At 68.3% G+C, this 57,671-nt stretch carries 47 protein-coding genes (2 of these 47 only partly in view); 33 read left to right on the top strand and 14 right to left on the bottom strand.

The features are described from left to right. The 8 genes from nbtC to ACH49X_RS23775 all read left to right on the top strand — a co-directional run. On the top strand, window positions 1–836 hold the end of the coding sequence (gene nbtC, locus ACH49X_RS23810) for a nocobactin polyketide synthase NbtC (protein WP_357207701.1). 2,251 nt of this gene lie to the left of the window's left edge; the window shows 836 of its 3,087 coding nt (coding positions 2,252–3,087); the start codon falls outside the window, past its left edge; its stop codon occupies window positions 834–836. Window positions 837–960: 124 nt separating this feature from the next. Beyond that, window positions 961–1,932: an ATP-binding cassette domain-containing protein gene (locus tag ACH49X_RS23805; RefSeq protein WP_195080364.1), complete on the top strand. Its 972-nt coding sequence runs from the start codon at window positions 961–963 to the stop codon at window positions 1,930–1,932. After that, a complete protein-coding gene (locus ACH49X_RS23800; protein WP_357106691.1) occupies window positions 1,929–2,708 on the top strand; it encodes an ABC transporter permease in 780 nt (259 codons plus the stop codon). The genes ACH49X_RS23805 and ACH49X_RS23800 overlap by 4 nt, the downstream gene beginning before the upstream one ends. Next, entirely contained in the window at window positions 2,705–3,472 is a 768-nt protein-coding gene (locus ACH49X_RS23795) for an ABC transporter permease (RefSeq protein ID WP_357207698.1), read from the top strand. The genes ACH49X_RS23800 and ACH49X_RS23795 overlap by 4 nt, the downstream gene beginning before the upstream one ends. Before the next feature lie 42 nt (window positions 3,473–3,514). Further along, window positions 3,515–4,624: an MAB_1171c family putative transporter gene (locus ACH49X_RS23790; protein WP_357106687.1), complete on the top strand. Its 1,110-nt coding sequence runs from the start codon at window positions 3,515–3,517 to the stop codon at window positions 4,622–4,624. A gap of 16 nt (window positions 4,625–4,640) precedes the next feature. After that, window positions 4,641–5,690, top strand: a complete 1,050-nt coding sequence (locus ACH49X_RS23785) for a DUF6545 domain-containing protein (protein WP_357207695.1) — start codon at window positions 4,641–4,643, stop codon at window positions 5,688–5,690. Window positions 5,691–5,788: 98 nt separating this feature from the next. Beyond that, window positions 5,789–7,519: an MFS transporter gene (locus tag ACH49X_RS23780; protein ID WP_357207749.1), complete on the top strand. Its 1,731-nt coding sequence runs from the start codon at window positions 5,789–5,791 to the stop codon at window positions 7,517–7,519. Window positions 7,520–7,579: 60 nt separating this feature from the next. Then, the gene (locus tag ACH49X_RS23775) at window positions 7,580–8,695 is read left to right on the top strand and encodes an MAB_1171c family putative transporter (protein ID WP_357207692.1); all 1,116 of its coding nucleotides are present in this window, start codon (window positions 7,580–7,582) and stop codon (window positions 8,693–8,695) included. A gap of 72 nt (window positions 8,696–8,767) precedes the next feature. On the opposite strand, the gene ACH49X_RS23770 is transcribed toward ACH49X_RS23775, so the two are convergent. Further along, complete coding sequence (locus ACH49X_RS23770) at window positions 8,768–9,157, bottom strand: cupin (protein WP_357106681.1); 390 nt, start codon at window positions 9,155–9,157, stop codon at window positions 8,768–8,770. A 101-nt stretch (window positions 9,158–9,258) separates the two neighbouring features. Next, window positions 9,259–10,707, bottom strand: a complete 1,449-nt coding sequence (locus ACH49X_RS23765; RefSeq protein ID WP_357207689.1) for an MFS transporter — start codon at window positions 10,705–10,707, stop codon at window positions 9,259–9,261. A gap of 51 nt (window positions 10,708–10,758) precedes the next feature. Here ACH49X_RS23765 and ACH49X_RS23760 point away from each other — a divergent pair, with 51 nt between their 5' ends. After that, window positions 10,759–11,436 carry a TetR/AcrR family transcriptional regulator gene (locus ACH49X_RS23760; protein WP_323124521.1) on the top strand — a complete coding sequence of 226 codons (678 nt, stop codon included), beginning with the start codon at window positions 10,759–10,761 and terminating at the stop codon, window positions 11,434–11,436. A 48-nt stretch (window positions 11,437–11,484) separates the two neighbouring features. On the opposite strand, the gene ACH49X_RS23755 is transcribed toward ACH49X_RS23760, so the two are convergent. Further along, complete coding sequence (locus ACH49X_RS23755; protein ID WP_323124520.1) at window positions 11,485–13,533, bottom strand: M13 family metallopeptidase; 2,049 nt, start codon at window positions 13,531–13,533, stop codon at window positions 11,485–11,487. Window positions 13,534–13,870: 337 nt separating this feature from the next. On the opposite strand from ACH49X_RS23755, the gene rplN reads away from it, so the two are divergent. The 5 genes from rplN to ACH49X_RS23730 all read left to right on the top strand — a co-directional run bounded on the left by rplN (window position 13,871) and on the right by ACH49X_RS23730 (window position 17,266). Then, the gene (gene rplN, locus ACH49X_RS23750; RefSeq protein ID WP_067807954.1) at window positions 13,871–14,239 is read left to right on the top strand and encodes a 50S ribosomal protein L14; all 369 of its coding nucleotides are present in this window, start codon (window positions 13,871–13,873) and stop codon (window positions 14,237–14,239) included. A gap of 1 nt (window position 14,240) precedes the next feature. Further along, the gene (gene rplX, locus ACH49X_RS23745; protein WP_039795507.1) at window positions 14,241–14,558 is read left to right on the top strand and encodes a 50S ribosomal protein L24; all 318 of its coding nucleotides are present in this window, start codon (window positions 14,241–14,243) and stop codon (window positions 14,556–14,558) included. 1 nt (window position 14,559) lies between these two features. Continuing rightward, on the top strand, window positions 14,560–15,123 hold the full coding sequence (gene rplE / locus ACH49X_RS23740; RefSeq protein WP_067807951.1) for a 50S ribosomal protein L5: 564 nt from the start codon (window positions 14,560–14,562) through the stop codon (window positions 15,121–15,123). A 4-nt stretch (window positions 15,124–15,127) separates the two neighbouring features. After that, on the top strand, window positions 15,128–15,313 hold the full coding sequence (locus ACH49X_RS23735; RefSeq protein ID WP_067807946.1) for a type Z 30S ribosomal protein S14: 186 nt from the start codon (window positions 15,128–15,130) through the stop codon (window positions 15,311–15,313). Window positions 15,314–15,712: 399 nt separating this feature from the next. Continuing rightward, window positions 15,713–17,266: an acyl-CoA carboxylase subunit beta gene (locus ACH49X_RS23730; protein ID WP_195080372.1), complete on the top strand. Its 1,554-nt coding sequence runs from the start codon at window positions 15,713–15,715 to the stop codon at window positions 17,264–17,266. Between the two features lie 267 nt (window positions 17,267–17,533). Here ACH49X_RS23730 and ACH49X_RS23725 read toward each other — a convergent pair whose 3' ends face one another. Both ACH49X_RS23725 and ACH49X_RS23720 read right to left on the bottom strand, forming a co-directional pair. Further along, window positions 17,534–18,193, bottom strand: a complete 660-nt coding sequence (locus tag ACH49X_RS23725) for a hypothetical protein (RefSeq protein WP_195080373.1) — start codon at window positions 18,191–18,193, stop codon at window positions 17,534–17,536. Between the two features lie 592 nt (window positions 18,194–18,785). Then, a complete protein-coding gene (locus ACH49X_RS23720; RefSeq protein ID WP_357207686.1) occupies window positions 18,786–19,385 on the bottom strand; it encodes a hypothetical protein in 600 nt (199 codons plus the stop codon). A 13-nt stretch (window positions 19,386–19,398) separates the two neighbouring features. On the opposite strand from ACH49X_RS23720, the gene ACH49X_RS23715 reads away from it, so the two are divergent. Genes ACH49X_RS23715 through ACH49X_RS23700 form a run of 4 tightly spaced genes read left to right on the top strand, consistent with a single transcriptional unit; the run spans window position 19,399 to window position 21,686 of the window. Then, window positions 19,399–19,653: a WXG100 family type VII secretion target gene (locus tag ACH49X_RS23715; protein ID WP_281875575.1), complete on the top strand. Its 255-nt coding sequence runs from the start codon at window positions 19,399–19,401 to the stop codon at window positions 19,651–19,653. 10 nt (window positions 19,654–19,663) lie between these two features. Beyond that, window positions 19,664–19,963 carry a WXG100 family type VII secretion target gene (locus tag ACH49X_RS23710; protein WP_195080376.1) on the top strand — a complete coding sequence of 100 codons (300 nt, stop codon included), beginning with the start codon at window positions 19,664–19,666 and terminating at the stop codon, window positions 19,961–19,963. Beyond that, a complete protein-coding gene (locus ACH49X_RS23705) occupies window positions 19,960–21,273 on the top strand; it encodes a polymorphic toxin type 24 domain-containing protein (RefSeq protein ID WP_195080377.1) in 1,314 nt (437 codons plus the stop codon). The genes ACH49X_RS23710 and ACH49X_RS23705 overlap by 4 nt, the downstream gene beginning before the upstream one ends. Beyond that, entirely contained in the window at window positions 21,273–21,686 is a 414-nt protein-coding gene (locus ACH49X_RS23700; RefSeq protein WP_195080378.1) for a hypothetical protein, read from the top strand. The genes ACH49X_RS23705 and ACH49X_RS23700 overlap by 1 nt, the downstream gene beginning before the upstream one ends. A 649-nt stretch (window positions 21,687–22,335) precedes the next feature. On the opposite strand, the gene ACH49X_RS23695 is transcribed toward ACH49X_RS23700, so the two are convergent. Next, a complete protein-coding gene (locus ACH49X_RS23695) occupies window positions 22,336–22,542 on the bottom strand; it encodes a DUF397 domain-containing protein (RefSeq protein ID WP_195080379.1) in 207 nt (68 codons plus the stop codon). After that, window positions 22,532–23,431 carry a helix-turn-helix transcriptional regulator gene (locus ACH49X_RS23690; RefSeq protein WP_195080380.1) on the bottom strand — a complete coding sequence of 300 codons (900 nt, stop codon included), beginning with the start codon at window positions 23,429–23,431 and terminating at the stop codon, window positions 22,532–22,534. The genes ACH49X_RS23695 and ACH49X_RS23690 overlap by 11 nt, the downstream gene beginning before the upstream one ends. A 680-nt stretch (window positions 23,432–24,111) precedes the next feature. On the opposite strand from ACH49X_RS23690, the gene ACH49X_RS23685 reads away from it, so the two are divergent. Beyond that, complete coding sequence (locus ACH49X_RS23685) at window positions 24,112–24,717, top strand: hypothetical protein (RefSeq protein WP_357207680.1); 606 nt, start codon at window positions 24,112–24,114, stop codon at window positions 24,715–24,717. Next, window positions 24,714–24,923 (top strand): hypothetical protein, encoded by a 210-nt coding sequence (locus ACH49X_RS23680; RefSeq protein WP_195080382.1) that lies wholly within the window; start codon window positions 24,714–24,716, stop codon window positions 24,921–24,923. The genes ACH49X_RS23685 and ACH49X_RS23680 overlap by 4 nt, the downstream gene beginning before the upstream one ends. 187 nt (window positions 24,924–25,110) lie before the next feature. On the opposite strand, the gene ACH49X_RS23675 is transcribed toward ACH49X_RS23680, so the two are convergent. The 3 genes from ACH49X_RS23675 to ACH49X_RS23665 are packed head-to-tail and all read right to left on the bottom strand — an operon-like array spanning window position 25,111 to window position 26,523. Continuing rightward, complete coding sequence (locus ACH49X_RS23675) at window positions 25,111–25,569, bottom strand: PIN domain-containing protein (protein ID WP_357207677.1); 459 nt, start codon at window positions 25,567–25,569, stop codon at window positions 25,111–25,113. After that, on the bottom strand, window positions 25,566–25,814 hold the full coding sequence (locus tag ACH49X_RS23670; RefSeq protein ID WP_195080383.1) for a CopG family transcriptional regulator: 249 nt from the start codon (window positions 25,812–25,814) through the stop codon (window positions 25,566–25,568). Before ACH49X_RS23670 ends, ACH49X_RS23675 begins: the two co-directional genes overlap by 4 nt. A 55-nt stretch (window positions 25,815–25,869) precedes the next feature. Continuing rightward, window positions 25,870–26,523: a Uma2 family endonuclease gene (locus ACH49X_RS23665; protein ID WP_357207674.1), complete on the bottom strand. Its 654-nt coding sequence runs from the start codon at window positions 26,521–26,523 to the stop codon at window positions 25,870–25,872. Between the two features lie 283 nt (window positions 26,524–26,806). On the opposite strand from ACH49X_RS23665, the gene rpsH reads away from it, so the two are divergent. The 9 genes from rpsH to map all read left to right on the top strand — a co-directional run bounded on the left by rpsH (window position 26,807) and on the right by map (window position 32,386). Then, window positions 26,807–27,205 carry a 30S ribosomal protein S8 gene (rpsH, locus tag ACH49X_RS23660; RefSeq protein ID WP_039795549.1) on the top strand — a complete coding sequence of 133 codons (399 nt, stop codon included), beginning with the start codon at window positions 26,807–26,809 and terminating at the stop codon, window positions 27,203–27,205. A gap of 12 nt (window positions 27,206–27,217) precedes the next feature. After that, window positions 27,218–27,757 carry a 50S ribosomal protein L6 gene (gene rplF / locus ACH49X_RS23655; RefSeq protein ID WP_067807914.1) on the top strand — a complete coding sequence of 180 codons (540 nt, stop codon included), beginning with the start codon at window positions 27,218–27,220 and terminating at the stop codon, window positions 27,755–27,757. A gap of 2 nt (window positions 27,758–27,759) precedes the next feature. Next, window positions 27,760–28,167 (top strand): 50S ribosomal protein L18, encoded by a 408-nt coding sequence (gene rplR, locus ACH49X_RS23650; RefSeq protein ID WP_323124516.1) that lies wholly within the window; start codon window positions 27,760–27,762, stop codon window positions 28,165–28,167. A 70-nt stretch (window positions 28,168–28,237) separates the two neighbouring features. Beyond that, the gene (gene rpsE / locus ACH49X_RS23645; protein ID WP_039795557.1) at window positions 28,238–28,897 is read left to right on the top strand and encodes a 30S ribosomal protein S5; all 660 of its coding nucleotides are present in this window, start codon (window positions 28,238–28,240) and stop codon (window positions 28,895–28,897) included. Beyond that, the gene (gene rpmD, locus ACH49X_RS23640; protein ID WP_039795559.1) at window positions 28,897–29,076 is read left to right on the top strand and encodes a 50S ribosomal protein L30; all 180 of its coding nucleotides are present in this window, start codon (window positions 28,897–28,899) and stop codon (window positions 29,074–29,076) included. The genes rpsE and rpmD overlap by 1 nt, the downstream gene beginning before the upstream one ends. 1 nt (window position 29,077) lies before the next feature. Then, window positions 29,078–29,521, top strand: a complete 444-nt coding sequence (rplO, locus tag ACH49X_RS23635; RefSeq protein WP_039795561.1) for a 50S ribosomal protein L15 — start codon at window positions 29,078–29,080, stop codon at window positions 29,519–29,521. A 173-nt stretch (window positions 29,522–29,694) separates the two neighbouring features. Next, a complete protein-coding gene (gene secY, locus ACH49X_RS23630; RefSeq protein ID WP_195045194.1) occupies window positions 29,695–31,017 on the top strand; it encodes a preprotein translocase subunit SecY in 1,323 nt (440 codons plus the stop codon). Next, window positions 31,014–31,559 carry an adenylate kinase gene (locus ACH49X_RS23625; protein ID WP_067807905.1) on the top strand — a complete coding sequence of 182 codons (546 nt, stop codon included), beginning with the start codon at window positions 31,014–31,016 and terminating at the stop codon, window positions 31,557–31,559. Before secY ends, ACH49X_RS23625 begins: the two co-directional genes overlap by 4 nt. 29 nt (window positions 31,560–31,588) lie before the next feature. Further along, window positions 31,589–32,386 carry a type I methionyl aminopeptidase gene (gene map, locus ACH49X_RS23620; RefSeq protein WP_357207671.1) on the top strand — a complete coding sequence of 266 codons (798 nt, stop codon included), beginning with the start codon at window positions 31,589–31,591 and terminating at the stop codon, window positions 32,384–32,386. A gap of 435 nt (window positions 32,387–32,821) precedes the next feature. Here the strand turns inward: map and ACH49X_RS23615 are convergent, their stop codons facing one another. The 4 genes from ACH49X_RS23615 to ACH49X_RS23600 all read right to left on the bottom strand — a co-directional run bounded on the left by ACH49X_RS23615 (window position 32,822) and on the right by ACH49X_RS23600 (window position 36,413). Next, complete coding sequence (locus ACH49X_RS23615; RefSeq protein ID WP_357207668.1) at window positions 32,822–33,619, bottom strand: class I SAM-dependent methyltransferase; 798 nt, start codon at window positions 33,617–33,619, stop codon at window positions 32,822–32,824. Between the two features lie 38 nt (window positions 33,620–33,657). Continuing rightward, the gene (locus tag ACH49X_RS23610; protein WP_195080387.1) at window positions 33,658–34,089 is read right to left on the bottom strand and encodes a DUF4254 domain-containing protein; all 432 of its coding nucleotides are present in this window, start codon (window positions 34,087–34,089) and stop codon (window positions 33,658–33,660) included. After that, window positions 34,086–34,544 (bottom strand): DNA-directed RNA polymerase subunit beta, encoded by a 459-nt coding sequence (locus tag ACH49X_RS23605; RefSeq protein ID WP_357106639.1) that lies wholly within the window; start codon window positions 34,542–34,544, stop codon window positions 34,086–34,088. The genes ACH49X_RS23610 and ACH49X_RS23605 overlap by 4 nt, the downstream gene beginning before the upstream one ends. Before the next feature lie 345 nt (window positions 34,545–34,889). After that, complete coding sequence (locus tag ACH49X_RS23600) at window positions 34,890–36,413, bottom strand: hypothetical protein (RefSeq protein WP_323124515.1); 1,524 nt, start codon at window positions 36,411–36,413, stop codon at window positions 34,890–34,892. A 166-nt stretch (window positions 36,414–36,579) separates the two neighbouring features. Here ACH49X_RS23600 and dtd point away from each other — a divergent pair, with 166 nt between their 5' ends. The 4 genes from dtd to ACH49X_RS23580 form a co-directional block, all read left to right on the top strand. Continuing rightward, on the top strand, window positions 36,580–37,023 hold the full coding sequence (gene dtd / locus ACH49X_RS23595) for a D-aminoacyl-tRNA deacylase (RefSeq protein WP_195080389.1): 444 nt from the start codon (window positions 36,580–36,582) through the stop codon (window positions 37,021–37,023). Window positions 37,024–37,207: 184 nt separating this feature from the next. Further along, window positions 37,208–37,531: a hypothetical protein gene (locus ACH49X_RS23590; RefSeq protein WP_195080390.1), complete on the top strand. Its 324-nt coding sequence runs from the start codon at window positions 37,208–37,210 to the stop codon at window positions 37,529–37,531. A gap of 20 nt (window positions 37,532–37,551) precedes the next feature. Then, window positions 37,552–38,046, top strand: a complete 495-nt coding sequence (locus tag ACH49X_RS23585; RefSeq protein WP_195080391.1) for a YbaB/EbfC family nucleoid-associated protein — start codon at window positions 37,552–37,554, stop codon at window positions 38,044–38,046. Window positions 38,047–38,083: 37 nt separating this feature from the next. Next, window positions 38,084–57,671: the 5' portion of a hypothetical protein gene (locus ACH49X_RS23580; RefSeq protein WP_357207665.1), read on the top strand. The gene runs 15,443 nt beyond the window's last position; the window shows 19,588 of its 35,031 coding nt (coding positions 1–19,588); its start codon is at window positions 38,084–38,086; its stop codon lies beyond the right edge, outside the window.

The raw sequence follows: 57,671 nt of genomic DNA, 5'->3' as shown, positions 1-57,671 counted from the left end.
CCGCGGACTATCGCGACACGCCCATCGACCTGATCGTGCACGCCGCGGTCGATTACGTCGCCGCGGCCGAGCCCGGCCCGGAGGCCGTGCGCGCGGCCGCCGCGCCGAAGATCGTGGCCCTCGACCATCTGGTGCGGCATCTGCCGCGCGGCGAGGCGGGCCGGATCGTGCTGTGCTCGTCGCTGTCGGCGACCATCGGCGGGCGAGGTCACCTGCTGTATTCGGCGGTCAACCGCATGCTCGATGCCGCCGCGGCGCGGTATCGCGGTCGCGGCGTCGCGTGCTCGTCGGTGCAGTGGGGCTTGTGGCGCGAGGTCGGAGCGGATCAGGCCGAGGCGCTGGCGAAGATCAGCGGCACCGGCCTGGCGCCGATGAACCCGGCGGCCGCGACCGCCGCGGGCATCACCACGGCGGCGGAGAACGTCATCGTCGCGGCGGCGGATTGGGAGCGGATCGCGGACATCTTCACGATCTTCGGCTTCGGTCCGCTGTTCGCGGGCCTCGAGGTCGAGCCGCTGCCGGAGCTGGCGCGGGTTCCCGAGACGGGGACCGTCGCACCGCAGGTCGAGACGGCGCCAGAGCCAGAGCCGGAGGACGTGCCCGAACCCGACGGCGCCGACACCGCGGAACGGGTCCGGTTCGCCCTGCGCGCGGTGATGGGCATGGACACCTCGGAGTCGATCGACGGATCGATGCCGCTGGTGGCGCTCGGCCTCGACTCGCTGCAGGCGCTGGATCTGCGCAAGCGCATCGAAGCGGAACTGCGGCGCGAACTCCCGGTCACCGCGATCCTCGGCGGGGCGTCGCTGGACGAAGTGATCACCCTGCTCGGCTAGTGGCGACCCTGCGGGGCCGGTGTGGGGCGACCGCACCGGCCATGGACCAAGGGCTCGCGCCGCCAGTCGATTTAGGTTAGCTTTACCAAAGTAACTGCGGGGCAATCGGAAAACGGAGGCTGGTGTGGAGGCGAGCAGGGGCGCGACAACGCGCACCGATCCGGCGATCGTCGTGGAAGCCGTGGAGAAATCGTTCGGCGAGGTGAAGGCGCTGCGCGGGATCAGCTTCAGCGCGCCCGCGGGCAGCGTGCTCGGGGTGCTCGGCCCCAACGGCGCGGGCAAGACCACCACCGTGTCGGTACTGTCGACGCTGGTGAAGCCGGACGCGGGCCGGGCGACGGTCGCCGGCTTCGACGTGGTTCGCGAGGCCGAGCAGGTGCGCGCCTCGATCATGCTCACCGGCCAGTACGCCGCGCTCGACGAAATGCTCACCGGCCGCGAGAATCTGGTGCTGTTCGGCAGGCTGATGGGGTTGCGCCGCAAACAGGCGCGGACGCGGGCCGAGGAACTGCTCGCCCAGTTCGAGTTGGAGCACGCCGCCGACCGCCGCGTCGGACAGTACTCGGGCGGTATGCGCCGGCGCATCGACATCGCCTGCGGCCTGGTGCGCCCACCGCAGGTGGTGTTCCTCGACGAGCCGACCACCGGTCTGGACCCGGTGAGCAGACAGAGTCTGTGGGCGCTGGTGCGCTCGCTCAAGGACCAGGGCGTCACGATCCTGCTGACCACGCAATACCTCGAAGAAGCCGACGTGCTCAGCGACAACATCATCGTCGTCGACAAGGGCACGGTGATCGCCGAGGGCACCGCCGACGAACTCAAGGCGCGCACCGGAACCAGCTTCTGCGAGGTGGTTCCCGCCGACGCGGGCCGGGTGCCCGCCGTGGTGGCGGCGCTCACCGGACTCGGTGAACTCACCGTCGCCGAATCGGCCGATCGGGTCTCGCTGCCCGCGCCGGACGGCGCCGTCACGCTCGGCGAGGCGCTGCGCAGGCTCAACGAAGCCGAGATCGAGCTGATCGACATCGCACTGCGCAGGCCGTCGCTGGACGAGGTCTTCATCGAACTGACCAAGCCCACCGAGGTCGTGGCGTGACGACGTCGAACCCCGCGGCGGTACTGCGTGTTCCGCCACTGTCGCAGTGGAGCGCGCTGAGCGAGCGCGGTATTCGCGCCGCGGTGCGGGAGGGCGACCTGATCCTGGCCTTCACCGCGCCGGTGACGTTCTTCGTCTGCGTGTACGTTCCGCTGCGCCGCTCCATGGAAGCGTCCGGACTGGACTACGCGCAATTCCTGCTGCCGCTCATCGCGTTGCAGGCGATGTTCTTCACCGCCATGTTCGCCGGTGACCGCGCCGCCAGGGAAGTGGCCGGCGGCATGGGCGCCAGGTTGCGCTCGCTGCCCGTGCGAGCCTGGGTGCCGCCGGCGGCCCGGATCTCGGCGAACGTCGTGCGCGCGAGCGCGGCCCTGGCGGGCGCGCTGGTCATCGGCGCGCTGTTCGGTTTCCGTTTCCACGGGGTGCCCGGCGCCATCGCCTTCCTGGGCTTGACCCTGGCCTTCGGCGCGGCTCTGGTGCTCGGCGCGGACGCGCTCGGCACCAAGACCGCCAATCCGGAACTCGGCGCGACCGTGCTGTTCGCACCGCAACTGCTGCTGCTGATGATGTCCACGGGTTTCGTTCCCGCCGAGAGTTTTCCCGGCTGGATCCAGCCGTTCGTGCGCAACCAGCCGGTGTCCCAGGTGGCGGGCGCGCTGCGGGAGATGTCGGAAGGACGCTTCGGGGCTGCCTCGGCCATCGCCGCGGTCTGGGTCGCCGGTCTGCTCGTCGCGGCGATCGTGGTGTCGATCCGGGTGGAGAGGAAGCGGCGATGATCGCACTGCTCGACCAGAGCCTGGTGGAGACCGGGCGGCTGCTGCGGCGCTGGAGCAGGCAGCAGGAGGTGGTGACCACCACGCTCGTGCTGCCGATCCTGCTGCTGCTCATGTACAAGCTGGTGCTCGGCAAGGCGCTCACCCCGGCCGGTGGCGGCGCCGAGCCGATCTACGGTTTCGTGCCGATGATCGCGGTGGCCGGGGCGATGTACGGCGCGATGGGCACGGGCCTTTCGCTCTACGGGGAGCGGGAAAGCGGTCTGCTGCGCCGGTTCTGGGTGCTGCCGGTGCACCGCTCGGTCGGACTGATCGGCCGGCTGCTCGCCGAATGCCTGCGCGCGCTCGCTGCCACCGCGATCGTGCTGATCGTCGGCGTGCTGCTCGGGCTGCGGTTCCACAACGGTCTCGCCGGGGTGCTCGGCGCGCTGCTGGTGCCCGCGCTCGTCATCGCGGGTTTCACCCCGATGGTGATCGTGGTCGGCGTGAGCCGCATCGGCGACAAGGTGGTCCAGATCTTCGCCGCCGTCGTGCTCTTGGCGATGTTCTTCAACTCCGGCTTCGTCCCGGTGGAGAACTATCCCGAGTGGTTGCGGCCGATCGTGCGCGGCCAGCCGATGAGCTGCGCGATCGAGGCGATGCGCGGGTTCATCCTCGGCGGGCCGCTGCTCACCCCGCTGGTGCAGGTCATCGCGTGGTCGGTGGGGTTGACGGCGGTCTTCGGACTGCTCGCCGTCCGCGGCTACCGCGATGCCGCCCGGCACTGATCGGCTTGGCCGCGGCGCCGCGGCGAATTACTGTCTGTCGCGATGAATTCCGTACCCGCGCCGCTGCTGCTGTCGATCGGTGTGTTCGCCGCGGTGGTCACGGTCGGTCGCTGGGTGTTGGTGCGCCACACCATGATCGACCGGTTGATCAACCGCATCTGGACGTGGGAACTGTCCGGGTTCCTGGCCGGCGGCATCGGCGCCGGGTTGGGCGCGCCTGTGCTGGGGGAGCGGTTGTTCATGGGTTGCGGTCTGCTGGCGGGCGCGAGCGCCATCGGCTTCGCGATGGTGCTTGCCGGCCGCGAGCCCGAGCGGGCCCGAGGCGACCAGCGGCGATACGACACGGTCGCGGCGATCGCCGCGGTATCGCTGCTGGCGGAACTGCCGGTGCACGATCATCTCGACTGGCTGCACTGGCCCAGCGTCGTATGGACCGCCGGTTCGGGCGCGACGGCGATGGGCGGAATCTTGATCGCCCGCACCTGCGTTGTCGAGATGTTGCGCGCGGATCTGTCGGTGTGGGAACGGATGCTGTACGGCACGCTGTTCGCACTCGCCGTGTACTGGTTCGCGGGCTCGGTCGTCGGCATGGTCCGGACCGCCACGGGCACGCCACCGACCGAACCCGGTGCGCGGTGGGTACTGGTGGTGCTCGCCAGCTTCGTGGTCACCACCGGACTGGTGACCGTGCGGCTGGTCGACGTGATCATGGCGCGCTGCGCGTGGGACCGGGCGAGCAGGCGGTGCCGCCGGTTGCGTCCGTTGTGGCGGGATTTGACCGCAGCGGTGCCGGAAGTCGTGCTGCAACACGGCCCTTCGGACCGTGACTCGGCTTCACGGCTGTATCGCATGTCGGTCGAACTCTGGGACGCGGTGCTGCATCTGAAGGCGTACGTGCCGCCGGACGTCGCGGGCGAGCGCGACCTCGCCGTGCTGATGGCGCACGCCCACCAGGTCAAGATGGCGGGTGGCGGGCCGTCGGGCGCGGCAGACGTGCGCCTGCCGGGACCGGTCGATCGCGGCTCGGAATTGAGCGTGCTGCTCGACCTGGCTCGCAAATGGCCCTCGGTCCGTGCCGCGAGCGGTGCGCCGGCCCTGGACGGCGTGGACCGGCTCCCCGTGCGCCGTGCCCGGCTGCGCGAATCCTGGTAGTGGACGGGGTTCGGCGATGAATTCCACGCCGCCGACCGTGTCGGTCGTGGTCTCCGTCTTCGCGGTACTGGTCACCGCGGGACGGTGGTGGCTGGTGAACGACGCTCCGGCCGATCGGTTGATCAATCGCGCGCTGAGCTGGAATCTGGCCTCGCTGGCCGGATACTCGATCGCCGCGGCCGCGGGTAACGAGCAACTGGGGCAGCAGGTGCTGCTGGGCATCGGAGCCGCTTCCTTGTCCCACGCCTACGGTCTGGCGAAACTGCTGGACGGCGCGAGTCCGGCCGGCGCGGGCGCGCGGCAACGGCGGTACAACGCTGCCGCGGGGGTGTACGCGCTGATCACCGCCGGCTGCACCGTGGCCGACGCGCTCGGCGCCGGCCTCGGCTCGGTGCTGGACTGGGAGGGGCTGTTGTGGTCGGCGGCCGGTGTGTTCATCGGCTTCGTCGGCCTGCTGCTCGCGCGCGCCTGCATCCGGGAACTGCGACTGGTCGCGTCGTCCCTCCGGGAGCGCCTGACCTACTCGGCGTTGCTGCTGCTCGGCCTCTACTGCGCGGTGTCGACGGTCGGCGGTATCACCCAGGTCGCGGCAGGCGCTGTGCCGGGCGACCCTGGACCGGCATGGGCTGCGGCGTCGATCGTGGCGTTCGGTGTGCTCGCCGCCCTGGTATCGATCCCGCTGCTGGAGGCGTTGGCGCTGCGGGCGGGCCTGGATCGCGACGCCCGCGCTTGCAGGCGGCTGCGACCACTGTGGCGAGATCTCACCACGGCGGTTCCGGAAGTGGTGCTGCCCCCGCACGATTCCGGGTCCGCGTCGCGGTTGTACCGGATGAGCGTCGAGATCGAGGATGCGCTGGTGGTGCTGCGGAATTACACACCGGCCCCGGGCCGCTCCCCAGCCGACGACCGCCACGCGGTCCGTGCCGCCTATGCGGCGTGGCTCGAGCGCTGCGGCCCGATCGGCCCGTCCACTCGCGGCGACGACCACGCCGGTCGGTTGCGTTTCCTGCTCGACCTCGCGCGTCGATGGCCACGCCGCCCGGCGTTTGATGGTTACATCGGCTAACTATATAGTTTGCGGTGGTAACTATGTGGTGAGGGGCTGCCGTGACGAATCCATCCGCCGAAGTCGACCCGGGCGACGTCCGAACCATCCGGCGCAGAATGCGCTACGACCGGGACCATCCGGGGTACAAGTGGATCGTTCTGACCAACACCACGCTCGGCGTGCTGCTCACGGCGGTCAATTCCTCGATCGTGCTCATCTCGCTGCCCGCGATCTTCCGCGGCGTCGGGCTCAATCCGCTCGAAGCGGGCAACGTCGGATACCTGCTGTGGATGTTGATGGGCTACCTGCTGGCCACCGCCGTGCTCGTGGTGATGTTCGGCAGGCTCGGTGACATCTTCGGCCGGGTGCGGGTCTACAACCTCGGGTTCACGGTGTTCGCGCTGTCGGCGGTCGCCCTGTCCTTCGATCCGTGGCACGGGGGCGCGGGCGCGATGTGGATCATCGTCTGGCGAGTGATCCAAGGGATCGGCGGCGCGATGCTGACGGCCAACTCCTCGGCGATTCTCACCGACGCGTTCCCGGCGCGCCAGCGCGGCACCGCGCTCGGCATCAACATGGTCGCCGCGGTGGCCGGTTCGTTCTTCGGCCTGCTCATCGGAGGCGTGCTGTCGGAATGGGACTGGCGAGCGGTGTTCTGGGTGAGCGTTCCGATCGGCATCCTCGGCGCGGTCTGGTCCTATCGCTCGCTGCACGAGGTCGGCGTCCGCTCCGCGGGCAAGGTGGACTGGGCGGGCACCGTCACCTTCGGTCTCGGGCTCACCGCGCTGCTCACTGGCATCACCTACGGCATCCAGCCCTACGGCGGGCACGCCACCGGCTGGACCAGCCCGTGGGTGCTGTCCGCCGTGCTCGGCGGGATCGCGCTGCTCGCGGTGTTCTGCCTGGTGGAGACGCGGGTTCCCGATCCCATGTTCCATCTCGGGCTGTTCCGCGATCGCGCCTTCGGACTCGGCAACTTCGCCAATCTGATGGTCTCCATCGGACGCGGCGGCATGCAGTTCATGCTGATCATCTGGTTGCAGGGCATCTGGCTTCCCCTGCACGGCTACGACTTCGAATCCACCCCGCTGTGGGCCGGTATCTACCTGCTGCCCTTGACCATCGGCTTCCTCGCCGCCGGACCGGTTTCCGGCTGGCTGTCCGACCGCTACGGCCCGCGGCCCTTCACCACCAGCGGCGCGTTGCTGGCCGGCGCGACCTTCCTGCTGCTGCTGGTCATCCCCGTCGACTTCGACTACTGGCTGTTCGCGCTGATCACCCTGCTCAACGGCATCGGCAGCGGCTTGTTCTTCTCCCCGAACACCGCCGCCATCATGTCCAGCGTCCCTGCCGCCCAGCGCGGCGCCGCCTCCGGCATGCGCGGCACCCTCTTCAACGGCGGCAACGCCCTGTCGATGGGCATCTTCTTCTCCCTCATGGTCGTCGGCTTGGCGGCGAGCCTGCCATCGGCGCTGGACTCCGGTCTGCGCGCGCAGGGCGTTTCCGCCGCAGCCGCGGCGGAACTGGCCGGAATGCCGCCGGTGGCCAGCATGTTCGCGGCGTTCCTCGGGTACAACCCGATCCAGGAGCTGCTCGGGCCGTCGGGTGAACTGAGCAAGCCGGGAGTCGACGCGCAGACCCTCACCGGACAAGAGTTCTTCCCGCACCTGCTCACCGGGCCGTTCCATGCCGGATTGGTCGTGGTGTTCGTGTCGGCGGCCGTGATGATGTTCCTGGCCGCGGCCGCGTCGTGGTTCCTCGGCGACAAGTACGTCTACGACGAGGCGGCCGAGCTGGCCGAGGCGGACAAGCGGGCGCAGCGGCCGGTCACGGTGCCGGTCCGCTGATCCGCCGATGCCCTGGCTCGCGGTGGCCGGGCGGGCTCCGGAGGATTTACAGTCACCACGATGTACGTCGTACCGGCCTGGTTGGTGATCACGGTCATCGTCTTCGTCGCGCTCATGACCATCGGGCGGTGGTTGTTCGTGAACGAGACCAGCTCCGACCGGCTGATCAACCGGACCTGGAGCTGGACCGTGGCCGCTGTGTCGGTGTACGCGGTCGTGCCCGCGCTTGGGCATCCGTACTTCGCCCGGTGCCTGTATCTGGGGCTGGATCTGATCGCGCTCGCGAGCTTCTACGGGTTGGCCCGGCTGCTCGACGACGCCGATTCCGCCGCCGCACCGGCGCGTCAGCGCCGATACGATGCGACCGCGGTCACGGCCGCCGTTTGCCTGGTCTGCGGCGCACCTGTCGCGTACCGGCTGCTGCGGATCGATTACACCGAGATCGTCTGGACCTTGTCGGCGGTCCCCGCATCGTTCGCGGGGTTGCTGTTCGGCCGGGCCTGTGTTCGGGAACTGCGCGTCGCGGGCTCCGCCGCGCGAGAGAAGATCACCTACGCGCTGTTGCTGATGTTCTCGATCCATTGGTCGGTCTCGTGGTCTTTCATGCTCTGCCGTTCGCTCGCGGGCACGCCGCCGAGCGAACCGGGGACCGTCGCGGCCGTCTCGTCCTTCCTCATGTTGTCGGTGGTGACGCTGCTGACCGCGATCCCGCTGTGCACCGTGCTGCTGGCGCGCGCGGCGTGGGACCGGACCGGCCGTCGCTGTCGCCGGTTGCGCCCGCTGTGGCGCGAATTGACCGCCGCGGTGCCGGAAGTGGTCCTGCTCTGCGATCCCTCCGCACCGCGCGAGCCCGCCTCACAGCTCTACCGGATGACGGTCGAGATCTGGGACGCGCTCCTGCATTTGAAGCAGTACGCCCCCGACGGGCTCGGCTCGCCCGGCGCGACGGAAGACCAGGTGCGCGCTTACGCGCTGCGCGTGGCGTCGGCTGTTCGAGCGAAACGCGACGGCAGCGCGCCGATGCCCGGGTTCCCCGCACGTGCTGTCGGGCAGGAGGAGAAACGCGATCGCGCGAAGGATTTAGCGTTCTTGATCCGATTGGCTCGCGAATGGCCCAAGGCTGTGGCGATCGCCGACCGCTGTGCGGATACGCAACCAATGCGGTATCCCCGGTAGCACGATCGAACACTGTCGGTGACCATCCCGGCGCCCGCGCGCGACGCGCACGCGGGCACCGTGGCGGCGCGATCACCGCGCGGTGACGGGCTCCTGACGGGTCTCGTGGCGCAGGCCGATGGACATGATGGCGGATGGTTCGTCCAGTTCGATGCGGTGCCAGCGGTTGCGGGGGACGACGAAAGCGGTGCCCGCGGTGAGGCGCACCATCGATTCCTCGTCGCCGGGCCGCTCGGGTCGCAGGTAGAGGCGCAGCGCGCCGGTCAAGCAGCACACCGCCTCATCGCCGCTCGGGTGGACTTCCCAATGATCGGCATGCACGTCGGCGTCGGATTCGACATGGAACGTCGCGAGTTGCCAGTCGCCGTCGCCGCTGCTCATCCGCCGTTCACCGGCCGCTACGCGGCCGTCGTGGCCGAAATGGATGGCGCGGCCGAACAAGTCGATCGGGGCCTCGTTCATGATGGGTTTCCTCTCGTTGCGATGGGTGAAACTTTCGGGTTGATCGAGTGCGGCTCGGTGGCGATCCGAGCCGTTCCGGCTCGCAGGCGGTATTTCGCTCTTCATGGGCGCGCTGCGGACATTTCGGCTTCCGGCCGCATCAGGTCCGCTCCGGCCGTGGGACTCACCCGGCTCGTCCTCGGCAGCACAGTCGCGGCAACGACGCTCGCCACGGCGAAAAGTCCCGCCGCACAGCACAACGCGAGCGCGTAACCGCTGTTCAGCGCCGCGGGCGCGGTGCTGTCGCCGGTGCGCGCCGCCGCGACCGTGGCGAGCGCGGCTACCCCGACACACCCGCCGAGCTGCCGCGCGCTGTTGAACACGCCGGAAGCCATTCCCGCTTCCTGCGGCGCGACGCCCATGGTCGCCGCGGCGGCCACCGGAGCCAGGCACAGCCCGAGACCGAAGCCGCCGAGCAGCGAAGGGCCGAGGACATCGGCGACGAAGCTGCCGTCGACGCTGATGAAGGCGAACCAGCCGATCCCGGCCGTGGTCAGCGCCCCGCCGAGAACGAGCGCCGCTTTCGGGGAGCGCCGCCCGCCCACGCGGGTGGCCACCACAGTGCCGACGATGACGCTGAGGGAGAAGGGCACGAAAGCCGCACCCGCCGCGCCCGCGCTCATGGCCAGCACCTGCTGCTGGTACAGCGACAGGAAATAGAACGCGCTGAACTGCCCGGCCGCGGCGAAGAATACGAAGAGATTCGCGCCCGCCACCCAGCGGTTGCCGAACAGCCCGAGCCGCACCAAAGGCGTCGATGTCCGTGCCTCCACCGCGAGAAAAGCCGCGAGCAGCACCACCCCGGACCCGAGGGTCACGGCCGTGGCGGCGGAGAGCCAGCCGTAGTGTTCGGTCCGCACCACGCCCACGACCAGCAAACCGATTCCGCCGGTGGCGAGGACAGCGCCGGGCACGTCGATCCGCGCTCGGCCGCTCACTCGATCGGCCGCCACACCGGCCACCGCCGCGACCGACGCGATCACCACGATCGGAACGTTGATCAGCATCACCCAGCGCCAGTTGGCGTACTCGGTCAGCAATCCGCCCACCAGCACGCCGATCGCGCCGCCCGCCGCGTTCACCGCGCTCCATACGCCGAGCGCTCGCACCCGGGCGGGACCTTCCGGAAACGTCGTGGTCAATGTGGCCAGCGCGGCGGGAGCCACGGCCGCCGCGGCCAGACCCTGGACTGCCCGCGCGGCGACGAGTTGCCAGGGCTCCTGCGCGAACCCGCCCGCCAGGGAGGCGATGCCGAACACGACAAGCCCGGTGGTGAACAACCTGCGCCGCCCGAACAGATCGCACGCCTTTCCGCCCAACAGCAGGAACCCGCCGAAGGTCAGCGCGTAGACGTGCACCACCCAGGCCAGATCGACCGGAGCGAAGCCCAGATCCGCGCGGATGGCAGGCAGCGCGACATTCACCACCGCCAGGTCCAGCGCGACCATGAACTGCGCGACGGCCACCGCCGTCAAGGCGAAGGCCGGCCGCCCATGAGAGTTTTTATACATGTATAGAAAGTAACCGTGCGAGCCGCCCCGTGTCCACATCCGATGCGGCGGATGAGTGAAGATGGACCCATGCCGAGTTCGTCGCAACCACAGCGCACCGGTCGCCCCGCGCGTATCTCCCGCACGGAGATCCTCGCGGCGGCCAACTCGGTGATCGAGGCCGAGGGCGTGGCGAAACTGACCATGCGCCGCCTCGCCGCCGAACTCGGCTGCACGCCGATGGCGCTCTACCACCACGTCCGGGACAAAGAAGACCTACTGCGGCTACTGCTCAACGAGTACGCCGACCAGGTGGTCTGGCCGGACCTGCCGGAGGAACCCCGCGACCGCGTGCGCGTCGCGGCGCGCGCCATGCGCGACGCTCTCGCCGCGCGGCCGTGGATCGTGGACATCCTCGCCGCGGACGATCTTCTGGGCGTCTCGGCGCTGTGGGTCAGCGAATCCATCGTCGACGGATTCGTCGCGGGCGGCCTGCCGCTGGACCGCGCCGCCCAGGCGTACCGCGTCATCTGGCACTACACGGCGGGCGACCTCATCGTGCGCGCCCGATCCGCCCGCCGGGCCGCGGAGGACCGTCCCACCTTCCGCGCACAGGTTTTCGCCGACCTCGACGCCGAGACCTACCCTCGCCTCGCCGCACTCGGCTCCGACTACCTCTCCCTCGCCGCCCGCGACACCTACGACCTCGGCCTCGCCGCGCTCATCGACGGCCTGCTCCGGTCCGCATAGCGATCGAGCCCGCCACGAAGGACGGGCTCGAATGCGCGATCGGAAGGCTCAGAAGGTCACTCGCTGATCGGGCGGCATGTACAACTTGTCGCCTTCCTTCACATCGAAGGTCTTGTAGAACTCGTCGAGGTTGCGCACGACCTGATTGCAGCGGAATTCGTTGGGGGAGTGGGTATCGATGCCGAGGTAGCGGACGGTGAGTTCCTTGGTCTGCTTCTCGCGCCAGCTGCGGGCCCAGGACAGGAACATGGTGCGGTAGTCGGGATTGTCGATGCCCCTGCGCTTCTCGGCGATGCGGAAGGCGGCCAGGGTGATCTGGAGTCCGCGCAGATCGGCGAGGTTCTCGCCGACGGTGAGTTCGCCGTTGACGTGCTGGTTCGGCTCCAGGCCCTCCGGGACGAGCGCGTTGTACTGGTCGACCAGCTGCTTCGCCTTGGCGTCGAACGCGGCGCGGTCCTCCGGCGTCCACCAGTCGCGGCGATTGCCGTCACCGTCGTACTTGGAGCCCTGGTCGTCGAAGCCGTGGCCGATCTCGTGCCCGATGGTGGACCCGACCGCGCCGTAGTTGACGGCGGGCAGGGCGTCCTTGTCGAAGAACGGCGGCTGGAGGTAGGCGGCGGGGAAGACGATCTGATTGGAGGTCGCCAAGTAGTAAGCGTTCACCGTCTGCGGCGACATGCCCCATTCGGTCTTGTCGACCGGCTTGCCGAGTTTGGCGAATGCGCGCTTGGTCTCGAATTCGTTGATGGCGAGCAGTGATTCGATGAGCTTGCCCTTGGTGATCTTCAGCTTCGAGTAGTCGACCCACTTGTCCGGATAGCCGATCTTCGGATCGATCTTGTCCAGCTTCGCCAGCGACGCGGCCCTGGTGGCGGGGGACATCCAGGTCGAATTGGTGAAGTTCTCGCGGTAGGCCGCGATCACGTCGTCGAGCATTTCCTTGGCCCGTTCCTTGGCCTCCGGCGGAAAGTGCTTGGCGACATACAATTTCCCGAGCTGCTCGCCCAGCTTGTCGTCGACGATGCTCACGCCGTACTTCCAGCGTTCCGGGCGCTCGTCCTGCCCGTTGAGGATCTTGCCCTTGAACTCGAAATTCGCGTCGTTGACGGCCCGGGGCAAGTAGGGCGCGAACTCCCGCAGCACACTGAGCTTCAGGTAGTCACGCCACGTGGCGATATCGACTTCCGACCACAACTGTCCCGCCGTCGTGAGGTAGGACGGTTGGCCCACCACCATGGTCGCGAACAGCTCACGGGGACGATCGGTGTTACCGGCCAGCCACGGATCCCAGTCGAACCCGGGGGCGAGGGCGGTCATGTCCGCCCAGCTGTAGACGTTGTAGGTCGCGTCGACGTCGCGGGTGCGGACGTTGTCCCAGTGCCCGGGGGCGATCCGTCTCTCCAGGTCGAATACCCGCTGAGCCATACCCGCCGGATCGGGGAAGCCCGCGGCGGCCGCGATGCGTTCGAGGAACACCCGGTACTGCGTGAGCACCTCCGCGTACTCCGGCTTCCGGTAGTACTGCTCGCCGAGTCCGAGGCCGGATTGGCCGACCCACGGGAGGTAGGCGTTGGAATTCTTCCGGTCGACGGCGATGCTGATGCCGATCAGCCCGCTGATCGGCAGCTCGGCCATCACCTTGGCCAACTCCGGCTTGGTGGCCGCGCCGTCGATCTTGGCCAGCAGCGGCGCCAGCGGCGTCATGCCGAGCCGTTCGATCTCGTCCCAGTCCACCCTGGCGTCGTAGAGATCCCTGATCTGCTGTTCTTCCGAGCCGGGCTTCGGGTCTTTGATGCCGTCGATGATCTCCCGCAACTGCTGCTCGGTGCGTTCGCCCGCCTCGCTGCCCGAGCCGTAGCTGACCTTGTCCGGCGGCAGTTGGTACTCCCGCAGCCACTTCCCGTTGACGTGCCGGTACAGGTCGTCCTGGGGCCGGATCGCCTCGTCCGCTCCGCTGAGATCCACGCCGGTGAGCGTGCGGCTCGCGGGTTCGGCGTCGTCCGAGCACGCGACCAGCGCTGCGGCGGCCGGGACGGCTCCGAGGGCGATCAGGAAGGCACGACGATCCAGCTTCGCTGGCCGACCGGTAGATGTCACGAGAATCCTCTCCCCGACGCGGCGGTGCCGCTGATGTACGAAGGCAGCCTTGCAGGACACGAGGCTACCGGCGCCGCGCCGGACCGGCCGGGATTGGGGAAACGGGTAGCGCCGCGTGGCCCCGATTTGGGAACGACCTGCGGATTCCCCTACACTAGACCGGTTGCCTGCGGGAGCTGTGCCCGCAATCCGGCAGTGAACCCCCAGAGGTTGGTTCCGCGTTTCTGGCTCGAACCGAGAAAACCGCTGGCAGGCGCGCGTCCGGAGGGCAACCGACCATGCCCGTCGGGTCGGCAATCCGGCGTGCACATACGTCCAGGTCAAGGAGGACGCTGAAGTGATTCAGCAGGAGTCGCGACTGCGCGTCGCCGACAACACGGGCGCGAAGGAGATCCTTTGCATCCGCGTTCTCGGCGGTTCGTCGCGTCGCTATGCCGGTATCGGCGACATCATCGTCGCTACCGTCAAGGACGCCATCCCCGGCGGCAACGTGAAGCGGGGTGACGTCGTCAAGGCCGTCGTCGTGCGCACCACCAAGGAGCGCCGCCGTCCGGACGGTTCCTACATCCGTTTCGACGAGAACGCGGCCGTGCTCATCAAGGCGGACAACGACCCGCGCGGCACCCGCATCTTCGGCCCGGTCGGGCGCGAGCTGCGCGACAAGAAGTTCATGAAGATCGTCTCGCTGGCCCCGGAGGTGCTCTGACATGAAGGTGCACAAGGGCGACACCGTGCTCGTCATCTCGGGCAAGGACAAGGGTGCCAAGGGCAAGGTCATCCAGGCCTACCCGAAGGAGAACCGGGTTCTCGTCGAGGGCGTGAACCGGATCAAGAAGCACGTCGCGAACTCCGCCAACCAGCGCGGCGCCTCCTCGGGCGGCATCGTGACCCAGGAAGCCCCCATCCACGTCTCCAACGTGATGGTCGTCGACTCCGACGGCAAGCCGGCCCGCGTCGGCTACCGGACCGACGAGGAGAGCGGCAAGCGGGTCCGGATCTCCCGTAAGAACGGGAAGGACATCTGACATGACCACGACCGAAAAAGTGCAGCCCCGGCTGAAGCAGCGCTACCGCGAAGAGATCAAGGACGCGCTGAACAAGGAATTCGGCTACGCCAATGTGATGCAGATCCCCGGCGTGGTGAAGGTCGTCGTCAACATGGGTGTCGGCGACGCCGCCCGCGACGCGAAGCTGATCAACGGCGCCGTCGAGGACCTGGCCCTGATCACCGGTCAGAAGCCGCAGATCCGCAAGGCGACCAAGTCCATCGCGCAGTTCAAGCTGCGTGAGGGCATGCCGATCGGCGCCAAGGTCACCCTGCGCGGCGACCGGATGTGGGAGTTCCTGGACCGCCTGGTCTCCATCGCGCTGCCCCGTATCCGCGACTTCCGCGGCCTGTCGCCGAAGCAGTTCGACGGCAACGGCAACTACACGTTCGGCCTGAGCGAGCAGTCGATGTTCCACGAGATCGACGTCGACAAGATCGACCGCCCGCGTGGTATGGACATCACCGTGGTGACCACCGCGACCAACAACGAAGAAGGCCGTGCCCTGCTCAAGCACCTCGGCTTCCCGTTCAAGGAGAACTGAGCACATGGCTAAGAAAGCACTGGTCAACAAGGCCAACGCCAAGCCGAAGTTCGCTGTCCGCGCCTACACCCGCTGCCAGCGCTGCGCCCGCCCCCACGCGGTCTACCGCAAGTTCGGCCTCTGCCGCGTGTGCCTGCGCGAAATGGCGCACCGCGGCGAGCTGCCCGGCGTGCACAAGAGCTCCTGGTGAGCTCGCGCTCCTCGTGAGCGCACTTGAATAGCAAGACGCCGAGGGCACGGACTCATACTGAGTCCGTGCCCTCGCCTTTCATGGAGGCGCTTACACCGCGGCAACACTGATCGGACGCGGTTTCCCGCCGCTGACGCCGCCGTCGAGTGTTCGACCGAAGGTGGAATCCTGCGCCGGCTCACCGTCGGCCGCCGCGACCGTGCCTTCGAATCGCCCGAAACGATCATCGCCATGCAACGGCGTCTTGCCAGTCCTTCGTTCCCCTGACTGTCGAGGATCTGATGTGTGGCCGACCTCGGCTGTGATTTGTCCGGGATATCCAGTTCGATGACACGTTTTGTGTCGATAACGCTTAACGTCGCGGGGGCACAACAGTTGGTTCGGAAGGTGGCGGCGAGCGTGACAGGTACCGAGGCGAAGCTCGAGGAACTGGTCAAGATCCTGACGATTGCTGCGGAACCGGCGGGTGAGGCCGGTGTCGCCAAGCGGGAGAAGAAGGGCGTTCCGAGCGTTCGCCAGCGTGTGAACATGCTGCTCGACCCCGGGACATTCATCGAGACCGGTGCGTTGGCTCGTCAGCCCGACCGACCGGATGCTCTCTACGGTGACGGGCTGGTCACCGGTCGCGGCCTGATCGGGGGCCGTCCGGTGGTGGTGATCGCCCACGATCAGACCGTGTACGGCGGGTCGGTCGGTATCACGTCCGCCCGAAAGTTCATGCGGGCGCTGCAACTCGCGTTCGACAACGCATGCCCGGTGGTGACGATCAATGATTCCGGCGGTGCGCGTATCCAGGACGCGGTGGGTTCGATCGCTTCGTTCGGTGATATTTCGCGGGTGTTGGAGAAACTGTCCGGGTATGTGCCGCAGGTGTCGATCATTCTCGGCAAGTGCGCGGCGGGTTCGGTGTACGGGCCGATCAACACCGACGTGCTCATCGGCACCAAGGATTCCTACATGTTCGTCACCGGGCCGGAGGTGATCAAAGCCGTCAACGGTGAGGACATCACCGCCGAGGAGCTCGGGGGCGCCGAGGTCCAAGCCAAACGCGGCACCCTGCATCACGTGGCCGACACCGAGCAGGAAGCCTACGAGTGGGCGCGCAACTACCTGAGCTACATGCCGACGAGCTGTCTCGAGCAGCCGCCGATCGTGAACCCCGGCCTGGAGCCGGAGATCACTGCTACCGACCGGGAGCTCGATACAATCATCCCGGATTCCGATCGCGCCGGTTACGACATGCACGAGATCCTGCTGCGGATTTTCGACGACGGTGAATTCCACGAGATCCGAGCCGCGTTCGCCCCGAATCTGATCACCGGGTTCGCCAGGGTCGACGGTTATCCGGTCGGTGTGATCGCCAACCAGCCGCTGGTGCTGGGCGGTTCCATCGACGCCGCCTGCTCGGACAAGTCGACCTACTTCATCCGGCTCTGCGACGCGTTCAATATCCCGCTGGTGTTCGTCGCGGACACCCCGGGCGTGCTGCCGGGCCTCGAGCAGGAAGCCAACGGTGTGATCATCCGCGGCGGGCGGGTACCGCGCGCGATCATCGAGGCGACGGTCCCGATCATCAACCTGGTCGTGCGCAAGTCTTACGGTGGCGCCTACGGCATGATGGCGGCCCGACAGGTGGGCGCCGATATCAGTTTCGCCTGGCCGACGGCCCGGATCGCGGTCATCGGCGCCGAGAGCGCGGTCGACCTCATCGGCAAGCGGCAATTGGCGGCGGTGCCCGAGGAGCATCGAGCAGCGGCGCGCGAGTTCATGATCAACCAGTACAACGAGACGATCGCCACCCCGTGGATCGCCGCCGAACGCGGCTACATCGACGCGGTCATCGAACCGTCGCGGACCCGTCTGGAGATCCGGAACGCGCTACGCCTGTTGCGGGACAAGCCGCCGGTCAAGCCGGAGTTCAACCCGCGCAAGCATCCGGTGTACCCGATGTGATCTCCCGTTGACTCCGCAGCTGGGCGTATGGCACGCCGAACGCTGTCACACCGACAGGTTGCCGGAAGAGGCATCTGGCGGCCTCCTCGACCGATGTCAGCCCTGAGGTCACCGGTAGTCGCGGACGCGACAGAGCCCGCGCGGCTGTGTGACCACCGAGCGTGTGCCAAGTAGCGAACCATGGACGACCAGAAGCAAGGCGCTGCGGCGGATCGTGTCCGCCGCAGCGCCTTTCGCGTTTCACCTCAGCAGATCAATCGCTGATTGTCAGGGCAGCACCTGCGGAATGACATCCGGCGCGACCGTACCCACGACCGCGCCGACCACGGCACCCAGGATGGCGGTGGTCACCACGCCGACCACGGCGCACAGCGCGTAACCGACCACGAAGATCGCCAGGGTCGGAATGCAGGTGATAAGGGCGGCGACCGCACCGACGCCCGCGCCCGCGGCCGCACCGTTCATGACCGGATCCGGGTACTGCGCGCCCGGATTGGTCGCGATGTCCTTCAGTTCCGCGCCCGTCGCCGCCGAGACCTCAGGTGTCGTCACCGACAGCGTGCGGCCGTCTTCGGACACCTTGGCATCCAGGGCGATGGTGGTACCGGACGGCGTGGCCAGCGTGCGCGGAAGCTCGGTGACCGCCGCGCCGGCCTTGTCCACGACCTTGATCGAGGCATCGCCGAGCTGGAACGTGCCCGCGTCCAGCGTGGCGGACACGCTGCGCAGGTCCGGCGCGACCGTGGTGCGGTAGCCGATGTCCGCGGACGTGCCCGACGTAGAAATCGCCTGCGCCAGCTGCGCCTGCTGCTCGGCGTAGTTGGTGGCCGATGCGGCTCCGGCACCGGCGAACGTAGTCGCCACGGCCAGCGGCAGCGCACCGATGAGCGCCTTCCGACCGACCCGAATTGCAGCGCGATAGACCATTGAATTCATTCTCCTCCCCGACCCCCGACACCCCCACGTGGACGAATCGAACGTCGTTTCGTGTGATGTGAACGCACTATTGGTAGCGATCGCGCGACCGTCAAGGCAAACCTTGTGAGATTGTCCACAACGTGGAACCAATTGAGCGACACGGTAATTGGGTTCGAAATGAGATCTCGGCAAACTGAAAGCAATGTTTTCGCCGACCCAGCCGTCGCCTCGGGCGACTGCGGGAAGCTCTCGTTTCGGCCCATCGAGACGCACTGCTCCCGGCCCACGTGTTGATATCGTTCAGTGCGTCCTCGGTCTACCTGTGCGTATGGGCGTCGCGCAGCAATTCGATACTCCAGCCGGACGCGTGATCAGTCGAGTTGGCGGCGATGTCGCCGGTGCGGAGGGGTGAAGGTCGGCGGCGCCAGGTCGACCAAAAGCAGCCGGTGCCAGAGGCCGTGAGCGGGCTGCTGGATCAGGACCAAGAACATGTGCCGAATCCTGCTGCGAGTAGCGGGGATCAGCTCGGCCGTTGTGGTGCTGGTGTGTTGCGAAGAGGGCCGACTTCGACCTTCGGCCCCCCATCGACTGCCGCCGCAAACTACCAGCAGTAGCGGTACGGCCCGCTGTTGTGGCACTCCTCCTGGTAGTCCCACTGGTCGGGAACATCGGAGTTGGGAATCGACGCGCCCGCAGCACCGCCGACCGCCATGCCGCCGATTACACCGACGATCAGGCTCACCGGCAGGCTGATCGGAAGCAGCAGTCCACCCGCGGCGATGCCGACGACGAGGCCGACAATGGTGCCGCCGACGCCGCCGATCAGACCGCCCATCGCGATGCCCGCCTCGATGCTGCGCTGCCGTGGCGAGGTCTTGCGCCAATAGCCGACCTCCTGGGCGGAGACATCGGCGACCAGCGTGGTGCCGTTGACGTCCACACGCGGCTCCAACGTGATCACGTGCTGGTCGAACGTAAGCGCGCGCGGAACGCTCGCGATGGAGCTGCCGTCGGCGGCGGCGATGTCGATCGTGTCATCGGTGACGCGGAAGATCCCCTCTTCGTGTTGGCGGATGCCACATCCGATCAGTGACGGCCGCAGCGCGACTCGGGTACATTCGATTGAATCATTCGCTGGTAGAGAGGGCAGAGGCGTGGCGGGGGAACAGCCATCACTGTCGATCGATACCGCTGAGGTCAAGGCGTTGGGACGCTTGGCGTTCGATGTCGCCACACAATGCCGGGACGGGTACTCGGCGCTGGAGACCGATGTCCGGGACATGCTGGGAAGCTGGACCGGTAGTAACGCAGGCGCTTTCGCGGCCGGGTGGGAAGAGTTCCATCAGGGTGCGGTGCGGGTGTGGGATGCGTTGTTCGAGTTGGCGGAGAAGCTGGGGATCACCGCGGACACCGTGCGCGGCGCCGATCAATCATTCGCGGCGGGCGTCAGCTCGCTCGATCTGCCCTGAGGGGGACCGTATGTCCGATGAACAGGCGTTTTCGGTCGATCTCGACAAGCTCGAAAACTTGGCCGCCAGAATTCGAGGCTTCGCGGGGTTGCTTTCCGATCAGCTTGCGGCGATCGACCAGAAAGTCAAGGAGGTCGATGCCGCGTCGGCCGGTGCGGCAATGGCGGCCTACCGTGAGGCGCACGGCGAATGGCTGAGGGGCGCTACGGATATCCGAGAAGGGCTCACTGCTTTGGAGGAGGCCGTGAAGCTCGCCCACGACGGCTATACCGGTGCTGTCGCCGAGGGATTGAGGATCCTCGGGGTATGACGGCTCTGGCTGTCGATCCGAAGGCTTACTACCAAGCGGCCATCAACTGCTTCGACGCCGCATCCGCGCTGCGGGACAGCTTTCTGTACATCTTCGCGGAGCTGTCCGAATGCGGATCGATGGCGGGTGTGGACGAGAACGGCCAGGAGTGGGCGCGCTCGTACAACACCTCCGCCTACGAAGCGGTGGGATTCTTCCAGGACGTCCACTCCACGCTGTACGCGTACGGCAGCGCCCTCAACGACATCGGGTTCACGCACGCGCAAGCGAACGCCACCATGAAGGGCGCACCGCAGCCGGACCGGCCCACGGACCCGGGAATGCCTGTGTTCGGCCCGTTCTCGGTCCCGGCTTCGGCTGGTGGCCCTGGTCAAGGGATCGTCGACAAGGGCATCAATATCATCAGCCACATCGGCATTCCCGTTCCCGACGGCGACACCGGAAAGCTCGCCAAGGCGGCCGACGCGTGGGACCGTCTCGGCACGATCTATCAGAACACGAACGCCCGCGACAAGATCACGATCGCGGCGAGTCTGTTCGACAGTGTGACCGCCGACGACGCGGGCCATATTCGAGACGACCTCAAATCCCTGGCCAACTCCATCGACCAACTGCTGACCGCCTGCACCCAGACCAGCCAGTCCTGCCTCGCCTACAAAGACGCGCTGACCGAACTCCGCGCCGAGATCGAGGGCTTCTTGAAGTCGCTCGCCACCGATCTCGCCATCGACGCCGCGATCACCATCGGCCTCTCTCTGATCAGCTTCGGAGCGGGAGCGGTCACCGCAGGAAAGGCGCTGCTCACGGTGCAGAAGTGGGCCGGAAAGATCAAAGACGGCATCGTCGCCTGGCGTGCGCGCAAGGCGCTCCAGATCGCGGGCGTCAGACAAGAAGCGAAAGACGCCGTTGTCAAAGCCAGGAAGGTAGTCACCGATCTGCGTGATCGATTGCGGAGGAAGGCTGACGACGCAAAAAGGCCTCCGGCGAAGTCGCTCAAGAACGAACTCGACAACGCGCAGACTTGGACCGGAGGAAATCTGCCAACCCAGAATGGGCCGCCGAATGGATACTTGGTCAAACGCGATCCCCAGGGTAATATAACGAACTATTCGTACTATGACAGTGACGGAGTCGCGACGAAGCGGGTCGATTTGACTGGCGATTCCCATTACAACAAGGCGACGGGGCAAACCATTCCAACACCTCATGTCGTCGAAATTCAGAAGTATGTGAAACCGGAGACCGGCGAGATATTCGCTCGCACCGATAGAAACAATGTCCGGGCTGCGCTACCCGAGGAGATTCCATAGTGGATACAGGTGATGTCGATACCGAACTGTCGTCGATATTGGCGCGCTCCCGCAGTGGTGATCCCGCTGTGAGAATCGAAGCAATTCCTGACCTCGGGCGGTATATCCACTTCAGCAGTGCGCGACAACGGCTCCAACAGATAATGCTCGAGGACGAGATCGTGACCATGCGAGTCGACGCTGCCGAGCAACTCGTTCGCGCTGGCGGGGAAGACGGATTGCTCGAGGTTCTAGCCGAACTGGGTCGGCGCCGAAATGATCCTGATATCGACTACACTGCTTATATGCTGAGCGAGCTCGATAATTTTGAGGAATTTCCTGTGCTTCGCAATGCTTTGGCTATCGATAAGTCCAGGTTGTCGCGTGACGCTGCTGTAGGTCTGAATAATCTGCGTGAACTCATGGACAAATGAAGAGTCGGAATTTTCACCCGGGGTTGTGCGGTGTGCACTTGCTATGACGAGAAGCTGGAGAACTTCCTTCTATGCAATGTAGCGGACGATTGGGCTCCGATCGGAGAGTTCGACGGGACGATTGAAAAAATCGCAGCGCAAGAATACTCGCGCAGTTATGTGCTCCGTGTTATCGAAGAATTGGCGAACGAAGGATTACATCGAGTTCGGAGCCCTTCCTGGAGATGGCAAGGGGTGGGAGCCCTGGAATGTCGGTGCGGAGGAAGCGATCAGGCGGATCTCCGATGGTTATAACGGGGTGCCCGGATACCTGAGCATCGCTGAGAGCGAGATCGGCTCCAGTGAGATCTTCCGGGCGAGAATAACCGAAAGTGGCAGACGGCGGTTGCGGGACCTGGGCGATCCGTACGAGAACTATGGCGATCCTTGGGCGGACGATCCCTACTTGCATGCGTGAGAAGGTGGGTTGCGGCTTCTTCTTCGGTTGCAGGTCCCGCGAGTGGCACGCCAGTGAGAGGTCTGCTCGTGTTTTGCCGCAGCCATGTGCCACTCGTGGGCGTCGGCGGGGCCGCTGATTGCCGGGGTGGATTCGTTGGCGTGTTGGGGAGTGTCCAGCCCGGCGGCGGGGTGCGGCTGGTCTCGAAGGGATTCAGCTGTAAGGGAAGTGGCCGTTTTTGGTTGCGGACAGGAAGGTGTCCCAGGCGGTGGGGGTGAAGGTCAGGGCGGGGCCGGTCGGGTTTTTGGAGTCGCGCATGCCGACTGTGCCGTTGGTCAGGTGGGCGATCTCTACGCATTGGCCGTTGGATTCGCTGAAGCTGCTCTTGAACCAGCGCGCTCCGGATAGGTCAGCGGTCACCGTCAAAACTCCTTGCTGCCCGGCGGAGCAGATCGCGCGTGGTCTTCTCGTCCAGGGCCGTCTGTCGGATGGCGTCGGCCATTTCAGTGTAACGCTGTACCAATTCGGGCCTTTCCAGGTAGAGATCACTGCTCATCCCGCCGTCGAGGTAGACCACCGGAGGTTCGATCGGTCTTCCTCTGCTGTCCGTGCCGAAGTCCAGGAGCACGAACGAGCCGTGCAAGATGCCGCGCGTGTATCCGGCCGAGTACGGGTGGATTCGCAGAGTGACGTTCGGCCGGGTGCTGACATCGGCTAGGTACCGATGTTGTGCGGCCATCACCTTCGGCCCGCCGACCACCCGGTAGACCGCTGATTCATCGAGAAGCACGTGAAGGTCCACCGGGCGGGTCTTGCGGGTGACCGCCACTTGCCTGTTGAGGCGAAGACGCACTCGTTGCTCGATCTCCTCGTGAGGACCGTCGTGCAGAAAAGCGCCGATCAGTGCGCGGGCATACTCGGCGGTTTGCAGCAATCCAGGGACCTGCACCGCATAAGAAGTGAGCCGCTGAGCCGACCGTTCCATCCCGACGTACATGTTGAAAGCATCCGAGAACAGTCCGCCGAGCGGCGTGATGCCGTCCTCGTCTCGCGCCGTCGCCGCGCGCGACGCCAGTCCCACCGCCTGTTCGGTCTGCTCGGCGGTCACCTCGTAGAGCATGCACAGTTCGCGCACGTCCTGGCGGCGTGGTTTCACCGCTCGTCCGGTTTCCAGGCGTTGTAACCCGTTGAAGCTGAGTTGAACTTCCTTCGCGGCGATGGCGATCGTCAGGCCGCAGCCCTCACGCGCCTCGCGCAGGAATCTGCCGAGCTGGCGGCGCAGCAGCGTCGGCGACTCGACTTCGGTCATCGGCTTTCCCCCAGGTGAATGAATCCAGCACACGGTCTGAACTGCATCCATTGATACACCGAAGTTCGATGCCGTCCAGGGCTTTCGGCGAAGTTGTCGGGAATACGCGAATCAGGTCGAAGTGGGCCCTGCCCGGCTGGTGTGCTGTGCCTGCGCCGGGCCGCTGAACAGGGATTTGTCGGTTCGGAAGCGGCGAGCGATCCGCGATAGGCGCACTTCGGACTCATTCGACGGCAGGGGAACACCATGCAGGAAGGCTCCTTTCGAGACACCCCCACCACCAGGTGCGCGTACTACCGCCGTATCGGCGGACTCGCCGCTGGCGTGGACCCGCACACCGGACGCATCACGGTCCCGGCTGGGAGCGTGTGGGGATTGGGGATGGCGGCGTATCTCGGCCACGAGGTCCGCGAGGAACTGCGGCGGCGGGGAAGCGCTACCGGACCGATCGTGTCGTACCCGAGGTCGGGCTGCTGGGTCTTTCTCGTGCGTCCCGATCTTCCGGACTCGACCGCCGTGTTCGCCCAGTTGTATCGGGCTGGTGTCACGGTCTACGCCCACGGTCGGGTGATCGCGTTGCCGTCGCCGACTGATCGCCCACCTGCGGTACGGCATTGGGTCGAGGCGCCTCGGGACGGTTTCCGCCCCTCGGCGATGGTGGTGGTCGCGGCGATCAGCCGATGCCTTCCGCCGAGAGCGATCAACCTGTCCGCGTTCGGTTTCCCCGGAGTGTCCACGTCGGCGAGGGGAGTTCGGTGACATCCGACTCGCGAATTCCTCCGAAAGAAAACCGGATTCATGTGCTGCGCCTGCCGGACACCCGTGCCTTCTTCGATATCTTCAACGCCCGCACCTCGCCGGCGGATGCGCTGATGGTGTCGGCCGTGGGGCTGCTCGGCGTGTGGGTCCGGCATTACGAGACCCGCAAGCTCGGCCATCCGATGAGCCAGCGTTTGGCATATTTGATGGACCTGCATATCTGGGCCATCGACCGATATGTGGAAGACCTGCTCGAAACGGCGTGTCACCGGCCTGCTGCGGACGCCGAGGAGATGCATTACTCCTACGGCGAGCTGGTCAGCCTGCTCACCGCGGATTTCGTGCGCTGCCGCCGAGAGGAACGGCAACCCGGCGGAATCACCGAGGACCAGGTGCTCCACCACGTCCGGCACTGGGACGGGTTCAACGCCATGGTGGACGCGGTAGCCGCCGGTCGAGCGCGTCCGAAGATTCCGCGCAACACGGAGCCCGCGCCTGCCGCCGCCGAGTCGCGGGAGAGGGCATGACCACCCCGCGCCCGGAGGAGCCCGATGTCCACCTGCGCGTGCTGCTCGGCGGCCTGAGTCTCGACTTCGCCGCTTGCCATACCGCAGCCGTGCGGTTCATCAAGGAGTGGCGTTCGGTGCGCGCTGCTGCCGACCTCATCGTTGTACCTGGCGGTACCGCCGGGCTGCCGCGTTTGCCGTGCGAGCGCCTCTACTTGCAACCGTGAAGACGGGCGCATCCCAAGCTGCGGACCAATCCTCGACCCGGGCACAACCACCCCCGTGTGAATGGGACCGCGAGTGGCGCACCATCGAGAGGCTTACTCGGCTGATGGCGCAGTGGTGTGCCACTCGTGAGTCAAAACTGTGGGCGTCGAGTGCGCGGGAGGGTTGAGCCAGGGGCGGTCCGTGCAGCTATAGATCGTCCGGTAGTACGCGGAAGGATTTGTGCTCGGTGAGCGGGGTCACCGCGCGGAAGTCCCTCCGGTCGAGTGTGAGGACTTCGTTGGTCTCGTAGTCGGCGGCCAGGGCGACTGTCACGGCGTCCGCGAGATCCAGATGCAGGTCGGGATAGAGCCTGCGGACGGCGTTGGCCTGCTCGAGAACGTCGGCAGTCACCACAGCGACTTCGAAGTGCTCGGTACGCGCCTGGGCGGTGAGATCTTCGATCATCTCCGTGGAGACGCGCGGACCGAGTTCCCGGCGTGCGACGTGGTCGACCTCGGCGAGAACCAGGGGCGACAGGACCACGAGCCCAGCGTGTTCGAGTACCCGAAAGGCGCCGTCGCTGTCCGGTGACGAGGTGTCGAATGCGGCGATGAGTCCGGAAGTGTCGGCGAAAACGATTCCCGGTCGCTCGAAGTCCGATGTCACCGGCGGTCTGCGTCGTCGCCGAAGTTGTCGGCGAGGATGTCGTCGACGCGTTCGGCCAGAGTGGGATCGCCGCTCGCGAAACGCCTCAAACGCAATGGTTCGGATCGGCGGCGCACCCGCATCGCGGCCAGATGGATTGCATTACGGATGATCTCCGCCTCACTGACATCACTCCGTGCAGCGGCTTCTTTGATGACGGCTAAATCTTCAGCGTCGGCGTAAACCATCGTGCGCTTGAGGGGCATATGAGTATTGTGGCATATATGCCGGGGTCTGGAACTCAGGCAGCGTCCATCCGTGTCAGAACTCCAACTCCGACCAGGGGATGTGGATGGGGAACGGGAAGTCGATGGTGATGGCGTCGGAATCGTTCGGTGACCATTCGTCGATCAGGAGATAGTTCGTCGGATAGAGCGGGCGTACGCCGGGTGGGAGCTCGCCGTGGACGGTTTCCAGGGCGTACGCGCGGACTGTCGCGATGGCCCTCTTCTTACGCGCGAGCGTCACCTCCCAATACCAGGGGATGCCCCCATCGGCGTATCGCCGCTGCTCCTCGTGCGGATCGATTGCGATGTTCGCCGGAGAACTGATGTGGCCGACAAGCAGTACGTCATCGGCGCGGATGTCCTGGTAGGGGGTATCGAGGCGGCGGTAGACGAGGACGTCGGGGGTGGCGAAGTCCGACTTGCCGGTCTTGCCGAAGAAGACGTTGGTTTCGAAGTCGACGCGCCACCAGCTTTTCGGCTGCTCGGCCATGCCATCGCGGGCGCAGCGCTTGAGTGCGCTGGTCAGCGCGAAGGTGAACGCTTGATGTTCGGCGGGTCCCCGCTCTCGCCAGACGACGCGCCCGTTGCGCAGTTCGATCTGTCCGGCGATCTCATCGGGTAGCTGCTCGAGCTCCTCCCAGGTCATGGACTCCGGGAGGTCGGGTCGCTCGACGCCTGGGCTCGACATAGGCCCATGTTAGCCCGGTCACCAGCTGTTTCCGCTGGTCATGAGTCCAGTGCGGCGGGCACCTCACAGGCCCCGATTTTGTCCCGGTGAACCCCTTGCCTACACTAGAGCGGTTGCCTGGGCACCTCCATGCCCGCATGCGTGCGCCCGGGTGATCGAACCTCCTCCGGTCGGCAAGGGTCGGCCGGACCATCCGAATTGTCGTAGGCCCACCGCTGGACATGCCGATGCGCATGGCGGCGCTGCATGGGAACCGCGGCGAGAAAGGTGTCTAGGTCGAACCATGACCATGACTGATCCGATCGCAGACTTCCTGACACGTCTGCGCAACGCCAACTCGGCGTACCACGATCAGGTGAAGGCTCCGCACTCGAAGCTCAAGGCGAACATCGCCGAGATCCTCAAGCGCGAGGGTTACATCGCCGACTACCGGACCGAGGACGCACAGGTGGGCAAGACGCTCATCGTCGACCTCAAGTACGGCCCGAGCCGTGAGCGCAGCCTCGCCGGCGTGCGCCGTGTCTCGAAGCCCGGTCTGCGCGTGTACGCGAAATCCACCAACCTGCCCAAGGTGCTCGGCGGCCTCGGCGTGGCGATCATCTCCACGTCCTCCGGCCTGCTCACCGACAAGCAGGCGGCCAAGCAGGGCGTGGGCGGCGAAGTCCTCGCTTACGTCTGGTAAGGGAGCAGGACTATGTCGCGTATTGGTAAGAAGCCCATCGCCGTCCCTGCGGGCGTGGATGTCACCATCGACGGCCAGGACGTCTCGGTGAAGGGGCCAAAGGGCACCCTGTCGCTCACCGTCGCCGAGCCGATCACCGTCGCCAAGGGCGAGGACGGCCAGCTCGAGGTCGCCCGCCCGGACGACGAGCGCCGCAGCCGCGCGCTGCACGGCCTGACCCGCACCCTCGTGTCGAACATGATCGTCGGTGTGACCCAGGGCTACGAGAAGAAGATGGAAATCTTCGGCGTCGGTTACCGCGTCGCGCTGAAGGGCCAGAACCTCGAGTTCGCCCTCGGCTACAGCCACCCGGTGCCGATCGAGGCTCCCGAGGGCATCACGTTCGCGGTGGAGTCGCCCACCAAGTTCTCCGTGTCCGGGATCGACAAGCAGAAGGTCGGCCAGATTTCGGCGGTCATCCACGGCCTGCGCAAGCCCGACCCGTACAAGGGCAAGGGCATCCGCTACGCCGGCGAGGTCGTTCGCCGCAAGGTCGGAAAGACGGGTAAGTGATCATGGCGCAAACCGAAAACCAGAAGGCCAAGCGCATCCCCCTGGGCAAGGACGTGGCGACCCAGCGTCGCCTGTCGAAGGTGCGCCGTCACCTCCGCCTGCGCAAGAAGGTCGCCGGCACCACCGAGCGCCCGCGCCTGGTGGTCAACCGCTCCTCGCGGCACCTGCACGCGCAGCTGGTCGACGACTCGGTCGGCAAGACCATCGCCGCCGCGTCGACCATCGAGGCCGACGTGCGTGCGCTGGACGGCGACAAGTCGGCCAAGAGCAAGAAGGTCGGCGCCCTGCTGGCCGAGCGTGCCAAGGCCGCCGGTATCGAGGCCGTCGTGTTCGACCGTGGTGGGCACGACTACCACGGCCGGATCGCCGCACTGGCCGACGCCGCTCGCGAAGGTGGGTTGAAATTCTGATGCGTAGCCTGCGAAGCATCCAGGAAACACAGCTGAGCGTTCAGCTGATCATGAACGGAAGGAACGTCTGATGCCGGGACGTCAGAGGCGTGACGGCGGAAGCGGACCCGCCGGACAGAATGGCAGCGCCCCCGAGGGCGGCCGCGGCGACCGTCGCGGTGGCGGCGACCGTCGGGGCGGTGGCGACCGTCGCGACAACGCCGCGGAGAAGAACCAGCTCGAGCGGGTCGTCGCGATCAACCGCGTCTCCAAGGTCGTGAAGGGTGGTCGGCGCTTCAGCTTCACCGCCCTCGTGATCGTCGGTGACGGCAACGGCCTGGTCGGCGTCGGCTACGGCAAGGCCAAGGAAGTTCCCGCGGCCATCCAGAAGGGCGTCGAAGAGGCTCGCAAGAACTTCTTCCGCGTCCCGATGATCGGCTCCACCATCACGCACCCGGTTCAGGGTGAGGCGGCCGCCGGTGTGGTCATGCTGCGTCCGGCTTCGCCCGGTACCGGTGTGATCGCGGGCGGCGCGGCCCGTGCCGTGCTGGAATGCGCTGGTATCCACGACATTCTGGCGAAGTCGCTCGGTAGCGACAACGCCATCAACGTCGTGCACGCGACTGTCACCGCCCTCAAGCAGCTGCAGCGTCCGGAAGAGGTCGCGGCCCGCCGTGGCCTGCCGCTCGAGGACGTCGCCCCTGCGGGCATGCTGCGTGCGCGCGCCCAGGCTGCCGGAGGTGTCAAGTAATGGCAGATCTCAAGGTGACCCAGATCAAGAGCTCGATCGGCGCCAAGAAGAATCAGCGGGACAGCCTTCGGACCCTCGGTCTGCGCGGTATCCGCAAGACCGTGGTCCGCGAGGACAACGCCCAGAACCGCGGGCTGATCAACGTCGTGCGCCACCTCGTGACCGTTGAGGAGGTCTGACATGACCATCAAGTTGCATCACCTGCGTCCGGCTCCCGGCGCCAAGACCGAGAAGATCCGTGTCGGTCGCGGTGAGGGCTCCAAGGGCAAGACCGCGGGCCGTGGTACCAAGGGCACCAAGGCGCGCAAGAACGTCCCCGCCGCCTTCGAGGGCGGGCAGATGCCGATCCACATGCGGCTGCCCAAGCTGAAGGGCTTCACGAACCCGTTCCGCACGGAATACCAGGTCGTGAACGTCGGCAAGATCGCGAAGCTGTTCCCGGAGGGCGGCGAGGTCGGCAAGGCCGAGCTGGTGGCCGCAGGCGCGGTTCGCAAGAACCAGCTGGTCAAGGTCCTCGGCGATGGTGAGATCGGCGTCGCGGTCCAGGTGACCGCGGACAAGGTCACCGGCGCGGCGAAGGAGAAGATCACCGCCGCCGGTGGCACCGTCACCGAGCTGGGCTGACGGTACTCTGCATGACAGCGGCGCCGGACGAGTGAGCAGCTCGTCCGGTGCCACTGTTAGAGTTCAATTGTTGTCTGCCCAAGCCTCGTCGTGGTTTTCGGCGTCCCATCAGTGTCGAGCAGGGACATCGCTGAACATCCATGTCATGACCATGTCGTTCGCCAGGAGGATCAGTGCTTTCCGCCTTCGTATCGGCCTTCCGGACTCCGGACTTACGGCGGAAGATTCTCTTCACGCTGGGGTTGATCGCGTTGTACCGGCTCGGTGCCTCGCTGCCGTCCCCCGGCGTCGACTACAAGGCGGTCCAGGAGTGCATCGACCTGGTCTCCGGCGGTGAGTCCGGCGGCATCTACCAGCTGATCAACCTGTTCTCCGGTGGTGCGCTGCTGCAGCTGTCGGTCTTCGCGATCGGCATCATGCCCTACATCACCGCGAGCATCATCATCCAGCTGCTCACCGTCGTCATCCCGCGGTTCGAGGAACTGCGCAAGGAAGGCCAATCCGGCCAGACCAAGATGACGCAGTACACCAGATACCTGTCGATCGCCTTGGCGATCCTGCAGGCCACCGGTCTGGTCGCGCTCGCGGCCCGCCGCCAGCTGCTGCAGGGCTGCCAGAAGGACATCCTGGCCGACACCAGCATCTTCGGCATGATCATCATCGTGCTCGTGATGACCGCGGGCGCGGCGCTGGTGATGTGGTTCGGCGAGCAGATCACCGAGCGCGGCATCGGCAACGGCATGTCCCTGCTGATCTTCGCGGGCATCGCCGCCCGCATCCCGAGCGAGGGCAAGGCGATCCTGGACAGCCGGGGCGGTCTGGTCTTCGGTCTGGTGTGCGTCGCCGCGCTGGCGATCATCACCGCGGTGATCTTCGTCGAGCAGGGCCAGCGCCGGATCCCGGTCCAGTACGCCAAGCGCGTGGTCGGCCGGAAGATGTACGGCGGCTCCTCGACCTACCTGCCGCTGAAGGTGAACCAGGCGGGTGTCATCCCGGTCATCTTCGCCTCGTCGCTGCTGTATCTGCCGAACCTGATCGCGCAGCTGACCGGGTCGCAGAACAACCAGAATCCGAGCTGGTGGCAGGAGATCATCCAGAAATACCTGGTGAATCCGGGCAACCCGGTGTACATCGCGATCTACTTCAGTTTGATCGTGTTCTTCACCTACTTCTACGTCGCGATCACCTTCAACCCGGAGGAGCGCGCCGACGAGATGAAGAAGTTCGGCGGCTTCATCCCGGGCTACCGTCCCGGCAAGCCGACCGCCGACTACCTCAACTTCGTCCTGAGCCGCATCACCCTGCCCGGCTCGATCTATCTCGGTCTGGTGGCGGTGCTGCCGAACCTGTTCCTCGACATCGGCGCCTCCGGCGGTACGCAGAACCTTCCGTTCGGCGGTACCGCGGTGCTGATCATGGTGAGCGTCGGTTTGGACACCGTGAAGCAGATCGAGAGCCAGCTGATGAATCGAAATTACGAAGGGTTCCTCAAGTGAGAGTTGTACTGCTCGGTCCGCCGGGCGCCGGTAAAGGCACCCAGGCCGTCCTGCTGTCGGAGAAGCTGGGCGTTCCGCACATCTCCACCGGGGACCTGTTCCGCGCGAACATCAGCCAGCAGACCCCGCTCGGCCGCGAGGCGCAGAAGTACCTCGACGCGGGCGACCTGGTGCCGAGCGACGTGACCAATCGCATGGTGGAGGCGCGGGTCAACGAGCCCGACGCCGTCAACGGCTTCGTCCTGGACGGATACCCGCGCACGGTCGATCAGGCCGACGCGCTGGAGAAGATCCTCAAGGACATGAACACCAAGCTCGACGCGGTGCTGCGGTTCGTCGTGCCCGAGGACACCGTGGTGGAGCGGATGCTCGCGCGCGGCCGCGCCGACGACAACGAGAGCGTGATCCGCAACCGGCTGCGGGTGTACCGCGAGGAGACCGAGCCGCTGCTCGATCACTACGACGGCCTGGTCGTCTCGGTGGACGGCGTCGGCGAGGTCGACGACGTCAACGCGCGGGCGCTGCGCGCGCTGGGTCACTGAGCCGGTCGACGATGGAGCGCTGAGGCCGGATGGTCTTCAACCGCAAGAAGAAGGTCGTGCCGTTCCGGACGGCAGGCGAACTGGATGCCATGGCGGCGGCAGGCGCGATCGTCGGCCGCGCCTTGGTGGCCGTGCGCGCCGCTGCCAAGCCCGGGGTGTCCACCCTGGAACTGGACGAGGTCGCCGAGCAGGTGATCCGGGATGCAGGCGCGGTGCCCTCCTTCAAGGGCTACCACGGCTTTCCCGCGTCCATCTGCGCATCGGTGAACGACCGTGTTGTCCACGGGATTCCCACGGCCGAGGAAATCCTCGCCGAGGGCGACCTGGTCTCCATCGACTGTGGCGCGATTCTCGACGGTTGGCACGGTGATTCGGCCTGGACCTTCGGCGTCGGCACGATCATCGAGGCCGATCGGTTGCTCAGTGCGGCGACCAAGTCGTCGATGGAGGCCGGCATCGCGGCGATGCTGCCCGACAACCGGCTGACCGACGTCTCCCACGCCATCGAGCTCGGTACCCGGGCGGCGGAGAAGGAGCACGGGCGCGCCTACGGCATCGTCGACGGCTACGGCGGGCATGCCATCGGGCGCGAGATGCACCTCGATCCCTTCCTCGCCAACGAGGGGGAGCCGGGTAAGGGCCCGAGGCTGGTGGTGGGCTCGGTGCTGGCGATCGAGCCGATGCTCACGCTCGGCACCACCCAGACGAAGGTGCTCGACGACGACTGGACCGTGGTCACCGTGGACGGCAGTCGTGCGGCACATTGGGAGCACACGGTCGCCGTCACGGAGAACGGACCCCGGATCCTGACACTGCGTCCGGAGTAGCGGGCGGGCCGTCGGACGGTTCGGTTCGGTCACACTGCGCGGCGAGGAAACGAGCCGCACCGACGCCAGGATGCCCTGGTCGATCTCGCCGCGTCTCCGCGTGCCGACACCATGCGCCGACACGCCCCGGGCGATACCCAGCGTGCGCTGGATCGGTGACGTCGTTCCTTGCGCCCGCGTCCTTCGTGTCGAGCCGAAGCGGTGGGCCCAGTCAGTGCCCGTGCGGGGTGGAACGGTTACTTCTCCTTGGGTTTCGGGACTGTTCTGAACGATGCCGTCAGCGTATGGCCGCGCAGGCGGGGTTGACGTGAGTAGGCCGCTACTCGAATCGACTTGGCGCACTCCGCAGTTCGCTGCGATTCCGCCTGCATCGAGGGCTTCGTTGCAGGGTGGGCGGCGCTCTGGCCTGGCTATTTCGTATGCGTAAGTAGCCGTTCAGTGGGCGGGACGCAGGATTGTCCGCAGTGCCAAGGTGACGATGGGCAGATCGAACTCGCCCTCCGCCGTCTCCGGCCTCTCGCGCAGATAGGCCATGATCCGACCGAGCACCTCGGCCCGCTCTTCGGGCGAGATGACCAGTGTGTGCGATTGCGTGCCGATGGTCGCGGTCAAAGACTCGGCGGTGCGCCGATACCGGTGCGGGAAGCTCGAACGCTCGAACTCGTGATCCCGGAACAACGGATGCGCGGGTAGAACCACTCGGCCGCCCGGCGGCTGTGCGGTGGACGCGCTGGATCCGGCCACTGCTTTCAGCCCGGCGACCCAGTCCACGGAGCTGTCGTCGGTGTTCCACAGGGCGGCGAAAACGCCGCCGGGCCGCAGGACTCTGCGCAACTCCGGATAGGCCCGGTCCAAGTCGAACCAGTGGACCGCCTGTCCGGCGACTATCGCGTCCACGGAATCGTCCGGGAGCGGAATGTCTTCGGCCGTACCGGCGTGGGCGGTGACGTGCGGGAAGCGCCGGTGCAACTCACCGCGCATGTGCTCGTCCGGCTCGACGGCGATCACGGTGGCGCCTGCTTCGAGCAGGCCCTCGGTCAGCTTGCCGGTTCCTGCGCCGAGGTCGAGGACGGTCGGCGGCTGCCGGTGGGCGACGGCGGCCAGCGCCCAGCGGATGGACGCGGCCGGATAATCGGGTCGGTGTTCGGCGTACGCGGCGGCGTGCGCGCCGAACGAACTCGCTCTCCTGGCGTGCAAGGCGAGCTTCTCGTCGTGGTCGTCCGGACTCCCCATCCGTTCGACTCTACGGATGGGGAGCCGCGCGCGGGAACCTAAGACGCGCCGGGCAGCCTGCGCACGCCCGCGCAGACCTCGGCGGCCAGGTCGTCGTAGCCGACGGCCAGTTCGGCCAAACGCTGCCAGGCGTCCCACAGATCCCATTCCGAAGCGCTGGCCAGCGCCGCGTAGGCGTTCGCGGTGAACTGGGCCAGGCGATCGATCACCGCGCCGACGGTCTCGGTGTGCACGTGCGCCGCGCCGTGGGCGGGGGGCAGTTGCACGGTGATCCACCGGTCGATGTCGCGAATCAGGCTCGCGCGCAACGCGTCTATCTCGTCGAGCGCATCGTGTGCCGCGCTCAACCTGCGTTCGTGCAACGTGGTGAGTTCGTGCGCACAACGCAGCAGCGGGTTGCTCTCCTGCATTTCGCCTCGGCAGGCTTGCAGCACTTGATGTTTCGCCGGAAGAACCGCGCCGGTGGTCATCGCCTGACCGTTCTGGTGCAGGACCGCACGGCATCGACGATGGATGAGCCCGCGGGACGGAAACCGTTCTCCGGAGGAACGATCCAGTGCCGGTAGTCGGCGTCGGCCGCCGCGGGGGACGGCAGGGCGATCTCGCCGCCGCTCGGCACGATCGAGACGTTCAGGCGGAACAGCTCGGCGAACAGGCGGACGTCGTCGGGTAAGTCGGGCCGGGTGAGGAACGTCCATCGTTTGGACCGGACGTGAGAGATGATCGGGCCCAACGCTATGCGGCGATGGACGAGATCGTCGCGCACATTCTGCCCCAACGCGGCGGGCATCGTGATCGCGCCGACGAATCCGGCGCGCAGGACGATTCGGCCTATCTCCGGATGAACTCCGGCGGGCAGGTCGCAGGTGTGTCGATAGTAGGCGCATCGGGCGGTCGGGGTGTCCGCCAACGCCAGTTGGTCCATAGGGCCCTCGGGTAGCTTCGTGTGACTTTTTCCAAGCCGCCCGGACGGCGCTGCGGCATCGGTGCTGCGATCCGGTACATCGTGCGGGCGTTGTTTCAGTAGAGCACTCCATGGAGCGGATCAAACATTCCGTTCAATTAGTTCTCGAGAAATTCGTTTGCCTGCTGGTTACCCGTGAGTGCGGTAACCAGCAGGACGCGCGGCGCGACGGCGCGTTCAACTCGGAGTACGGTTTCCTGGTCAAATGACCTGTGGCGATGCGGGGCTGGCGCGCCGGGTATTTTGTTCACCGCCCCCCGCTGACGGATGTGCTACCTTGCCGCAAATCGGTGCGGCGACAGCGGATCAGGGTGTGGTGCGGAAGAACAGCACGCGGTCGCCGTGCTCGGACAACGGCGTGTCGGCAGTGATCTGGCGCAGGCCGCAATCCGGCAGGTAGGTGAGGTTGGCGAAGGCCTTCGTGTTGCCGAAGGCCGCGCGCAGTTTGCTCTCCGTCGCCCGATCGGGGTTGTACAGGGCCAGCGTCTCGAAATCCAGTGGTGCGAGCGGTTTGTCGAGGGGAGCCTGGCCGGCCGGACGGCCGAGCGCGGCGTACTGGGTGGCCGCGCCGCGCTCGTACCAGCACAACTCGTAGGCCACGTCCTCGGTGACCGTGATCGCCGCGACGGGCCAGTCCTGGGACAGGCGCAGTGCCAGCGGATGTTTCGCCACCGGGGTGAGTTCCCAGTTCAGGCTCATGACCGTCACCCAGCCACCGTAGGGCTGGTCGATCAGCACGATGTCGTCGCCGAGGGTGGTGGAGGTGTTCAGCTTCGGCTCACGGATCTTCCACTTCGACTCGGGGGTACCGAGATAGCTGTCCCGGTCGAGGGGATAGGCGTCGTCGACCGCGTAGGCCGCGATGATCGCTGCGCGCACCTGGGCGATGGCGTCCCGTTCCGGCAGGTAGACGCTGAGCGCGCCGAAGGTGGAACCGATCTGCACCGGCGTCGACGGCTGGTCCTGCTCGGTGCCCGGCGCGAGCGGGCGCAGGCCCACCAAGGCGAGCTTCCAGTTGATCTCCTCGACGGTCGAGAGGTCGCCGGAGGATTTGAACATGATCTGCTGCTGGGTGAGCCGTCCGGCTCCCTCCAGGGTGCGGCAACCCAATTCGACCAGGGCCCGGTGCGACTTGGGGGTGAGGTCCAGGTCCTGGATGCCGCAGGCGCGCAGCCGGATCGACATGCTGGTGGAGGTGAACGCGGCGTACCGCTCCCGGTACATCGCGATGGCCTGCTTGCGCGACCGGCCGACCATGAGCGTGCGCAGCAGCGTGCTCAAACTGGCCAGGTACTTGCCGGACAGCTCCGGGTTCGCCGCGGCCAAGGCGGCGCGGATGCGGGCCGCCTCCTCGGTCGCGGCCACGGCGGCGTCCTGGTCCAGCCTGCCCAGCCAGACACCGCACTTGGACAGGCCGTCGGCGCACGGGCCCGCGACCTCGGGATGCTCGCGCGCCACCTGCCGGTAGACGTCGCAGGCGCGCCGGATCGTCGTGGTGGCCAGTTCCCTGCGGCCGCTGTGCCGCGCCGCCTGTTCGAAGGAGCGCAGCGCGTCGTTCAACTCCCCGGCGAGGCGGGCGGTGAGCACTTGCCCCCTGGACAGCAGGCGCAGGCGGATCGCCACCGCCTCTTCGGCGGGCGCCAGCGCTTCGCGCGTGCGGTCGCGCGTCGAGCCGTTGTTCTTGGTGGCGATCAGCCCCTTGGCGAGTTCGCCGAGCGAGGTGGCCAAGCGCAATTCGGATTCGACCGTCCGGTCGAGGGCCGCATACCGATCCGCCGCGATCTGACGCTCCATCGCGTCCAGATCCATCGCGCTCCTCGTTTCCAGCATGATCCTCCGCCAACGCGCGGCAACCGCGCAACACAATCTTCTGCGCACCGAGTTTGTCACGGTTGCCGCCCGCGCGCACCTGTATCCCGCCAGGCAGACCGGGTTGTCCGGCGTGCGGTGACCCAGGCGGCCGTCACCGCATCGGCGGAAGGCATGATCGACGGTTGTGCGAGCCCTTCTACAGCGCGTGAGTTCGGCCCGGGTAACCGTCGACGAGCAGGTCGTCGGCCGGATCGACCCGGCTGCCGACGGCCTCCCGCACGGCCTGGTCGCCCTGGTCGGCGTCACGCACTCCGACACCGAGGCGACCGCGCGGGGATTGGCCGACAAGGTGTGGCGGCTGCGCATCCTCGACGGGGAGCGCTCGGCGGCGGATCTGGGCGCGCCGATTCTGGTGGTCAGCCAGTTCACGCTGTACGCGGACACCAAGAAGGGCAGGCGTCCGTCCTGGTCGGCGGCCGCGCCCGGCGCTGTCGCCGAACCCCTCGTCGAGCACTTCGCGCAGGCATTGCGCGAACTCGGCGCAACCGTGGCGACCGGGCGGTTCGGCGCGCACATGCGCATCGAGCTGGTGAACGACGGTCCGGTCACCGTGCTGCTGGAGCTGTGAGTCGCCGTCCTGCCCCGAAAATCGGGGGCGCCGAGCACATCTGACGGGCTCGCACCTGCTGGACCTGGGTGCGGAGCCTACCCGCAAACATCGAGGAATTTGCCGTTCATATTGGCGTCACTGGGGATTAGTCATCCGGTGTTACCGTGGGTGGGAAGGACTCGAGGGTGGAGGAGCGGACGCGATGGCGGACAATGTCGAATTCGACGAGCATCTGTTCCGCAAGGCGGCCCAGAAGACGGGGCACGTCGAGGACCGGATCAACGGCATCATCGACAGATTGAGCGCGTCGATCGCCGCGCGCGGAAACTGCTGGGGCAACGATACTATCGGCCGCAACTTCGCCAACGGCCCCGACGGCTCCGGCGGTTACACCACGACCAGGGACAACCTGATCAAGGGCGCCCGCAACGTGGCCGGCACCTTCCAGAACTTCAGCGAAGGACAGACGAAGACCGCGAATCTGCTGCGCGACATGGAGCACGGCAACCGCGACGGTATCCGCTGATCCCGGGGGTGCACCGACCGATGACGAACGAGCAAGCCAAAGCGGAGCTGGCCGACATCCTCGACGGCGTCCAGGAACAGATGCGGATCATCGCGCGGTTGCAGCAGGAGCGCGCGGAATTGACCGGCCGCGCCACGGTGCGCGGCAAGCGGGTGACGGTCGTCGTGAATGCCGACAACACGGTCATCGACACCCAGTTCGGGCCGAATATCGAAGATCTCAGCCACGCCGAGATCGCCAAGGCCGTCACCGAGGCCGCGCAGCAGGCCAGTGCCGATGTGGCCCGGAAGACGCGAGAGCTGATGGCTCCCTTGGATACTCATCGTGCGCGCATGCCGAAGCTGTCCGACCTGGTGGAGGGCATGCCCGACCTGCGCGCGCCGGAACCCGTCCCGGCCCCGACGACGCCGCCGAACGCGCGGGAGCGCAGGGAGTTCTCCGACGGCAGCGGCATGCGCTTCACCGAGACCGTAGAGCGCGATCGTGGTGGATCGGTCACCGATTCCAGCTGGTGAGCTCGGTGGCCGCACCGGGCCGTCGAGGTAGCCGCCCATGGCCATCGAGCTGCCCGCCGCGCTGAAATACCTCGAGCCGATCGTCGGCATGGAGTGGCCCGAGGGCAACGAAGACCAGATGTGGGGCCTGGGTGGGGACTGGCGAACCGCCGCCGAGGAGTTGCGTTCGGTCATCCCCGACATCGTGGCGGCCAAAAGCGCGTCGACGACCGCATATCCCTCCGGCGACGGCTACGAGGAGATGGTCAAGGCCTTCGACAGCTTCCTGACGTTCAGCGGCGGCAACCCGCAGGACGACCAGACGCTGTCGAAACTGGCCGATTACTTCAAGGAAATCGGCGACTCCGCATACGACGTCGGTACCGAGATCGAGTACGGCAAGCTGATGTACTGGTCGTCGCTGGCGTTGCTGGCGGCGGAACTGGCGGCGTCGTTCGCGTCCGGTCCCTTCAAGCCCGCGGTGGATGCGGCGGCGATCGCGGCCACCCGGATCGCGGTCCGCATCATCGGCCAGCGGTTGGTGCAGGCGGTGATCCAGCGGGTGGGGCGGATCGTGGCCAACCGGTTCGTGAGTTTCGTGCTCCGGCACGTCGCAATCGACACGATCCTCGGCACCATGCAGGAACTCGGGGTGCAGGCCTATCAGGTCGGGCAGGGGCACCGCAAGAACATCAATGTCGAGCAGGTCGTCGTCACCGCTGTGAGTTCCGCGGTCGGCGGCGCCGCGGCGGGACCGCTCGGCGAGAAGCTCGGCCACGCGCTGACTCGGCGGTTCGGTCCGGACTTCAATCCGTTCCTGCACGGCGCGATCACCGGGACCACGGCGGGTTTGGCCGGCGCGGGTGCGGGCTTCCTCGGTGCGACCGCCACGCAGTTCGGCTTCGACGTGGCGACGGACGGGTTGGACAAGGCGCTGCAGAACCTGGGGAACACCCCGGTCGACTGGCGCATGTTCACCGCGGGCGCGTCCAACGGTGCGATGACCAGTGCAGCGAAGGTCGGTTCCGCGCATATGTGGAACAAGGTGATGCCGACCACGATGAGCCGTCCCGATCTGGGGACTCGGCTGAACAATCTCTTCGCCGACGTGGGCGGGCCGCGGGTGGGCTACCGGCCCGATGGCGCGGCCACGCCCGGCGCGGGGGACGGCAGTCTGGCTCCCGGCGCGTCGAATACCTCCGGGACGAACGGTGCTCCGCGCGCCGGGATGCCCGCGGCCGGGAACGGCAATGTCGCCGGGGGTACGGATACTGCGCGCGTCACCGGCGCGTCCGGGGATCGGGGATCGGGCGCGGCATCCGATGGGGCGGGGGCGAATGGCAACGAGGCTGGGCGGAATGGTGAGGCCGGCGCTACGGCACAGAACGGGGAGCGGGGGTCGTCGGGGGAGCGGAGTGGGTCGGGTGAGCAGTCTTCGTCGGGGGAGCGCACGTCGTCGGGTGAGCAGGCTGTGTCCGGTGAGCGGAGTGCCTCGGGTGAGCAGTCTGCGTCGGGTGAACATTCCGCGCCGGGGGAGCGCACGTCGTCCGGTGAGCAGTCTGCGTCGGGTGAGCGAAGTGCGGCGGGCGAGCAGACCACGCCGGGAGAACGGTCCACGTCCGGCGAGCGGTCGGCGTCCGACGCCGGCGCAGGGCTCGCCGACGAAGGACGGCAGGACCGCGGCGCGGAAGCAGGCCGGTCGGAAGAGCCGAATATTGCTGCGGCGCAGCATGATAGGGCTGGCGACCCGAGTGTCACGCAGCGCGGCGCGGTCGACGGCGGGCAGAATCCGGAGACGCGGTCGGTCTCGGATACTCCGCCGACGGGCACGACACCCGTCGCGGGCGTTCCGCTCACCGGCCCGGCGGCGACGCCGCACACCGGGCCTAGTATCGCCGGCGCGCCGCCGTCCAGCGGTGTCGCGCAGGGCGCCACGCCTGCGTCGCCTGCTTCGCCGGGAGCGAGCGACGCGCGGCCTGTGCCGTCCGCCGATTCCCGCACCCCGGCCGCCACGTCCGAGAACAGGGCGGTGGCCGACCGGGGCCGGGCCGGTGTAGCCGATCGCGCAGCGGGTTCCGGCCGCGACGAGGCCGGAGTACGAGCGGGCAAGACCGACTCGGAAGCGCCGCGAGCCGAATCCAGGCGGGAGGCCGGTGCGACCCGCCAGGTCGGGGAGACCCGCCAGGACGGCGAGGCGCGCCCGGCGGGCGAGGCGCGCCGAGCAAGTGCGGACCGGCCGGAGGGCCGCGATACCACGGAATCCGAGGACGGCAGGCGCGACGCCGCGCAGCCGGTCGTGCTGCCGCTCGCCGGTGACGTGGGTGAGGCCAGGCCGGTGCGCCGCGCGGACACGGATGGCCCGGCTCGTCGCCCGGGCGGGGATACCGATGGCCCGGCTCGTCGCCGGGGTGCGGACACCGATGGGCCGGATCGCCGGGATACGGACGAAACCACGCGCGACGATCCCGAATCCGATGCGCAGGCAGATCATCCGAAGAATCGCGGGGAGTGCGCCCGGCTCTCCTTGGCCGAGCTGCGGGAGGCCACCGGGAGCGACACCATCCGGCCGCCGGACGAACCGGTCGGCGAGCGCGGCATGTCCCTGCGCGAAATCGAGCAGGCCGCGGGCGGCCGTCTGTGGGACTACCCGGACGGCGGGCCGGACGAGTCCCGTCACCAGGGCATCGCCGACGAATTGCTGCGGATGGCCGCGGGGATGGATCCGCGCGATGTCGCCGAAGGCCGTGGACCGCGCGCCCTCGTGGTGGACGAATACGCCGGCCCGGTCGACGAGCACGGGGTCGGCGCCCACGCCTACACCTTGACCGTGCGGATGCATCCGGACACCGGCGAGTTCCGTATCGAGGTGTCCGATCCGGGAGCGGACAGCCGCAAGGGATTCCCGCCCGACGTGCCCGCGGACCTGCGCTCGGTGTCGGCGATCCTGTTCGACGGCCAAGGAAAGGCGGTGTCGCCGAGCGGATCCGACCCGCGCGTGCGACCGGCCGACGAGCGTCCGATCTATGGTCCCGACGGCGAGATCGCCGGTCGGCGCGGCGACGAGACGCCCGAGCAGTTCCGCGCACGGCTACGGGCCGAGATGGCGGACATGCACGCCAGGCGGGCCGCCGAGCAGGCGCGACAGCTGCGCGACCTGGTGGACCGCGTCGATCCGGCGGATCTGCCCGAAGGGGTGACAAAACGACAGCTGCGGATCAAGGCTTCGCAGGCGGAATGGCATGCCCGCGAGTTCCGCAAGAACGCCGACACCTGGTGGCGAGTGGCCGGAGGACGCCCGGCGGACGATGCCCCGATACCGCCGCGTTCGCCGTCGGATCCGGCTCCGAACCCGACGCGCTCCCGCGACGACGCGGATCCACTCGATCCGGCCACGGACCCGGCGCGTTCGCGCGACGACGCGAGTTCGCTTGACCCGGCGCGGTCACGCAACGACCCGGATCTTCCTGGTCCGGAGCGTGTTCCGCTCGGCGACCGTGAGCCGAGCGCTGTGGACGAAGTGAATCGGCCGCGTGACGCCGACAATGCGGAAACCCGTGGCCGGAAGGTCCCGCCGCTGGGCGACCGTGAGCGGAGCGCGGCGGATGAAGGGAATCGGCCGCGTGACACCGACGGCGCGTCAGAACCGGGCGACCGGAGGGGCGCGCTGCTGGACGGTGCCGATACGGTCCCGGCGCGGTCACGCAGCGATTCGGATACCACTGAACCGGAACGTGTTCCGCTGGGCGACCGTGTCTCGAGCGCGGCGGATGAAGGGAATCGGCCCTCGGATTCGGCGACTCGGCCGCGTGACGCCGACGGCGCGCAGGCACCGGATGACCGGAAGGTCACGCCGCTGCACGACGGCGACGACGCGCGGCCCGCACGCGACCGCCTCCCGGCCCTCGACGAGACGCCCGACTTCCTCGGGGAATCCGATGACGCCGAGCACCGCTCGGAACACGGTGACGACGATGTCCCCACCGGCATGTTCCGCGACGCCGACGGGCTGTTGCACAAGTTCGGTGATCGGCCGGACTCCTATCGCGATCGGGACGGCACGTGGCATCACCAGGACGACGACCCTGGCACCTACCGCGACGACAGCTTCCGGTTGCGCGACGAACTGAACAATGAATACGTCACCGACCATCTGACGAGCAGGCCCTACCGGTTCCTGGCCGATCCCGGCGACAAGCAGCCCTACACCGTGGTCGACGAAGCGATCGCGGCCCAGATCGCGAAGACGGTCACCGAGCGGGCTGCGCTGGAGACGCGGCGCAACACGGCCAATGACGCGGTCAAGCGGCGCATGGCGGAATTCAAGATCAAGAAGATCAGCGATCTGGCCGAGGATAAGCTTGCCGCGCGCGTGGAGAAACTCGAGATCGAGATCTTGGAGTCCGACCTCTCCGACGAGCAGAAGCGGGCGAAACTCGATCGTCTCGGCGAGTTGGAGCGCAACGCCGCGGAGTTCAACCGGCTGGGCCCGCTGCTGGTGAACGCGTCGAAGACGCTCGGTGAACTGGGCGGCAGAGCGTTCGCGCTCGACGGAGACAAGTATCCGGGCGCGGTGCTGCTGTCGCCGTTCGAGGGTGCGATCGATGGCGCCGATACCGTCGACATAGCTGTGCTGGTCCCCGGTGTCGACGGTGGGCCGCCGAAGCTGGTGGTGATCGAGGCCAAGGGTGTCCACCGGCACCTCGGCGGCTCCAAAGCGGTTGAAGCGCAACAAGGTTCGCCGGAGTATCTGCGCCGCACGGCCGCGATCGACAAGAACCTGCGGCGGATTCTGACCGAAACGCCCGAGGAGATGGCGGCGCGCGGCGTCGATCCGGACAGCCCCGGTGGGCGGGCGCTGTCGCGGGCGCGTGACCAACTGCTGGAAGCGCACCGGAACGGGACGCTGGCGGTCGAATACCACCTGGTGCACGCCACCAAGGACGGCGTCGTCACCTCGCGCGAGTTCAACCTCCATCGCGACGGCGTGCTGGTGCGGATCGACGTCATCGGCGGTATCGAATCGCCCGCGCTGGTGGGTGGACCGGGCCGGCCGCCGTACGCGGACACTCCTGCTCGCGATGCCGACACCCCGGCGCGGGACGCCGACGATTCGTCACCTCCGCCCCCGGACAGTGACGCGGCGGCCACCCGCGATGCGGAACTGCTCGGCGTTCCGGGCGAGGACGAATGGTCGCACCTGAGTCCGGAGGAGGTCGGCGAGCGGCTGCGCGAGCACCTGCGCGGCGCGATGGACAATCCCGGCTTCGAAGTCTTCGGATTCGGCCTCGACGGTCTCAACCCCGAGGTGGTGCGGGAATACGCCAGGGCGATGGTCGATCTGGTCGAGCGGTTCCCGGCCGCCGACCTGCACAGCATCGGTATCGGCGGGCTGCCGCCCGAGGTGATCGGCATGGCGCAGCCCCGGCTGGACGCTTCCGGGCGCATGGTCACCGAGTCGATCGTCCTCAGTTACGACCATGCGACCGGGGCGCAGACGTTCCGGGATCGACTGCGGATCGGTGTGGACAACGGCCGGTTCTCCCCGGACGTGCTGCGCCGTCCGGTCCGGGCCGTCGTCGCGCACGAATACGGGCACGCGCTCGACCATGCCAGCCAGCAGAGCGCGCGCCATCGCGCCGAGGAATACCTCTACGAGCGTTATCTCGATGACGACACCCGCAGCCCGGAACTCGGTTTCGAAGACTGGCTGCACCAGCTCAGCGGCCACAGTTTCGACCGCGACGGCAACCTGCGGCCGGAAGAAGCGCTGCCGGAAGCGTTCGCCGATCACGTGCTCCGCGGCGACGACGACCCGGTCAGCGCCCCCGCCAGAGCGCTGCACGACCTGCTGACCCGATCGGCCGCCGAGCCGCCGGAGAACAGCGACGCGCCGCTCTCGCTCGAGGCCGACCACATCGATCTTCCGGACGACGGTTCGGAGGCGGAGACCGCCGGTGCGCAACGACCTCCCCCCGGTGGGCCTGAGCCGGGCGACCGGAAAGTCGCGCCGTTGGGCCGCGACGATCCGGCGAACCAGGAGGCGACACCTCCGCGGACGGAAGCCGCCGATGGCGGGTCGGGCAAGCCGCCCGCCGACCCGCCTGCCCGATTGCCGGACGAACCCGATGACGGCGCGCGCAACCGCCGCGAGGAATCGGCACGAGATGAGCCCTACCAGAGGCAGGTGTGGCCGCCGGCCGAGCAGGGAGACGCCAGCCCCGACCGGCCCGATGGCGATGAGCCGTCGCCCGGAGGCGCGCAGCCGGACGATCTCGCCGCGGCCACGGCATGGGCGAACCGCGAGTACGACCGGATGCTGGGCGAACGGCACCGGCTCACCCGCGAGATGGAGTTCTGGCAGGCCAAACGCGACGACCGGGCCACCAGGTCGATGGCGGTCGGCGATCCCGAGCGTGCGCTCGGCTCCCGCGAATCGCTGGCCGAGACGATGCGGCGGCTGGACGAGGCCGCCACCCGCAGGACCATCGATATCGCGCCGCTGGGCGAGGACGCGGGCGGGCAGGTCAGCGAACAGCGCTCGGCCGCCGATCGCATGCGGCGGTTGCGGGACCTGAACAAGCTGGAAGAAGCCGCCCAGCACGTCATCCGGTTGCGTGAGCGGATCGCGGTGCTGGACAGCGGTCTGCGGGAATTGGTCCGGGACGGCGCGGTCGAGGGCAGGCCGCTGCTGGCGGATGCCCTTGCGGAACAACACCGATCGGCCGCCGAGCGCGCCCGCGAGCTGGTGCGGATCAAACCGCGCCGCGCCATGCGCGACGATCTGGCGCAGCGGCTCGGCCTCGTGGACCAGCACGGCCTGGTCGACGAGGCCGCCCTGAGTCCGGATCGGTTGGCGGACACGATCGAGCGGCTCTCGTCCGAGCATCCCGACCGGTCCGACCAGGTCGGCATGCTCGGCGAGGTGGCAGGCGAGGTCAACGACGCGCACAATCGGATCGGCCGGATCCAGGACCGGATGGCGCAGGTCGCGGGCGCCGGACGCCGGGACATCGAAGCCGCGGGCGGGCGGATGGAGACCGACCGGGTCGGGATGATCGATGGTGAGCCGCCCCGGATCGTCGTCTACGGTCCGCGGGAACCGCTGACGCCCGCGAACGGCATGACCGACCACGACCTCGCGCTCCAGCATGCCGCGCACACCTCCGAAGCCGTGGTGCGGGCGATGATGCGCCCGGATGTCACGGTGGAGTACCGCAGAATCACCTCCAACCGTGAGGGCGACTGGACGATCGATGACCTGCCCGGCCCGCAGGTGCGTCACCTCGGTGGCCGCTTCGGAGCGCGGGAAGGGGCGACGCCGCGGCGCGGCTTGGACGTGGCGATGTGGCGCGCCGCCAACGGCGAGTGGCAGCAAGTCGATCCGTCCCGGCCGGATTGGCGGCAGAACCGGCGCGGTGTGGCCGAGCACGATTTCAAGAGCCGTGACCTGCCGGAAGGCGTCAGCAGCTGGGCGGTGGACCAGATCCAGGCGACGGTGCACGACTGGCTCGCCGACCCGCCGCCGCCGGAACCCACGATGCGCGACCCGCACAGTCCGCCGCCGCAGGCGCCGATGAACGAAGACATGCTGCCGCACATCCCCGGTGGCGGGTCACCGATCAACCCCGGCGACATCCCCACCTACCAAATGCCGTTCTCCGGGGCGATTTCCGCCACGATGCGCGTGATCATCGAGACGGCGAAGCTGTCGGGCTTCACCTGGTTCGCCGATCGCGACAACCCGGGCAGGATCCGGCCGGGATTCAAAGGCCACCCGTGGTTCCGCGCACCGAAGTCCGAGCACCAGCCCTTCGTCCGTCCCGCCGAACCGGACGACGTCACCGACGACCGCGAGGCCCCGGAGCAGTTGCGCGATCGCGCACGGCAGCGGCGGGCGGACTGGGCGCGCGTCCAGAGTTGGACGGACGAGCAGTATCGGCGTTTCCTCGACGACGCCGATGACGTCGACCGGATCGCCGAGCGGGTGCGCGAGCAGCATCGGCGGGAGCGCGACGAGGCCGCGCAGGAGGTCATCGATGTGCTGCGCCGCCGGGTGCTGCCCCATGCCGCGATCGACCCGACCGGCGACCCGGACGCCCAGCTGACCCGGCTGCTCGGCGCCGTCGACGCGGCGAACGCGCTGCTGGACCGGCATTTCGATGGTTCGCTCGACGTCGAGCAGCGCCGGCGCGTCCTCGGCGAGGTCCTCGACCTGATGGTGCGTGGTACGGATTCCGATGCACTGCGTGCCGCCCTGCACGACCATATGCGCCGCACCCGCACCCCGGATCTCACCGCGGAGGATGTGCGGCAGATCAAGAAGCTGCTGATGGAAGACGAGCTGTTGATGCTCGACCCGGACAGCGGGCAGCTCGAATGGCGGCAACTGGATCGGCTGGCCCACGTCGCCGAGGCGTGGGATCGGCTTGCGAACGGCGATCCCTTGGCCGAGGACTTCCGGCTCGTCACCGACGCGCGGGCGTGGTCGGAGCTGGCGCGCAGGTTCCGCGAGGAGAGCGACTACAACGTCACCTGGCACGAGATCTACGAGGCCGTGCAGCGGCTCGAGGGTCCGCATTGGGACGATCGGCGGCCTCCGCTGTCGGATTGGCGCGCCGACATCCCGTACACACCGCCGTTGCCCGCCCACTTGGCCGACGGGCCGCGGTCGCCGGAAGAATTTGCGGCACAACGCTCTTCGGATGGCAAGCCGATGCGCGATCCGGTGCTGGAGGGGATGCTCACGGAGCTGGAGGCGACCGTTGAGCGGATGCGCCGAATGGACGCGGAGTGGGAAGCGGCTTCCGATCAGGAGACCGACGGACCGGAGAACAGCGGCTCTCGACGTGATCCAGATGTGGACTCGGTGACGCGAGATCCCGAACTGGATCGCATGCTCGCGCGGCTGGAGGCCACGGTCGAGCGTATGCGTCAGCGGGACGCGGAGTGGAGGGCCGCCCTCGATTCGACGCCGGAGGCGGAATCGGAGCAACCGGAAGGCGCTGCGTCCCGGCATGTCTCGGACGAGCCGGTGCGGCGGGACCCGGTGCTGGAGGGAATGCTCACGGAGTTGGAGGCCACCGTCGAGCGGATGCGCCGGATGGACGCGGAGTGGGAGGCCGCGTCCGAGCGTGTGGCGGAATCGCCGGATGAGCCCGGTTCACAACGTGCGCGCGGCGAGGAGCCGCCACCGCGGGATGCCGTGCTGGACGGGATGCTCGAAAAGCTCGAGGCGACCGTCGAGCGGATGCGCCGGATGGACGCGGAGTGGGAGGCGGCGGAGGCTGCGCGGGACCGGGAGCGTAGTGCCGATGAGCCGGGGGAGGACGGCCCCGAAGCCGCGGGTGGGGTGCGGCCGAGCGGGCCTCCGTCCGAGCCGCCGTCGACGCCCGCGCGGTCGGCAGAGGAACCGAGCGCGCCGGATGAAGCGCGGCGTCCGGATGGTTCCGAGCCGGGCGGGCGGATCGATGAGCGTGCCGACGCCGGCGACTCGCTCGGTCGCGATGGCGACGTTCTCTTCGAGGGCGATCTGCCGGAGGACGGGACGCCGTTGTATCGCGGCATTCCCCGCTTGCTGCCCGACGGATCGGTGAATCCGTCCTATCGGCAGGCGGTTTCGGGACGCGCGGTGCCGCGCGGGACCGTGGACCTGTCCGCCGAAGAGCACATCTCCCAGCGGCGAGCCGCCGAGAGCGACACCACGTCGTGGTCGCGCACGCGCAGTGCGGCCGAGGCGTTCACCAACGGCGACGGGGTGATCCTGGAATGGCGCACCGGGGCGCCGCCGGAGGGCGCGTCCTGGAAGTTCAAGCCGATCTTCGATCTGCCGGACCAGTTCTCCCAGGTGCTCATCCAGGGCACGCTGCCCGACGCGCGCGCGACCAGGTTCATCGCGGCCGACGCGCATCCCCAGCCCGCCGTGCGGGACAACCAGCAGCGGTTGGGCGACGGCAAACCGGATGGGGATACGGCGGCGCAGCTGCGCGACGACGAACCGCCCGGCGCACCGGCTCCGGATCCCGGCAACGACGAGAACGCCGCGCGGCCCGATGATTCCGATGCGACGCTGCTCGGTGCGCCGACCGATGACGAGTGGTCGCCGCTGAGCCCGCCGGAGGTCGGCGAGAAGCTGCGCGACGACCTGCGCCGGATGACCGACAACCCACGGTTGGAGGTGTTCGGCTTCGACCGCGACGGTCTGAGCCCGGAGGCGGTACGCGAGATCGCCCGCGCGCTGGTCGATCTGCACGCCCGCTTCCCCCAGGTCGACATCCGCCGCATCGGGATCGGCGACTTGCCGGACAAGGCGATCGCGGAGGCGCGTTCCGGCTACGCGGACGGCCGCTTCCACACCGAGTCCATCACGGTGAGCCCGAAATACGTCGCGAGCGCACGGGAGCTGCGCCGGACGATGACCGACCGGGTCGGCGACGGACTGTACGACCGGGCCGTCCTGCGGCGGCCCGCGTACTCGATCGCCGTCCACGAGTTCGGGCACGCGCTGGAATTCGCGGGAGACAACGCCGCCAGAGCCGGGGCCGAGGACCAGCTGCTCTACCACTATCTGGACAACCATCCGGCCGACCGGACGATGGATGGCTTCATGGACTGGCTGCGCGCCCACCTCAGCGGCTACAGCCTGACCGCACAGGGCATCGAATCGTCGGAGGCGCTGGCCGAAGCGCTGGTCCAAGTGGTGGCCAACGGCCGCGACAACGTGCCCGAGCCGGTGCGGATGCTGTACGACCGGTTGGTCGAGGCGGTCGAAGGCGATGCGAAGCTGCTCGGCGCGCCGTTCGACGACGAGTGGTCGCGGCTGGGTCCGGCGGAGGTCGGGCGGAAGCTGCGCGACACCGTGCGGCGGATCACCGGCGATGCCGAGTTCGAGGTGACGGGCTTCGACCGTCCCGGCCTCAACGGCGAGGTGCTGCGGGAATACGCCCGGTCGATGGTCGAGATGTTCGAGCGGTACCCGCAGGCGAGTTTGCGCCGGATCGTCGTCGGTGACCTGCCGCGCGGCGTCTTCGCCGAAACCGGGCAGCTGATCGACCGTCGCACCAGGAAGGTGCACGCGGACGATCTGCTGATCAACGCGCACTACGCCGCGAGCGCGACGGAATTCCGCGAAGCCGTCGAGCGGGGCGTCGAATCCGGGTGGCTGCATCCGTCCGCCACGCGCAGACCCGTCCACGCGATGGCGGTACACGAGTTCGGCCACATCCTCGACATCGCAGGCAGCGGCTTCGCCCGGCGCGAACTCGACGCCGCGCTGCTGAACCACTACTTGTCGAAACAGCTGGGTGAACCGACCACCGAGGGCTACCTGGCGTGGCTGAAGGACAACCTCAGCGGGTACAGCTTCGACAAGTCGGGACTGCTCGACCCGGCGGAGGCGCTGGCCGAGGCGTTCGCCGAAGTGGAGTCGCGTGGCCGTTTCCGGGTCGGCGAACCCGTGCGCGTGGCCTACGACCTGCTGCGCGAATCGGTCCACCGCGGTGGCCGCCGCGGATGGCTCGGGCGGTTCATGGACGGGCTGCGGCTGGAGCGGTTCATCTCGCGCGATGAAACGGCCGGGATCGAACGCGACGCGGTCGAAACCCATGAGCGGCACGCGGTCCGGGTGGAGGACCCGCAGGACGGCGGCGAACCCCTGCCGCCCGCCGACCTCGCCCTTCCGGCCACAACCGGTGGCGACGAGACCGGCGCGCGTGCTCTGGTTCGCCCGGACGGGGCGCAACCGGCCGGTTGGCATCATCGCCCGATCGATGTGGCCGCGGCGGAAGTACGGGAAGTGCTGGTGCGCAGCGAGATCGGCAGGCAAGCGCTCGCCCGGCTGCGCGATCTCGGCGCCGCCATCCGGTTCGAGGAACCCGGCGACGGCCCAGGGGAGCCGGACCGGTTCGACGGACGGACGATGGACGTGTTCATCGGCACCCGCGGGCGCGACCAGCTGGCCCAGGCGGCGGCGGTCGTCCGGGCGGCGGAGCTGGCCGGGGCCGTCGCCGAGGGCAGGCTCGAGGTGAGCCCGGCCCGCATCCGGGAGCTGGATCGGTCCGATCACGTCGCCGCGCGGGTGCGGGCCGAGGCCGAGGCGCTCGGCCGCCAAGCCGAATTCCACCGGGAGATGCGCGAGGCCGGTTACGACCCGTACGGCGGGCCGGTGCGCGACGTGGTCGATGCCGCGCAGCGCAGCGTGCTGGAATCGGCTTACCTGGACGCCTTCGACCGGGCCGGCGAGCCGGACGGCGCGGCGGTGGACGACCCGGCGCGCCGGGCGATCCGGGACGCGGAGGCGGCTCGGCTGACCGCGCGGCGGGACGCCGTGGCCGCGGCTGTCGACGCGGCACGCGTCCTGCGTGCGGAAGCGGCGCGCGGTCTGGCGGACGATGCGCAGCTGACCACGCGCGCCGCACTGGCCGACACGATGGAGCAGTTGCACGGCCGGACCGTCCGGGTCGATCAGGCCGGCGCCTGGCGGGACCGGTTGTCGGAGCTGGAGCGGGCGGCACTGCGGGTCATCGACCTCGAGGAGATGCTGAGCCGCGCCGGCACGGACCTGCGGCACGTGCTCGACCTCGATGCCACCGAACCGGATGCGAGCGCCGACCGCGAGCGACGGCGTGCGGCGGGCGTTGACGAGTTGCTGGCCGATCCGCGGTTCGACGCGCAGGAGGATCCGCGCGAGGGCGTGAGCGGACGGCACGAGGCCGGCGAGGAGTGGGACGCCGCGCACCGCTCGCGCACACCCGAGGGGACGGCGGAATACGCTCCCTCCGATCTCGCGACGGCCCGCGAACTGGCGCGGCTCCAGCGGGCGGACGCGGCGGCCGGGCGGGAACTCGTACGGATCGAAGCGGATTGGGATCGCGCGTTCCGGCGGCTGAAGGACGGTTTCAACCTTCCCGACGACGAGATCCCCGCCACCCGGCAGGAAATGTTCGACCTGGTCCGGGAACGGTCCGAGCGCATCGACATCTGGAACGGCACCAGTTATGTCCTGCTGCTCGCGGATCTGACCGCGCAACACGCACGGGTGAGCGCGGATCGCGCTCGCTTGCTGGGCGAGATCACCGGCATCGTGCGGCAGGACCTGTCCCATCGCGCCGCCCTGGACGGCGACCCGCCGCCCACCGATCTCCGGGTGCGCCTCGACGAATCCGGTGACCTGCGCATCTCGCGGGACTCCGCAGACGCGCCCGCGCCGATCGATCCGCCCGGGCAGGGGACGCACCCGCGGACGATCACCGAGCACGCGGGCGCTCTCCTGGAACGGGCGCTGGCCGAACTCACCCGAAGTCCGCAGGGCAGATGGGCGGCGGTCGCGCTGGAGCGGCTCGGGGTGGACATCCGGTTCACCACCGAGTCGGAGGCGAGCATCCGGCGCATGGACAGCGGCCGGTACGAGCTGCGCCCGGACGCCGGATATCACCCGGCCACCAATTCCGTCGTGCTGGAGTCCGACGCCGGACCAGGGCGGCACGCCGCGGAATTGGTGCGCGCGGCGCGGCTGGCCGAGCAGGTGAACGAGGCCGCAGGCGAACCGCTGGCGCGGCTGACCCTTTCCCGCGACGAATACGTCGATCTGATGCTGGACCGAATGGCCGAGGCGTACGCCCTGATGTACGCGGGCAACGCCGACGAGACCGGCAGGACGGATCTCGACCGGATCGGCGTCGACGACCTGGAACGCGCCTACGCCGAGGCATACGACGACGCCATGAAGTACGCCGAGAAGACGTACTGGAAGTCCGGCGTCGTCCGGTCCTACCCGCTCTATCACCGGGCCGCGTTCCGCGCCGGTGTGCGCGCCGTGCGCGAACACCTCGACCGCCTCGGGCCGCAGGTCGGCCGGCGGGATTACGGCAGTCACTTCGCCGCCGCGTGGGACCGGGCGCACGGCATCGCACCGACCGAGCGCGCGGTCGAGGCCGGCGCACCCGCGCGCGACACCCGCGCCAGGGTCGCCGAGCGCGCCACCCACATCGTGCTGGAGATCGAAAGTCTGCGCATGCTGCGCGACCTGGGCGAATACGTTCCGGTCAGCCCGGCCGAACGCGCGTACACCGAGGCCTATGACAAGGCGTACCCCAAGGCGGAGAAAGCGCATCGCCGCAATCCCGAGGCCCCGCCGCCGGAGGAGGCCGCCTACCGAGCGGGCCGCGAGGCGGTGCGGCGCTATCTCGACCGGGTGGGGTTGGACCGGGCCGAGATCGCCCTCGATGTCGTCCGCGCCGCCGGCAACGAGGACGAGTCGCGCTGGGGTCATCCGAAGCCTCGTGAGGACGCGCAGCACTCCGACGACCCCGCGACCCGGGAGACCGGGCGCCACGATGACGCCGACCTCGCCCGGCGCGTTCTGGATCAGGAATTCGACAGTGAGCCGCGTCCGGAGCGGCTCACCGACCGCGTCGCGCGTTACCCGGCCGATTCCGAACCGGGGAGGCGGCCGCGGCTGGTGGTGGTCGCCGAACCCGGACAGCACATCGACGCCCTGCGCGAACTGGCGGCGAGCCACCCGGAATTCGCCGACGTGCTCTGGGACCGGTCGCACTATCTCGACTACCGCGAGGCGGTGCGCGGGGCGGGCGGCCTGCCGACCATGCACCACATCACGGTGACGGCGGCGGAGGGGCCGTATCGTCATCCGACCAGGAGCGAAGCGCTCACGCAGATGCTGGCGCACTACCTGCGCTACCGAGCGGAGGGCCGGACCCGTCTCGGGTTCGAGGAGTGGCTGAAACAGCTCGGCCCGGAGGCGTTCTACACCGCCGAGGACGCCAATCGGGCTCGCGGCACCGGCCGGCAGGGTTTCCACGTGCCGGGCCGGCTGACCGAGGGCTTCCACGAGGCCGGATACCGCACCGCGGCCGCCGCCGACCCCCCGTTGACGCCCCCGCATCCGGCCGAGGTCGCGCATCGGCTCTATACCCGCAGGATCCCGCTGCCCAGCGATCCGGGGATCCCGCGCCCGTCACATCACCAACTGGAGATCTTCCAGGTCGGCTCGACGGTGCTGAGCATCCACCTGGAACCCGATGGCAACGGCGGCTGGCGGGTGCCGGCTCCGCTGTCGAACCGATCGGAATCCGATGTCCTGTCCACGCATCTGCAGGGCTTGGCCGCGCCCGATCGGAAGAAACTCCTCGCGCGGATCGTGGAAGTGCTCGGCGACGGCTCTGCCGATCTGGCGGATCGCGGCAAACCGCGCAGCAGGTTCGGCCGGTTCATCGATCGGTTCACACCGGGCAGGGCGAGCGCGCCGGAAGGTGACCAGCCGCCCACCGGCCGGGACCGGATGGCGGACGAGTCGGCGCGCGGCGCCCATCCGCCCGAGGACATCGCCGCCGACCTGCCCGATACGGAGGTGCTCGGCGCACCGGCCGCGGACGAGTGGTCGCGGCTGGGCCCGCACGAGGTCGGCGAGTTGTTGCGGGACCGGCTGCGCGAGGTCACGGGCAACCCGGAGTTCGACGTGTTCGGCTTCGACCGGCCCGGCCTCGATCCCGAGGTGGTGCGCGAATACGCCAGGGCCGTGGTCGAGATGCGCCAGCGGTTCCCGCACGCCGATCTGCGCGGGGTCGGCATCGGCGAGTTGAAGCGGGGCGAACTCGGGTGGGCCGACGGCGCGATCGATGAGGTCACCAAGAAGGTTTTCACCAGGGCGATAGTGCTCAGCCACGAGCACGCGACCAGCGCGCGGGCCTTCCGCGCGGCCGTGTACAACGCCGTCGGCAACGACCAACTGAAGCCGATGATGTTGCGGCGGCCGGTCTTCGCGGTCGCGGTGCACGAATACGGTCACGTGCTCGACCACGCCGGTGGTCTGGCCGCGCGGATGCGGGCGGAGCGTCATCTGCTCGAGCTGGCCGCCGCGGACCCGGACGGCGATTTCGGCCGGTGGCTGCGGGAACTGAGCGGATACAGCCTCGACCAGGACGGTCTGCTCGACGATCACGAGGCGGTGGCCGAAGCCTTCGCCGAAGTCGTCATACGCGAGCACCTCGGCGATCCGGAGCCGGTGAGCAAACCCGTTCGCGCGCTGCACGATCTGTTGCTGCACCACGCCGAGCAGGGTGGGTTCGGCCGTGCCGCCGACGCGCCGTCGAACGACCGCCTGGTGCTGGACACTCACGACGACCAGGTCCGCGACCTGCTGCGGCAGACCGACTACGGCAGACAGATCCTGGCGAGCCTGGACAGCGGACCGACCCGCACCGGTTACGAAGGCTCCGCGCCGGACGGAAGGACCGGCGAGTTCCGCCGTCGCGAACTGGCCGCGATGGCGTTCACCGCGGGCAACTCGCACGTGCGCCAGGCGCTGGCCCTGGCGCACGAATCGCTGCACGCGCAACGTCATCTCCAGCGCACGACGGCGAACACGCCCGAGCGCATCCGCGCGCTGTCGCGGGAGGAATTCGTCGACGCGATGGTCGACGAGGAAGCCGCCGCCAGCGGCAGGCACTTCCGGCTCGCGGCGGAACTGCGCGCGCTCGGCTACGAGATCGCCGAACACCCGCTCGAGCAGCACTACCGGGAAGCGTTCGACCAAGAGCTGACCCGGCGGCGCTGGGACAACGCGGGGACCCGCGCCGAGGCGCACGAGCGCGGTGTCGCGGCGCTGCGCGAGCCGCTCGGCCGGACCGAGTGGAACAACGGACGCGACTACGCCGACTACTACGGAACCATCTGGGACGAGGCCAATGTCGGCCGCGACGGCGCTGCGGAGGCGGGCAGGCACCATTCGTTCTCACCGACTACCGCCGACGAACTGTGGCAGGGTGCGCTGACCCGCCAGGACGCCAGGCTGCGGGCGCAGGAGACCGCCGCGGAATTCGCCCGCCGGGCCGAGGCGGTGTTCGGAAGCCGCGACGTCTCCCGCTCGGCGATCGAGCGTGCGCTGCGGGAGGCGGAAGACGCGCTCACCCGGTCGGGACACGACGCCGAACTGCTACGCAGGCAGCACGATCTGCGCGTGCTCAGCGATCTGGCGGATCTGCGGGACCAGGCCCGGACCCGGCTCGAGGGGCAACAGCGCAGTCTCGCCGCACTGGCCGCGCGTGGGGTGCTCGGCGCGGCCGTCCGCGGCGAGCCGGGCGCCCGGGTGCTCACCGAGCACGTCGCGCATGTGCCGGGCGAGCCGGAGCGGGTGGTGATCGCGGCGGAGGCCGGTGACCATCGGCGGGTCATGCGGGAGGCCGAACGCGACCCGTTCGCGGCCGCGCTGCTCGGCCGCGACGACGTCGACCGCCGGTTCCTCGAAGTGGAGATCGACGACTTCGGCCACGTGCGCGTCCGATCCGTGGCGGAGCCGGAGCCCATCGCGCCGAGCGACCCGATCGGCGAGGTGACGCCGCGCGACCTGGCCGGGACCGCGGCGGCCGAGCGCACCGCCCGCCTGCGCGCGGAACTGGCCCGGACCGAGATCGGCAGGCAGATCGAGCGGGCGCTGACCGAGCACGAGGTGCGGATCGAGTACGAATCGGGCGCGCAGGACCGCTACTACCCGGCGCAGCGGCGCTTGGTTCTCGACCCCGGCCTGACCGACACGCAGCAGATGCTCGCGCTGGTGCGCGGCGGCACCCTCGCCGACCTGGCCCACGCGCCGGACATGCCCGACGCCGCCCGGGTCCGTTCACAGTCGTCGCGCCGCGCGTATGTCGGGACGATGCTCGATCTGGAGACCGCCGCGCGCGTCATGGAATTCGCCGCGATCGGCGACCTGCGTGCGGCGCGGCACGACATCCCCGAAACCGACCTCGAGCGGGTGTACACCGAGGCCTACGACGCGGCGCACGCGGCCGCGAGGGCAGCGGAGCCGAACGCGTGGCCCGAGGACCTTCAGGACAAAGCCAGGGAGGCCGCGTTCGAGGCGCTGCGCCCGCTGATGGACGCCCAACTCGTCGGCCCGGACCAGACCTACGCCGACTTCTACGGCGACGCCTGGGACGCCGCGCACGGCGAGCGCTCGTTCGACCAAGTCGTGGCGGAGGCGCTGGTCGCAGGTGAAATCGGCTCGACCCTACTGCGCGAGGGCGATTCGCCGCACAGCGCCAGGAGCGTCGAGCTGGTCCGGTTCGGCAACGGCACCGAACTGATCCGCAAGGTCGTCGTCAATCCGCGGCACGCTGTCGCCGAGGTGCTGACCGGGGTGCTCGGCCGGGCGCTCGACGCCCCGGTGCCCGAGTCGGTGCTGCACGAGCCGAACCTCGTCTACCAGCAGGTCATGCCGGGTGAACCGGCCGGCGACCGGCACCGCGACTTCGCCGATCCGCACGACCTCGGGTACGCCGATTCGATCCCCGGCCGCGCCCTCGGTCTGCTCGACACCATGATCCGGCCCCCCGACCGGGATCGTTTCGGCTGGCTCGCCGGGCCCGACCGGCAGCTCGCGGGCATCGACCACAGCCGCGCCTTCGAACCCGGCGCCGAGGCCCGCGCCGCGGTGAGCCCGTTCGCCGAAGGATTCCTCACCCGCGACGCCGACGGGAACGTCCGCTACCGCGACCACGGGCTGACCCGCGAGGCCGTCGACATCCTCACCGAACGGGTTGCCGCGTTGCGGCCGCAGTTCGAGCGCTACGGCCGCACCGGCTGGCACGACCTGGCCATGGAACGGCTGGCGCGGGTGCGCGAGCACGCGCGCGACATAGCCCCCGTGCCGCCGCCCGATGCCGCCGCGCCGCTCGGCGCCGACCACACCGTGGTCGGCGCATACGACAGACGCAACACCTGGCTCTACCCCGACGGCGAAGGCGGCATCCACGCCACCGTCGACGGCGACGGTGTGCTGCGCGTCCGAATCCAGCCCGCCACCAGACCGGCCGACGGCGCCGGCCTTTTCCGCAGCGCGATGTCCGAACTCGGGCACTGGGTGACCGAGATCAGGGGCGAGTGGCATCGGGAAGGCGGCCCCGGCGCCGACCCGGATCTCTACCGGACGCCCGAGGAAGCGATGCGCGACACCCTGCTCGGCAGGTTGGCCGCCGAGCACGGCTTCACCGAAATTCGGGTGGTGGCAGGCGATCCCGCGCCCACAGTGCGTTTCACCGAGCCGCAGTTCGCCGACGCCGATACGCATGCCACGCCGGATGACACCGGATTCTCCGAGCCGACCGACGACAATCAGCAAGAATCGGCGGCGGACCACCAGGAGCGCCCCGCTACCGAAGACCTGTGGCAGCTGAACCGGATCGACGTCGAAACGACCGAAGTCTGGCAGCTGCTCGAACAGTCCGCCGTCGGGCGGGAGGCGGCGCGACTGCTTCGCGCGGAGGGCGCGCGGGTGCGGTTCGCCGACCTCGGCGACGAGATCGGCGCCGCCGACGCCTTCGACCGCCGCACCATGGACATCCTGATCGACACCCATGACCGCGGACAGGTGGAGCTGGCGAGCGAACTCGTGCGCTTGGCCGCGCTGACCGAGGCGATCCGCGCCGGACAGGTCGAGGTCACGCCGTCGCGGATCCGGGGCACGACGCGCGAGGACTACATCGCGGCGCAGTTGCGCGCCGATGCCGCGGCGACCGGCAGGCAGGCGGAATTCCTGCGGGAGCTGGAGAACGCCGGGTACCCCGGTCGGCCGACGGCGCTGGCGCCGGTCGAGGTGAACTATCAGCGGGCGGTGCGCGGGCAGTACCTCGAGGCCT

This window comes from Nocardia sp. NPDC019323 (assembly GCF_044389845.1).
Lineage (GTDB): Bacteria > Actinomycetota > Actinomycetes > Mycobacteriales > Mycobacteriaceae > Nocardia > Nocardia implantans.
This window is presented reverse-complemented; position numbering and strand designations above follow the sequence as displayed.

Excerpts from the sequence above, each read along its gene's own strand:
- rplX (WP_039795507.1), top strand. The coding sequence starts at position 14,241 with ATGAAGGTGCACAAGGGCGACACCGTGCTCGTCATCTCGGGCAAGGAC.
- ACH49X_RS23610 (WP_195080387.1), bottom strand. The coding sequence starts at position 34,089 with ATGACCACCGGCGCGGTTCTTCCGGCGAAACATCAAGTGCTGCAAGCC.
- ACH49X_RS23690 (WP_195080380.1), bottom strand. The coding sequence starts at position 23,431 with ATGACCGAAGTCGAGTCGCCGACGCTGCTGCGCCGCCAGCTCGGCAGA.
- rpsH (WP_039795549.1), top strand. The coding sequence starts at position 26,807 with ATGACCATGACTGATCCGATCGCAGACTTCCTGACACGTCTGCGCAAC.
- ACH49X_RS23605 (WP_357106639.1), bottom strand. The coding sequence starts at position 34,544 with ATGGACCAACTGGCGTTGGCGGACACCCCGACCGCCCGATGCGCCTAC.
- ACH49X_RS23725 (WP_195080373.1), bottom strand. The coding sequence starts at position 18,193 with ATGGTCTATCGCGCTGCAATTCGGGTCGGTCGGAAGGCGCTCATCGGT.
- ACH49X_RS23590 (WP_195080390.1), top strand. The coding sequence starts at position 37,208 with ATGGCGGACAATGTCGAATTCGACGAGCATCTGTTCCGCAAGGCGGCC.
- ACH49X_RS23780 (WP_357207749.1), top strand. The coding sequence starts at position 5,789 with ATGCGCTACGACCGGGACCATCCGGGGTACAAGTGGATCGTTCTGACC.
- ACH49X_RS23710 (WP_195080376.1), top strand. The coding sequence starts at position 19,664 with ATGTCCGATGAACAGGCGTTTTCGGTCGATCTCGACAAGCTCGAAAAC.
- ACH49X_RS23585 (WP_195080391.1), top strand. The coding sequence starts at position 37,552 with ATGACGAACGAGCAAGCCAAAGCGGAGCTGGCCGACATCCTCGACGGC.
- ACH49X_RS23705 (WP_195080377.1), top strand. The coding sequence starts at position 19,960 with ATGACGGCTCTGGCTGTCGATCCGAAGGCTTACTACCAAGCGGCCATC.
- ACH49X_RS23665 (WP_357207674.1), bottom strand. The coding sequence starts at position 26,523 with ATGTCGAGCCCAGGCGTCGAGCGACCCGACCTCCCGGAGTCCATGACC.
- map (WP_357207671.1), top strand. The coding sequence starts at position 31,589 with ATGGTCTTCAACCGCAAGAAGAAGGTCGTGCCGTTCCGGACGGCAGGC.
- ACH49X_RS23775 (WP_357207692.1), top strand. The coding sequence starts at position 7,580 with ATGTACGTCGTACCGGCCTGGTTGGTGATCACGGTCATCGTCTTCGTC.
- ACH49X_RS23600 (WP_323124515.1), bottom strand. The coding sequence starts at position 36,413 with ATGCTGGAAACGAGGAGCGCGATGGATCTGGACGCGATGGAGCGTCAG.
- ACH49X_RS23615 (WP_357207668.1), bottom strand. The coding sequence starts at position 33,619 with ATGGGGAGTCCGGACGACCACGACGAGAAGCTCGCCTTGCACGCCAGG.
- rplF (WP_067807914.1), top strand. The coding sequence starts at position 27,218 with ATGTCGCGTATTGGTAAGAAGCCCATCGCCGTCCCTGCGGGCGTGGAT.
- ACH49X_RS23735 (WP_067807946.1), top strand. The coding sequence starts at position 15,128 with ATGGCTAAGAAAGCACTGGTCAACAAGGCCAACGCCAAGCCGAAGTTC.
- ACH49X_RS23795 (WP_357207698.1), top strand. The coding sequence starts at position 2,705 with ATGATCGCACTGCTCGACCAGAGCCTGGTGGAGACCGGGCGGCTGCTG.
- ACH49X_RS23685 (WP_357207680.1), top strand. The coding sequence starts at position 24,112 with ATGCCTTCCGCCGAGAGCGATCAACCTGTCCGCGTTCGGTTTCCCCGG.
- rpmD (WP_039795559.1), top strand. The coding sequence starts at position 28,897 with ATGGCAGATCTCAAGGTGACCCAGATCAAGAGCTCGATCGGCGCCAAG.
- rplE (WP_067807951.1), top strand. The coding sequence starts at position 14,560 with ATGACCACGACCGAAAAAGTGCAGCCCCGGCTGAAGCAGCGCTACCGC.
- ACH49X_RS23770 (WP_357106681.1), bottom strand. The coding sequence starts at position 9,157 with ATGAACGAGGCCCCGATCGACTTGTTCGGCCGCGCCATCCATTTCGGC.
- ACH49X_RS23670 (WP_195080383.1), bottom strand. The coding sequence starts at position 25,814 with ATGCCCCTCAAGCGCACGATGGTTTACGCCGACGCTGAAGATTTAGCC.
- rpsE (WP_039795557.1), top strand. The coding sequence starts at position 28,238 with ATGCCGGGACGTCAGAGGCGTGACGGCGGAAGCGGACCCGCCGGACAG.
- rplR (WP_323124516.1), top strand. The coding sequence starts at position 27,760 with ATGGCGCAAACCGAAAACCAGAAGGCCAAGCGCATCCCCCTGGGCAAG.
- rplO (WP_039795561.1), top strand. The coding sequence starts at position 29,078 with ATGACCATCAAGTTGCATCACCTGCGTCCGGCTCCCGGCGCCAAGACC.
- ACH49X_RS23765 (WP_357207689.1), bottom strand. The coding sequence starts at position 10,707 with ATGTATAAAAACTCTCATGGGCGGCCGGCCTTCGCCTTGACGGCGGTG.
- ACH49X_RS23785 (WP_357207695.1), top strand. The coding sequence starts at position 4,641 with ATGAATTCCACGCCGCCGACCGTGTCGGTCGTGGTCTCCGTCTTCGCG.
- ACH49X_RS23680 (WP_195080382.1), top strand. The coding sequence starts at position 24,714 with ATGACCACCCCGCGCCCGGAGGAGCCCGATGTCCACCTGCGCGTGCTG.
- ACH49X_RS23760 (WP_323124521.1), top strand. The coding sequence starts at position 10,759 with ATGAGTGAAGATGGACCCATGCCGAGTTCGTCGCAACCACAGCGCACC.
- ACH49X_RS23790 (WP_357106687.1), top strand. The coding sequence starts at position 3,515 with ATGAATTCCGTACCCGCGCCGCTGCTGCTGTCGATCGGTGTGTTCGCC.